The sequence below is a fragment of the Achromobacter sp. UBA5777 genome (genome assembly GCF_002418565.1).
Lineage (GTDB): Bacteria > Pseudomonadota > Gammaproteobacteria > Burkholderiales > Burkholderiaceae_B > Achromobacter > Achromobacter animicus.
The window spans coordinates 1-55,287 of the sequence record NZ_DIEJ01000082.1 but is presented as its reverse complement, the minus strand read 5'-3'; the positions used below and the strand labels follow the sequence as shown (position 1 = coordinate 55,287).

Below are 55,287 nucleotides of genomic sequence, written 5' to 3'. Positions count from 1 at the left end.
CAGGATATCGAAGTCGTCGCCGCCAAGCGCCGTATCGCCGCCAGTGGAGATCACTTCAAACACACCCTGCGTCAGGCGCAGGATGGAAATATCGAACGTGCCGCCGCCCAGGTCATAAACCGCGTAAACACCTTCGGCGGCGTTATCCAGCCCATAGGCGATGGCGGCCGCAGTCGGTTCATTCAACAGGCGCAGGACATTCAGGCCCGCCAACCGCGCGGCGTCGCGCGTGGCTTGGCGCTGAGCGTCATCAAAATACGCAGGCACGGTGATGACCGCGCCCACCAGTTCGTCGCCCAGCACGTCTTCGGCGCGCTGACGCAGCACCGCCAGGATCTGCGCGGACACTTCCACGGGGCTCAGATCGCCCTGCGCCGTGCGAATGCGCACCATGCCGGGCGCATCGACAAACTCGTAAGGCGCGCGCGTTGCCTGTGCCTCTTCCAGCGAGCGGCCCATGAAACGCTTCACGGACACAACCGTGTTCAGCGGATCCTCGGCCTGCTGAGCCAGCGGCTCGCGGCCCGTGGTGACCTTGCCGCCAGGGAAATAGCGCACCGCCGACGGCAGCAAGGCATGGCCTTGCGCATCGGGCAGCACTTCAGCCACGCTGCTGCGCACGGCAGCGACCAGCGAATTGGTGGTGCCCAGGTCAATCCCGACCGCCAGCTTGCGCTGGTGCGGCGCGGGCGATTCACCGGGCTCGGAAATCTGCAATAAGGCCATGATTCTGTTTTTCTGGTCAGTAGGCCGCGCCGGACAGGCGCCCATGACGGGAACGCCCCAGCGCGCCGTTGGCTATCCCGCGGGCTGCACGTGGGCCAGCTCCTGCGCCAGCTTTTCCACGAACATCCATTCCCGCACCTTGCGCCCGGCCGCCGCGTAATCGCGTTCGTCATCCAGAAGGCGCGTCAGCGTGGCGCGCATCTCGGCACGCGCCTCGTCCAGTTCGGCTTGCAACGCGTTCAGAACGCTGGCGTCGTCGCGCCCGTCATCCAGCATCTCGCGCCAGGTCATCTGCTGCATCAGGAAAGCTCCGTCCATGGACGTGTTGCTTTCTGTCTGCAGGTCCACGCCCGCCTGTTCACACAGGTAGCGGGCCCGCAACAGCGGATCCTTCAATTCGCGATAAGCCTCGTTGGCACGTGCCGCCCACTGCATCGCCACGCGGCGTTCCGCGGGGCTGGCCGTGGCAAAGCGGTCGGGGTGCACCTTCGCAGCGACGGCGCGCCAGGCGTGCTCAAGCGCCTGGCCGTCCAGGTCGAATCGTGCCGGCAAGCCAAACAGGCTGAAGTGATCGTCACCAGCCAAGACTTACACCGTGAACGACTCGCCGCAGCCGCAGGTCGCCTTCTCGTTGGGGTTGCGGAACTTGAAGCCTTCGTTCAGGCCCTCGCGGGCGTAGTCCAGCTCCGTGCCATCGAGATACGACAGGCTCTTGGGGTCAATGAAGACCTTCACGCCAAAGCTCTCGAAGACGACATCTTCCGCTTCGACCGCGTCGACATACTCCAACTTGTAGGCCATGCCGGAGCAGCCCGTCGTCCTAACGCCGAGCCGCAAGCCGATACCCTTTCCGCGCTTCTGCAAGTAGCGGCCGATATGGGTGGCAGCCTGTTGGGTCAGGGTAACGGACATGATCAGCCCGCCACAGCTTCGGCGGTAGCCGAATGCTTTTCTTTGTAGTTCTGCACCGCGGCCTTGATCGCGTCTTCGGCCAGGATGGAACAGTGCACCTTCACCGGCGGCAGGGCCAGTTCTTCGGCGATCTGAGTGTTGCGGATGTTCATGGCTTGATCCAGCGTCTTGCCCTTGACCCATTCGGTCACGAGCGAGCTGGAGGCGATGGCCGAGCCACAGCCGTAGGTCTTGAAGCGCGCGTCTTCGATAACGCCGGCTTCGTTCACCTTGATCTGCAGCTTCATGACGTCGCCACAGGCCGGCGCGCCGACCATGCCGGTGCCCACCGAGTCGTCCGACTTGTCGAACGAACCGACGTTGCGGGGGTTTTCGTAGTGATCCAGAACTTTGGTGCTGTAAGACATGTTAATTCTCCACGTATATCAAGGCGCGGGCGCTTAGTGCGCGGCCCACTGCACGGTGTTCAAGTCGATGCCTTCCTTGGCCATTTCCCAAAGCGGCGACATATCGCGCAGCTTGCCAACCCGGCTCTTGATCAGTTCGACCGCAAAGTCCACTTCCTTCTCGGTCGTGAAACGACCCAGCGTGAAGCGGATCGAGCTGTGCGCCAGTTCATCGTTGCGGCCCAGGGCGCGCAGCACGTACGAAGGCTCCAGGCTGGCCGAGGTGCAGGCCGAACCGCTGGAAACCGCAAGCTCCTTGATCGCCATGATCAGGGACTCGCCTTCGACATAGTTGAAGCTCACGTTCAGGTTGTGCGGCACGCGCTGGTCCATGTCGCCGTTCAGGTAGACCTCTTCGATCTCCGACAGACCATTCCACAGGCGATCACGCAGCATGCGGATGCGCTCGTTTTCGGTGCCCATTTCTTCGCGCGCCAGGCGGAAGGCTTCACCCATGCCGACGATCTGGTGCGTGGCCAGCGTGCCAGAGCGGAAACCGCGCTCATGACCGCCGCCGTGCATCTGCGCTTCGATACGGATGCGCGGCTTGCGGCGCACGTACAACGCACCGATGCCCTTGGGGCCGTAGGTCTTGTGAGCCGAGAACGACATCAGGTCGACCTTGAGCTTTTGCAGATCGATTTCCACCTTGCCGGTCGCCTGAGCGGCGTCGACGTGGAAAATGATGCCCTTTTCGCGGCAGATTTCGCCCAGCGCTTCCACGTCCTGGATCACGCCGATTTCGTTGTTCACCATCATCACGGACACCAGCACGGTGTCGGGACGCAGCGCAGCCTTGAAGACGTCCAGATCGATCAGGCCGTTGTCCTTGACATTCAGATAGGTGACTTCGAAGCCCTGACGCTCCAGCTCACGACAGGTATCCAGAACCGCCTTGTGTTCAGTCTTGACCGTGATGATGTGCTTGCCACGCTCGGCATAGAAGTTTGCCGCGCCCTTGATGGCGAGGTTGTTGGATTCGGTGGCGCCGGAAGTCCAGACGATTTCGCGCGGGTCGGCATTGACCAGCTTGGCGACTTGTTCGCGGGCGCGTTCGACGGCCTCTTCGGATTCCCAGCCAAACGCATGGCTGCGCGACGCCGGGTTGCCGAAGTTTTCGTACAGCCACGGCACCATGGCATCAACAACGCGGGGATCAACGGGCGTCGTGGCCGAATAATCCAGATAGATCGGACGGGTGGTCATTTCTACAACTCCTACTTCTTATACGGTGGCGTTGGCAGCAACAGTGGTGGTCGGGGCGTTGGCGGCGGTAGCGCCTCCCACCCGGTTCACGCGCACTGCGCAGGCCTGCGCTTGATTGGTCGCTTCCTGCAATTGGCGCACACGCTGCTGATCGACGAGATCCTGCAGGGACACCGAATCCAGGTAATCCACCATCTTGCGATTCAACGTCGCCCAGAGTTCATGCGTCATGCACTTGCCGGGCTTACCGTCGTTGCCGCTCGTACAGTCCCGCTTGCCGCCACAGCTCGTGGCGTCCAGCGGTTCGTCGACGGCGAAGATGATGTCCGCAACAGTCACGTTGCGCGCCAAGCGCGCAAGCGAATAACCGCCGCCCGGGCCGCGGACGCTGTCCACGAGCTCGTGACGACGGAGTTTTCCGAAGAGCTGTTCCAGATACGAAAGCGAGATGTTCTGACGCTGGCTGATGGCCGCAAGAGTGACCGGACCGCTATGCTGCCGCATAGCCAAATCGATCATGGCAGTCACGGCGAAACGCCCTTTGGTAGTTAGCCGCATGGTGAATTCCCTGTGATTCCGGCAGTGGCCGCCAGCGAATCCAGCGGTCAATACCCGAGTAATTGGCTCAAGTATAGCCTATTCCCGACTAATTTGGTATGGCTCCCGGCTACAAAAAACCGCGCATCTGCGCGGTTCTTTACTGCCTTATGCCTCGAGAGCCGCTCTGCGAGCGGCTCTGCAACCGGTCTATCAGGCAGCCTGGTACTGGGTAGCGCGCTTGCGGACCAGTTCGAGAACACCCTGACAGGCGTCTTCCAGGTAGTCCAGGACTTTGCCGAAACCGTCGGCGCCACCGTAGTACGGATCGGGCACGGTGGCTTCTTCGAACTCGTTGGCAAAGCGCATCAGGAGCATCAGCTTGTGCTGGTACGCCTTGGGGCATTGCTGCTGCATGGCGGACAGATTGTCCCAATCCATGGCGAGAATAAGATCGAAGTCACGGAAGTCTTCCGCGGTGACCTGACGCGCCTCGCAGTGAGTGATCTCGTAGCCGCGCTTACGTGCCGCAGCCTGCGCCCGGGCATCAGGCGCCTCGCCAATATGAAACGCGTGCGTGCCCGCGGAGTCGATGCGCACAACATCGCCCAAACCCGCGTCATTCACCAAATGGCGAAACACGCCCTCTGCGCTCGGCGAGCGACAGATATTGCCCATGCAAACGAAAAGTACCTTGGTCATCATGGGAGCAAGTGTGCGGGAAAACCCGAGATAAGGCAAGCTTTTTTTGCACCTGCGCAGTTGACCTAGCGCAAATTAATGGAGCACATAACCCCAAAGAAATCATGGGGTTGCAAGCTTGTGTTCAGGTAACCTATGAGATGTAACGCGCGCAAAATTCCGGAATGGTTACACCATGATGGCAGCGCACCACTTTTTGCGCATTTTCAGCTTGCCGTAAGCGAACGGGCATGAACTGAAATGATCCGCCTTGCCCTAAACTGCCCCGTCCAGCAGCACACGTTGCTTGAGCGCATTGAGCGAGTCTCGGGCGGCGGCAGCCTGTTCGAATTCGAGGTTGCGGGCGTGGTCCATCATCAGCTTCTCCAGTCGTTTGATCTCGCGCGCCAGGGCCTTCTCATCCTTCAACAACTCCGCGGGCACTGCCGCTTCCAGCGTGTCGTGTTGGGCAGGCGCCACGATACCGTCGATCAATTCACGCACCGCCTTGTGCACACCGCGCGCAGTGATGCCGTTGTCGACGTTGAATTGAAGCTGCTTCGTGCGCCGGCGGGCAGTTTCGTCCATGGCGCGTTTCATCGAATCCGTGATGCGGTCAGCGTAGAGAATCGCGTGCCCGTTCAGGTTGCGCGCCGCGCGCCCGATGGTCTGAATGAGGCTGCGCTCTGAGCGCAGGAAGCCCTCCTTGTCGGCGTCCAGGATGGCCACCAGCGACACCTCCGGAATATCCAGACCCTCGCGCAGCAGGTTGATGCCCACCAGCACGTCGAATGTGCCCAGGCGCAGGTCCCGCAGGATCTCGACGCGCTCGACCGTGTCGATGTCCGAGTGCAGGTAGCGCACCTTCACGCCGTGCTCGCTCAGGAAGTCCGTCAGGTCTTCGGCCATCCGCTTGGTCAGCGTCGTGACCAGCACGCGGTCGCCTTGCGAAACACGCGCCTTGATCTGGCCCAGCAGGTCGTCCACCTGCGTGCGAGCGGGCAACACCTGCACGACAGGGTCGACAAGGCCCGTGGGACGCACCACCTGCTCCACGACGTTGTCCGCGTGCTCCTGTTCGTACGCGGCAGGCGTTGCCGAAACGAATACGCACTGGCGCATCCGGGTCTCGAACTCCTCGAGCTTGAGCGGACGGTTGTCCAGCGCCGACGGCAGGCGGAAGCCGTACTGCACCAGCGTTTCCTTGCGGGACCGGTCGCCGCGGTACATGGCGCTGAGCTGGCCGATCGTGACGTGGCTTTCGTCGATGAACATCAGCGCGTCGGACGGCAGGTAATCAATCAGAGTCGGTGGCGGGTCGCCCGGCGCGGCGCCGGACAAATGGCGCGAGTAGTTCTCGATGCCCTTGCAGAACCCAAGCTCCTGCAGCATTTCCAGGTCGAAGCGGGTGCGCTGCTCAAGACGCTGCGCCTCGACCAGGTGACCATCGTCGACGAACCGCTTGACGCGCTCGCGCAACTCTTCCTTGATGGTTTCGATGGCGCGCAGCACAGTGTCGCGCGGCGTCACATAATGCGAGCCGGGATAGACAGTGAAGCGCGGCAGCTTCTGGCGGATGCGGCCCGTTAGCGGATCGAACAGTTCGAGGGTTTCGATTTCGTCATCGAACAACGTCACGCGCAACGCGAGCTCGGCGCTTTCTGCGGGGAAGATGTCGATGGTTTCGCCGCGCACGCGGAAGACCCCACGCGTGAACTCGGCGTCGTTACGGGTGTACTGCATGGCAACCAGGCGTGCGAGGATCTCGCGCCGGGCGATCTGGTCGCCCGCGCGAAGGATAAGCACCATCGCGTGATAGTCGCCGGGGTTGCCGATACCGTAGATGCACGACACCGTACCCACGATGATCGTGTCGCGCCGTTCGAGCAGGCTCTTGGTGGCCGACAGCCGCATCTGCTCGATGTGTTCGTTGATGGACGAGTCCTTTTCAATGAACAGGTCGCGCGTCGGCACATAGGCCTCGGGCTGGTAGTAATCGTAGTAAGAAACGAAATACTCCACCGCGTTCTTCGGGAAGAACTCGCGCATTTCGGCGTAGAGCTGCGCGGCCAATGTCTTGTTGGGCGCAAGGACCAGCGCCGGGCGGCCCATGCGCGCGATCACGTTGGCCATGGTGTAGGTTTTGCCCGACCCGGTCACGCCCAGAAGCGTCTGGTACATGAGGCCGTCTTCGACACCCTGGGTCAGCCCTGCGATGGCCGTGGGCTGGTCCCCCGCCGGCGGATAGGGTTGGTAGAGATGAAACGGGCTGTCAGGGAAATCGACGAATCCCGGACTTGCGGCGGGAGCCCCCGCGCTCGGGTCTATTGCGCTCTTAGGCATGCTAGACTGTTCCAGGGTAAACCCCCCATTATCCACAGCACTTCGTACTGCGTCCACCCACCTCATCAGAGTCCCATGAGCACCCTATTCGATTCCGTCGAGCTCGCGCCGCGCGACCCCATTCTTGGCCTGAACGAACAATACAACGCGGACACCCGCCCCGGTAAAGTGAACCTGGGTGTGGGCGTGTATTACGATGATCAGGGACGGATCCCGCTCCTGGGCGCAGTGCGCAAGGCCGAAACCGCCCGCATCGAAGCCGCCGCCGCTCGCGGCTATCTGCCGATCGAAGGCATCGCCGGCTACAACGCCGGTGCTCAGGCGCTGCTGCTGGGCAAAGACTCCGCGCTGGCCGCCGCTGGCCGCGTGCTGACCACGCAAGCACTGGGCGGCACTGGCGCCCTGAAGATCGGCGCCGATTTCCTGCGCCAATTGCTGCCGGGCTCCAAGGTCCTGATCAGCGATCCCAGCTGGGAAAACCACCGCGCCCTGTTCGAGCGCGCCGGTTTTGAAGTCGGCACCTATGCCTACTACGACGCCACCACCCGCGGCTTGAACTTCGAAGCCATGCTGGCCGACCTGAAGGCCGCGCCTGCCAAGACCGTCGTCGTGCTGCACGCTTGCTGCCACAATCCCACGGGCGCGGATCCCACCCCCGACCAGTGGAAGCAGATCGCCGCTGTCGTCAAGGAAAACAACCTGGTCCCGTTCCTGGACATCGCCTACCAAGGGTTTGGCGACGGCCTGACGGAAGACGCCTCGGTCGTGCGCCTGTTCGCGGACCTGGACATGACCATGTTTATCAGCTCGTCGTTCTCGAAGTCGTTCTCGCTGTACGGCGAGCGCGTCGGCGCGCTGACCGTCGTGGCCGGCAGCAAGGAGGAAGCCACGCGCGTACTGAGCCAGCTCAAGCGAGTCATCCGCACCAACTACTCCAACCCGCCTACGCACGGCGGCACGGTGGTCTCCACGGTGCTGAACACGCCCGAGCTGTTCGCCCTCTGGGAAGAAGAACTGGCCGGCATGCGTGATCGCATCCGCTTGATGCGCGCGCAGCTGGTCGACAAGATCAAAGAGCACGGCGGCAAGCAGGACTTCAGCTTCGTGCTGAAGCAGCGCGGCATGTTCTCGTACTCGGGCCTCTCCGCCGCTCAGGTGGACCGTCTGCGTGAAGAACATGGCGTCTACGCCGTGTCCAGCGGACGCATCTGCGTGGCCGCACTGAACAGCGGCAACATCGACAAGGTGGCAGCCGGCATCGCGGCTGTGCTGTAAATTGCCAGGCGACTCCGGTCGTCTACAGCCAAAAAACGGGACCTGCGGGTCCCGTTTTTGCTGCCCTCGCGGCCAGCTTGCTTTTTTGCGCTGCGTCCCCCAGAATGGCGCTGTATATATGTACAGTCCGCTCGCACCGGATCATCGCCATGGCCAGCAAACTCACGGATCGCCAACAACAAATCCTGGACCTCATCAGGCAAACGGTCACGCGCACCGGCTTTCCGCCGACGCGTGCCGAGATCGCCCAGGCTCTGGGTTTCCGCTCTCCCAACGCCGCCGAGGACCACCTCAAGGCGTTGGCACGCAAGGGTGCCATCGAGCTCACCGCAGGCGCCTCGCGGGGCATCCGTCTGAAAGACGCCGCCGCCGCGCCCGCCCAGACCTCGCTCCCCATCCCCGCCCTCGCCCAGCTTCTCTTGCCGCTGGTCGGGCGTGTTGCGGCAGGTAGCCCGATTCTTGCGGCCGAGCATGTCGAACGCGAAGTCGGGGTGGATCCTAGCCTTTTTGCCCAGGCGCCTGATTATCTGCTCAAAGTCCGCGGCATGAGCATGCGCGACGCAGGCATCCTTGAAGGCGATCTGCTGGCTGTCAAAAAGGCATCTGAAGCCCGCAATGGCCAGATCGTGGTGGCTCGTATTGGCGACGATGTCACGGTCAAGCGCCTTCAACGCCAGAACGGCCATATCGAGCTCCTGCCCGAAAACCCCGACTTCGAAACCATTGTGGTCAAGGCCGATCAGGAATTCGCGCTGGAAGGCATTGCGGTGGGTCTTATCCGCACGCAAGCGCTGCACTAAGCCGCGACCGACTCCCTCACATAGCCACGTCCGACAGGCGGCCTGCGCCGCCTACGCCATACCCCTCTACCGGCACGCCACATCCAAAAGAAAACCCCGCTCACTGAGCGGGGTTTTTTGCTTTGGGGCGGTCCGCAAGACCTTGGACACCCTTGGGCTTCGGACGCCCTCTTTCGAGAGCGCCCTGGCGTTCAAGACGCCATCAGTGCTTCATGACCGGGTCGGTAGAGCCGGGTTCAGCCGGCTTGGCAACCAGGGGTTCCTTGACGGCTTCTTCCTCGGCCAACGGCTCCGGCAGACGCTCCAAGGCCAGTTCCAGCACCTTGTCGATCCAACGCACCGGTACGATCTCAAGGTGGTTCTTGACGTTGTCCGGGATCTCCGCCAAGTCCTTGACGTTTTCTTCCGGAATCAGAACCGTCTTGATACCGCCACGGTGAGCCGCGAGCAGCTTTTCCTTCAAGCCGCCGATCGGCAGCACTTCACCCCGAAGCGTGATCTCGCCCGTCATGGCGACGTCGGCGCGCACCGGAATGCGCGACAGGGCCGACACCATGGCCGTGGTGATCGCGATACCCGCAGACGGACCGTCCTTGGGCGTCGCGCCTTCCGGCACGTGCACGTGCATGTCGTGCTTTTCAAAGACGCTGTCGGCAAAGCCCAGGCGGCGAGCCCGCGAACGCACGACGGTGCGCGCGGCCTCGACCGATTCCTTCATCACATCGCCGAGCGAACCCGTACGCTGGATGACGCCCTTGCCGGGCATGTCCGCGACTTCGATCGTCAGCAGGTCGCCGCCGACTTCCGTCCACGCCAAGCCGGTGACCTGACCGATCTGGTTTTCCTTTTCGGCCATGCCAAACGCGTAGCGGCGCACACCGAGGTAATCGCTGAGGTTGTCGGCCGTAACGTTGACCGCCTTGACCTCGAGCGTTTTGCCCTCGGCCTTGGCGCGATCGCTTTGGGTCAGCAATTGCTTGATAACCTTGCGGCAGATCTTGCCCACTTCGCGTTCGAGCGCACGGACACCGGCTTCGCGGGTGTAGTAGCGCACGATGTCGCGCAGCGCGCTGTCGTCGACCGTCAGCTCGGTATCCTTCACGCCGTTGTTCTTCATCAGCTTGGGCAGCAGATGGTCGCGGGCGATGTGGATCTTTTCTTCCTCGGTGTAACCCGACAGGCGGATCACTTCCATACGGTCCAGCAGGGCCGGCGGAATGTTCAGCGTGTTGCTGGTGGCCACGAACATGACGTCGGACAGATCGAAGTCGACCTCGATGTAGTGGTCCTGGAACGTGTGGTTCTGTTCCGGATCCAGCACTTCGAGCAGGGCCGACGAGGGATCACCGCGGAAATCCATGCCCAGCTTGTCGATTTCATCAAGCAGGAACAGCGGATTGCGCACGCCGACCTTCGACATGTTCTGCACGATCTTGCCGGGCATCGAGCCGATGTACGTACGACGGTGACCGCGGATCTCGGCTTCGTCGCGCACGCCCCCCAGCGCCATACGCACGAACTTGCGGTTCGTAGCCTTGGCGATCGACTGGCCAAGCGAGGTCTTGCCGACGCCCGGAGGGCCGACCAGGCACAGGATCGGCGCCTTTACCTTGTCCACGCGCTGTTGCACGGCAAGATATTCGAGGATCCGTTCCTTGACCTTTTCGAGACCGTAGTGGTCATTGTCCAGCACCGTCTCGGCGTTGCTGATCGAGTTGTTGATCTTGCTCTTCTTTCTCCAGGGGAGATTGATGAGCGTGTCGATATAGTTGCGCACCACGGTGGCTTCGGCCGACATGGGCGACATGAGCTTGAGCTTCTTGAGCTCGGCATCGGCCTTCTTGCGCGCCTCTTTGGGCATGTGGGCAGCGATGATCTTCTTTTCAAGCTCTTCGATGTCCGCGCCCTCTTCGCCTTCGCCCAACTCCTTCTGAATGGCCTTGACCTGCTCATTCAGGTAGTAGTCGCGCTGGCTCTTTTCCATCTGCTTCTTCACGCGGCCACGAATGCGCTTCTCGACCTGGAGAATGTCGATTTCGGTTTCGAGTTGCGTGAGCAAGCCTTCGAGGCGTTCGGATGTGCCGGTGATCTCGAGCATCTTCTGCTTCTGCTCGAGCTTCAGGGGAAGATGCGCGGCGATCGTGTCGGCCAGGCGGCCTGCATCGTCGATGCCAGCCAGCGAGGTGAGGATCTCGGGCGGGATCTTCTTGTTGAGCTTTACGTACTGCTCGAACTGCGCAACGATGGCGCGGCGCAAGGCTTCGGTTTCGGAGCCCTGCATGGCGTCCGGTTCGATAGGCGACACCTGGCAGGTGAAGTGCGAATCGGCGTCTTCGATGGTATTGATGCGCGCGCGTTGCGTGCCTTCAACCAGCACCTTCACGGTGCCGTCGGGCAGCTTGAGCATTTGCAGGATGCCGGCGACGCAGCCAATTTCGTATACGTCTTCAGGCGTGGGGTCATCTTTGCCGGCGGACTTTTGAGCCACCAGCATGATGCTTTTGCCCGCTTCCATCGCGACCTCGAGCGCGCGGATGGAGCGCGGACGGCCGACGAACAGCGGGATGACCATATGCGGGAACACTACGACATCGCGCAGCGGCAGCAGGGGAAGGTCGATCGGGTCGGAAGGCAGGGTCTGGCTGGCAGACATATGAGGTTCCTCGGTATGACTCGGCGTATGGGGACGGGACACCCGGGTAATACCCGAGCAAACTCGTCAATTACGTCTGTTATGGGAACAATAGCCGAAAATTCAAGATCTCGGCCGCCTGGATCACCAAAAGGCCCCAAAAAGGCCCTGGAACCGTCTTCAGTATGCGGCCATGGCGGCCGGCTGAAAAGCGTGATCGTGGATGGAGAAGCGCCCTAGGCAAAAAAACCCGTTACGAGAACGGGCTTTTTTGAAATATCAGGCGGCGGCGTCGCGGACTTCTCCGCGCTCCGGCTTCTCTGGCGCGGCGTTTTCATCCGCGTAGATCAGCAAGGGCTTGCCCTCGCCTTCGATGGCGTTTTCGTCGAGCACCACACGCTTGACGTTGCCCTGCGAGGGCAGGTCGTACATGGTGTCGAGCAGCGCCTGTTCGATGATGGAGCGCAGACCGCGAGCACCCGTCTTGCGGCGCAGCGCCTTGCGGGCGATGGCCTTAAGCGCAGCGGGCCGCACGTCGAGCTCGGCGCCTTCCATGGCGAACAGCTTCTGGAATTGCTTGAGCAGGGCGTTCTTGGGCTCGGTCAGGATCTGGACCAGCGCGGCTTCGTCCAGCTCGTCCAGCGTGGCGACCACGGGCAGACGGCCGACCAGTTCGGGGATGAGACCGAACTTGATGAGATCTTCGGGCTCGACTTCGGAGAACAATTCACCGACGCCGCGCTCGGACTTGGCGCGCACGGACGCCGAGAAGCCGATACCGGACTTTTCAGTGCGGTCGCGGATGACCTTTTCCAGTCCGTCGAAGGCGCCGCCCACGATGAACAGGATGTTGGTCGTGTCGACCTGCACGAAATCCTGATTGGGGTGCTTGCGGCCGCCCTGCGGAGGTACCGACGCCACCGTGCCTTCGATCAGCTTCAGCAAAGCCTGCTGCACGCCCTCGCCCGACACGTCGCGGGTGATGGACGGGTTGTCGGACTTGCGCGAAATCTTGTCGATCTCGTCGATGTAGATGATGGCGCGCTGGGCTTTTTCGACTTCATAGTTGCAGTTCTGCAGCAACTTCTGAATGATGTTTTCGACGTCTTCACCCACATAACCGGCTTCGGTCAGCGTGGTGGCGTCGGCCATGACGAAGGGCACGTTCAACATGCGAGCCAGCGTCTGGGCCAGGAGCGTCTTGCCGGAGCCGGTGGGCCCGATCAGCATGATGTTGCTCTTGGAGAGCTCGACTTCGTCGCCCTTGATTTCGCCGTGGCGAATGCGCTTGTAGTGGTTGTAGACGGCCACGGCCAGCATGCGCTTGGGCGACGATTGCCCAATGACGTACTGGTCGAGGAAAGTCTTGATTTCAGCCGGAGTGGGCAGCTCGGAACGAATCGCCGCGCGCGCGGTGGCCTGCGCCTCTTCGCGGATGATGTCGTTGCACAAGTCTATGCATTCATCGCAGATGAATACCGACGGACCCGCGATCAGCTTGCGGACTTCGTGCTGGCTTTTATTGCAAAACGAGCAATGCAGCACCTTAGCGTCTGCCGATCCCTTTTTTTCAGGCATATTTCTTTCGTATCTCAGGTAAAGATGCGCCAGGCCGGGTAAATGGCCTAGCGCATGCGCTTACTCAAACATGATGGCAGCGGGTCTGGTTCAACCGGGAAGTCAGCCTTCGGACCGGGAGGCCATGACCTTGTCCACCAGGCCATACGATACCGCATCTTCGGCCGACATGAAGTTGTCACGTTCCGTGTCCAGCTCGATGCGCTCCATGCTCTGTCCGGTGTTGTTGGACAGGATGCGGTTGAGGCGCTCGCGCAGGTCCAGGATTTCGCGGGCCTGGATCTGGATGTCGGAAGCCTGCCCCTGGGCGCCGCCCGAGGGCTGGTGAATCATGATGCGCGAGTTGGGCAGGGTGAAACGCTTGCCCTTCTTGCCAGCCGCCAAGAGGAACGCGCCCATGCTGGCCGCGAGGCCGGTGCACAGGGTGGACACGTCCGGCTTGACGAACTGCATGGTGTCAAAAATGGCCATTCCCGCGTACACCGACCCGCCGGGCGAGTTGATGTACAGGGAAATGTCCTTGTCAGGATTCTCCGATTCCAGGAACAGCAACTGAGCCACGACCAGGTTGGCCGTGGCGTCGTTCACCGGACCCACCAGGAAAATGAGCCGTTCGCGGAGCAGACGCGAATAGATGTCGTAGGCGCGCTCGCCGCGCCCCGACTGCTCGATCACCATGGGAATGTAGCCCAGGCCGGTGGGGGTCACCGAAGACCCGCCATTCATTGCCGCATAGAAATCGGTGAATCTCTGCATAGTGTTACGCCATCCCCATCAACTGATCGAAAGCCACCTTTTCGTCGGTGACCTTGGCCTTTTCCAGAACATGCGCGACGACGTTGTCTTCGAGCACGATAGCCTCGATTTCAGCACGACGCTGGCGGTCTGCCAGGTAATAGCTGACAACCTGGGCGGGTTGTTCGTAGTTCTGGGCGAATTCTTCGATGCGTGCGCGCACCTGTTCCGGCTTGGCTTGCAGCTGAGCTTGCTTGACCAGTTCGGACACTAGCAGGCCCAGGCGGACGCGGCGCTCGGATTCGGTCGAGAAAGCCTCGGCCGGGATCGGCACGGATTCGGCATTGGGCACGCCGCGCTGCTTCAGTTCTTCGCGGGCAGCGGCGATACGGCCTTGCACGTCGTTGTCGATCAGGGCCTTCGGCACGTCGAACTTGCCGGCTTCGACCAGGGCGTCCATGACGCTGGCCTTGGTGCGGCCTTGCGAACGGACCTTCACTTCGCGCTCGATGTTGCTGCGGATGTCGGCCTTGAGCTTTTCGACGTCGCCTTCGGCTTGGCCGAGCGACTTGGCGAATTCGCCGTTCAGTTCGGGCAGGACGCCTTCAGCCACTTCCTTGATGGTGATGGTGAATTCGGCGGTCTTGCCGGCGACTTCAACGCCTTGGTAGTCATCCGGGAACTTGAGCTGGAAAACCTTGGTTTCGCCAGCCTTCAGGCCGCGGGCGGCTTCTTCGAATTCCGGCAGCATGCGGCCTTGGCCGAGCACGAACGGGAAGTCTTCGGCCTTGCCGCCTTCGAACGGCACGCCGTCGATGGTGCCGGCGAAGTCGAGGGTGACGCGGTCGCCGTCGGCGCTGGCGCGGCCTTCACGGGCTTCGAACGTGGCGCGTTGCTTACGCAGCACGTCCAGCGTCTGCTGGACTTCTGCGTCGGTGACGGCGGTTTCGTAGCGGGTGACGGCCAGCTCGGACAGGTCCGGCACGGCGACTTCGGGGTAGACCTCGAACGTGGCGGTGAACGCCAGCGTGTCGTCGGAAACGCCTTCCGTCTTGGGCTCGAGGTTCGGGGCGCCGGCAACGCGCAACTTGGCGCCGTCGATGGCTTGTTCAAAGGCACGGCCAACTTGGCTATTGATCACGTCGTAGCGGATGCTGGGACCATGGCTGCGCTCGAGCATGGCGAGCGGCGCCTTGCCCGGACGGAAGCCGGGGACCTTGGCGGTCCGAGCCACGCGCTTCAATTGCGCCTGGACTTCCTTTTCGACGTCGGCCACCGAGACGGCCAGATCAACACGGCGCTCCAGGCCGGAGAGGGTTTCAACCACAGGCTGCATTAAAAGACCTATTTTCCGAGAGATGAGATTACGGGCGGATAAACGCGGCATTTTACCGGAAACTTCCGGCACCCTGACGCAAAGGGGCGCGAGCCCCGGATTTGCCCGGATGCTCGCGCCCCGTTTATCGCCCAAAAAGCGAGGACGGACGCCTTGCCGAGAGGTTACTTGGCCTTGGCGATGCGGTCTTCGATGTGCTGCGCACGCTTGGCCGAGGACGGGTGCGAGCTCATCATATCGCTCTTGCCGCCGTCCAGCTCGGCCAGCTTCTGGAACGCGGTCACGAGACCCCGCGTATTCTGTTTCTTGGACTGCAGCAGGTCGAACGAATAATCGTCCGCCGCACTTTCCTGCGATTGCGAGAACTGCGCGTTGATGAACTTCTCGGTCAGGTCGCCCAGTTGCGAGGAGCTCAACTGAGCCACAGTGGCGCCGCCAGCCGCGCCCGCCGCGTCACGCGCAGCCGACACCGTGTAGGCGGTCTGCATCGCCTTCTTGGTGTGGCCCAGGGCCACGTGACCGATTTCGTGGCCGACCACGCCCATTACTTCGTCGTCCGTCATCATGTCCATGAGACCGCTATACACGCGGATGCAGCCGTTGGCCATTGCCCACGCGTTGACGTCCTTGGTGACATAGACCTTGTAGCTGGCTTTCTGGCCATTGACCGTGCTGCCCAGTGCCTTGGCGATCTTCTGCAGACGGGCGTCGTACTTGCTGCCCGGCGCGGCGATCTTTTCCTGCGAATCGCTTTGCGCGCACGCCTTGTCCGACAGGGTCTTGATCTCGGCATCGCTCAGCGTGGCCGCCTGGACGACCTTGGCGCCGGCGCCGACGAGCCCACCGATGTCCAACGCATGTGCGGCCGAGTAAGGGGCGAGCGCAACGGCCAACGCGGCGACGGTGTAGCGGATCTTCATGGGAACAAACTCCTATTGACTTGTTCTATGCAAACGAGGCGGCAATTCTATATACGCCCACAGCTTTCGAAGCATTCCGGCACAGAGTTTCGCAAATGCGATTTTCTCTTACCAAATAGCCGAGCAATTCGAAGGCTGCCATGCTAGCCCTTTTAAAGCCGGCCAAAAGAGATGTCCGCTGTGCCATGGCGTTGATAGAATTGCCGCCGCGCTTTTTTTCGCAAACCCAACGGCTCGCACCCACATGATCCCGAATCCCCCTCCCCGCCTAGGCCTGCTTCCCAGCCTCATCTTCAGTTCGCGCTGGCTGCAGCTACCGCTATACCTGGGCCTCATCGTCGCGCAGGGCGTCTACGTGATGCTGTTCCTCAAGGAGCTCTGGCACCTGGTCACCCACGCCACCAGCTTCGGCGAAATGGAAATCATGCTGATCGTGCTCGGACTGATCGACGTGGTCATGATTTCCAACCTGCTGGTGATGGTCATCGTGGGTGGCTACGAGACGTTCGTATCGCGCCTGCGCCTGCAGAACCATCCCGACCAGCCGGAGTGGCTGAGCCACGTGAATGCCAGCGTGCTCAAAGTGAAGCTTGCGATGGCCATCATCGGGATATCGTCGATCCACCTGCTGCGCACCTTCATCGAAGCCGGCACCATCGGCACGCCGAACGCGCGCTTCACCGAAGCCGGCGTGATGTGGCAGACCATCATTCACGCCATCTTCATCCTGTCGGCGCTGGGGATCGCCCTGGTCGACAAGCTGTCGACCGGCAGCTCAGCCAAGCACTAAGGCAAGCCAGGACAAAAAAAGCCCCCACGCGCAAAACGTGGGGGCTTTTTTATGGATAGAACACCGGGTCAGAGCCCGGAGCACTACCCAAGAAGCTCAGGCCGCGACCTTGATGTTCTTGGCGCTGGGACCCTTGGGGCCGGTTCCAACGTCGAAAGTGACCCGCTGGTTTTCTTGTAGCGACTTATAGCCTTCGCTACGGATTTCGGAGTAGTGAGCGAAAAGATCCTTGCTGCCGTCGTCGGGCATGATGAAGCCATAACCCTTTTCGGCGTTGAACCACTTGACGATGCCGGTTGCCATGGGATGTCCTTGACCTAAAAAGCGATTGCTCGCGGGACGCCAGATCTTCAAGGATGGGAGAGGATAGCAACCGCGGCACCACTGACGGCGACCAAGGAGAACGCAGACCGCGTCGCTTGAGAATCTCGCTGAAACCAGTTTATTGGTGAACCCGGAAAAACGTCAAATGTCCGAAAGGGCTGGATTCACGCCCGGAAAAGCCCGCTACACCCGCTAAAGAGCGCAAGCCGGGCGTCACGGCACGCCCAACATTTTCAACTTGCCACGTACCGATACAGGTGGACACTGCGCCGCTCGAAGTCCCTATGAGTGCCGCGCGCCCTACCCGGCGAAACCACCCGATTCCAGGAATTCGCGTTCGGCCTGGGTCGTCTGTCGAGCCAATGCCGCGTTCCGGTGCGGGAAACGCCCGAACCGCTTGATGATGTCGCGATGCAGGACGGCCCAACGCACGGCTTCCGCACCCAGCGGCTCCATCAAGGCGATAGCCCGATTCTGCGCGGCCAGGTTCTCGGCGTGTTCGAACGGCATGTAGAAAAACTGGCGCAGCGAGGGATCGACCGCAAGATCATGGCCCGCCGCGATGGCGCGTTCGGCAAAATGCAGCGCCAACGCGTCAGTGGCGAACATATGCCCGGTATCGCGGTAGGCATTGCGCGGAAACTGGTCCAACAGGATCATCAGCGCGATTGCGCCAGCGGGTTCGTCCAGCCAGGCATCGAGTCGGCGGGCAGCCGCCGCCATATGCGCATCTTCAAAGCGCGCCCGAAAGTCCGCATCGAACTGGGCACTCTTGCTGAACCACTGCGCGGGGCCAGCGTCCAGCCAGAATGCGACGACCTCGTCGGGTTGCAGGGCGAACGTCTTTGGCGGTGTCGTGGTCATGGCGGCGATGGACTCGGGGAATTGGAAGCGTTGGCCGCGAGGAAAATCGGCCGTCAAGGATACCGCGTAGAAAACAAAAAAGGCCCCGCGAGGGGCCTTCTTGAGAAAACTCAGATCCTTACAGGACTTGAATCTTCGTGGCTTGCGGGCCCTTGGGGCCATTGGCCGTCACAAAGCTGACGCGCTGGTTCTCTTCCAGAGACTTGAAGCCCGAGCCCTGAATTTCGGAGAAGTGAGCGAAAAGGTCCTTGCCGCCCGCTTCCGGGGTGATGAAGCCATAACCCTTTTCCGAATTGAACCACTTAACGACGCCGGTTTCCATACTGTATTTCCTAGAGATAATGGGCAAATGCCCGGAGGTCACGAATCAATCAAGGAGGGGACAGTAGAACAATAACGCTGAGCCGGAAAAGGCACGGCACTGATCGAAAATCGCAACGCTTGTGATCGTGTGCCGACACTATCGTTATGTTCCCCTCACAAGTCAACATAATCCTAAAAAATACGTGCCAATAATGCAACAAAGAGAAACTGCGCAGTTATTTCGCACGTTTTTAAAGGGTAAACGAGTCCCTGCATTGGTGTTAACACCAATACATCATAAAAAAACAAACAAGGCTTATATAAATGCCATCAAAAGCGCGTACGACCTGCAATACGCCGTTTGGATGACACTATGGTTTGCCGTCAGGCTTACTCGTCGATAGGTAAACCCAACAAGTCGAGCGCCGCGCCAAAAGCATCGGGACCCGAGCAAAGGAAAACCGCCACGTCGCCGGGATTCATATTTTCCAGCACTTGGTCGATCTGTTCTTGCGCATTATCAACATTGTCGACATTGGCGGCGTGTATGTCCGCTCCTGCATCGACTTTTTCGCGAGGCACGATGTCTGCGATCGCATTGAGATCGTCTATGCCCATCACGACATAGACGCTGATGCTTTCGCCATCCAGCGTGGTGTGCAGCTCGACGCCGCCCGCTACGTCGGCAACGTGCCGACTGAGTATTTCCATTTCCATCTTCCTTGATTTGCGGGCTGAGCCCGCCAGGGCGCTGCACCATGCAGGTGCTCACGCACGCCCAGGCGCGACTATAACAGCCTTAGGCTAACGTTTCTTGGACAGGGGGGGGCCCAGCGACTGGCGGGCGGCGCCGGACGTGGCTGCCACGCTACGGCAGCGCACCCCGGCTTCGGCCAACACGCGCGCCAGCGGCTTTTGCGCGGCCAGGAAGGCGGACTTCTCGTCGCCTGCCAGCTTGCACAGGAAAAGCTGGGCCTGGAGCTGAGTGCGGCGGGCCTTGCGGTTGTCGGCCTCTTTGGCGAGCCATTCGCCCACCCAGGCGGCGGCGGCCTCGGCGTCGCCCTGCTGCTTGACGTGGCCGAGCAGGTCGTAGACGGTCACGCCGTCGATGCGCTCATCCTCGCCGCGCGAGAGGAACAGCTTGGCGGACTGGCCCGTGTAGCCGGGGACGACCGCCAGGCAATCCCGTTCTGCGGGTTTTTTCATGGTGTTTTCGAATGTGGTTTAGCAAGAACCCCGGACTGTAACGCAGGCGCGCGCGCAGTCCTATTGCTGCAGCCGAAGTCTGCTATCGTCGGCGTGTTCTTTTACCCCTACATGGTGGACAACATGCAACGCGATTTCGACTTGGTCGTCACGATTCTGGGCGCCCTGCGCGACGCCCCCGGCCCCAACCTCAGCACGCACGACATCAAGAACGCCGCGCTGGCGCCGCATCCCGAAGAGCAAGGCCTGCAGGTCATCGCGCATCACCTGGACCTGCTGGAAGACGCTGGCCTGGTCAAGCAGGTCAGCGAGACTTCGGCGAACGCCGGTGCGACGCGCTGGCGTATTACCTGGAAGGGTTACGACGCCCTCGAGCAGGATGAGGACGACGAAGAGGATGAGGACTTCGACGCGGAAGAATGAAAGGCCCCGCCGGCCGATCAGCGCGTCATTGGCGCAATGATTGAGGCATCTGCTGTTGCTGACGGTGTAGCCGGATACGCCGCGTCAGCAACGCCGCCGCGGCGCCGATCACCAGACTGAACATGAAGGCGGCGATGGATAGCATCGCCGCCAGTTCATCGAACCCGCCCTGGCGCGCCAGCAGCAGCACCACCGCGAAGATTGCCGCCGCCAACCCCAGCAGGCCGATCACCAGTTGCTTGACGGACTGCAGGCGGCCGCACAAGGCGCCGCCGGCAAGTGCGGCGGCCACCATGGCAGCCATGGACCAGAACAGATACTCGTAATGCATGTGGACGGTCTCCGCCAAGGGCATTGAGGCGCTCGCATTATAGGCGTGACCTGTTTGGCGGCCTCTCGCGTCCGTCCTTGCCCCGCAGTACTCGGTCAGCCCACCGCCACCACACTGATTTCCACCAGCGCGCCGTAATGGAGGTCGCGCGTGGGCACAATGGCGCGGGCGGGGCGGTGGCTGCCAAAGCACGCTTCGTACACCGCATTGACCTCATCCCACAGACTGACGTCCGGGATGTAAACGGTGACGTTGACCACGGACGATAACGACGAGCCTGCGGCTTCAAGAATGGCCCGCACGCTGCGCAGCGCTTCCCTTGTCTGGCCGGCCGCGTCCGCCGCCAGCACAGGGCGCACGCCGGGTCCGGCCGGGGACAAAAAGCCCAGCTGCCCCGATACGAAGACGAAGCCGTTGGCGCGAACCGCCTGGGAATAATGCCCGGCCGGCAGCGTGGCGTCGGGCGTTTGAATGAAGTCCATGCCGAAATCCTTTTTGATGCGCGGCTCACCAGCCACGGAAGCGTTCCCAGCGTGCCACCACGCCCGGCTCGCCGGGGCGCACGACCTCGTAGGCGTCGTGCTGCGCGCACGTCGCGCAGGCGTGATTCGGGACAATGCGCAGTTTGGCGCCGATGGGCAGGTCCGGCAGGACCGCGTTGCTGCCAGGGCGCACCTTGATAATCCCCTGCTCCTGGTTGGTTTCGGCCAGCAGCACGTCCGGATAGACCTTGCCGTCCACATCGCACACCAGCCCGTACAACTGGTCCACCGGCTGCTTGGCGGTGCCACGGTCCCGCGACATGGCCATCCATCCCGCATCAACCAGAATCCAGCCCTTCTCGGGCTGATGGCCGATGACGGTGGTCAGCACCGTCGCAGCGATGTCGTCCACGCTGCACACGCCCAATCCGGCCATGACCAAGTCGAAGAAAACGTACACGCCGGCGCGGACTTCCGTCACACCGTCCAGATTGCGTGCAAAGTGCGCGGTGGGCGTGGAACCGACGCTGACGACCGGGCACGGGAGGCCCGCGCCGCGGATCGCCTCTGCGCAGCTCACGGCGGCCCAGCGTTCCTGTTCGGCCATGTCAGCAATCGCCTCGACGCTGCGGCAGCCATAGGATTCGCCCGCGTGCGTCATGACGCCGCGCAGGCACGCCCCGCCTTCGTGCAACACGCGCGCGATTGCCAGCAGTTGGTCCGTGTCCTTGGGCTGCACGCCGGCACGGTGGCCGTCGCAATCGATCTCGATGAGCGCCGGGATGGGATCGCCGGCAGCTTTGGCACGCGCCGACACCGCGCGCGCGGCCTCGATGCTGTCGACGACAACGGTCAGGTCGACGCCGCGCTGTCGCAAGGCCACCACGCGGTCGAGCTTCGACGGCGACACGCCCACCGCATACAGCAGATCCGTGACGCCAGCAGCGGCGAACTGTTCGGCCTCTTGCAAGGTCGAGACGGCGGCTGGCCCTTGCGGCGTCGCCATCAGCCGGCGGGCGACCTCGATGGACTTAGGCGTTTTCAGATGGGGACGCAACTGGACGCCGTGGCCAGCCATCAGGGCGTTCAGACGCGCGATATTGCGCGTCATGCGCGTTTCGTCGAGCAGCAGGCAGGGCGTTTCCAGGGCATCCAGCGTGGATGCGACGGTTTCCAGGGTCATGGCAATCTCTTTGCGAGTGAGCGGCAGGCACGACGGGCCTGCGGGAATCAGCACGCAGTATGGCGCGGACGGCGCTTCCCTTGTTTAATGGAAACTTAATATCCCATTAAGCTTTAACTGAATGATTGCCACTGACGACCTGCGCTTTTTCCTGAGCCTTTCCACGGCGGGCTCGCTTGCGCAAGCAGCGCGCGCGCTGGACGTCACGCCACCTGCGATCACGCAGCGCCTGAACGCGTTGGAAAAGCGGCTGGGCGTACGACTGGTCAACCGGTCGGCCCGTGGCATCGCGTTGACCGAAGAAGGCCGTCTATTGGCGATGCGGGCCGCGCAGATCTGCAATGACCTGACGTTGCTGGCCGACGAATTGGCGGGACGCCGCGGCGTCGTGGCGGGACACCTACGGGTGGTTGCACCGCTGGGGTTCGGCCAACGTTACATCGCCGGATTGGTCGCGGATTTCCGGTCGCGCAGCGAAGACGTCACGGCCAGCCTGACATTGTCGGACGGCCCTCCCCGCCTGGCGTCGGATGACTGGGACGTAATGGTTCATATCGGAGAGTTGCGCGACTCCACGCTGGTCGCCTACCCGCTGGCTCCCAACCGGCGCATCCTGTGCGCATCGCCCGCCTACCTGGCGCGCCGCGGCTCGCCGACCACGCCGGAGGACCTGCGCAACCACGACTGCATCGCCTTGCGCGAAAACGACGAAGACGTGACGCTGTGGCGGTTTAGCCGTGCCCGCGGCGCGGGGGTCGCCGTGCGCATCGCGCCTGTCATGTCGTGCAATGCCGGCGCGACGGCGTTGGAATGGGCGCGGGCCGGACACGGCATCATTGCGCGGTCGGAATGGGACGTGACCGCGCACCTGCGGACGGGTGAACTCGTGCCCTTGCTGGCGGGCTGGAATCTGCCTGACGCGAATGTCGTGGCGTTGGTGAAGACTAGGCAGGAGTTGTCCGCGCGCACGGCGGGATTTCTGGCGTCCCTGCGCGCAGCTTTTGCCCAGCCGCCATGGCGCGAGGCGTCAGCCTAGCAGGCGCCCAGATGGAACGCCGCAACCCGCTGCTCAGTCGAGCATCGCTTCCGCTTCAATCTCGATCAACCATTCCGGCAGCGACAGCCCGCTGACGATGACCCAGGAAGACGGCGGCGGATCGACCTTGAAGCGGTCCCGCAGCGCCTGCGCCACGACTTCCTGTTCGGTGCTCACTGAATCGCAGATGTAGATGCGCAGCATGATGACCTGCGACAGGCTGCCGCCGGCCGCCGCCAGCACGCGCTCGACGTTGTCCAGCGCGGCCTCGGTTTGCACCTGAAGCCCCGGACCGACCGTCTTCTCGTTGACGTCCACGCCGACCTGGCCGGACAGCAGCATACGGCGCTGCCCGCTCACGATAACCGCCTGGCTGAATCCGTATTGCACGGAATTGAATACCGTATCGGGATTGACGACGATTCGGGACATGCGGATCTCCTGGGCAAAACGGCGCTAGGCGGCCGGCCATTCTATCAACCGGTCATGCGTCAGGACATGGGCGCAACGCTGAATCGACCAAACGCGGTATGGAGGCGCGGCACGGCGTTTGCTACGCTGGCTCATCTGTTCAGCCAGGGTGATGGCCATGAGCGAGAAGATTCGAGTCCTGTGTATTCAGCCTGCTTCTGCCTCCGCGCGTTTCGCGTTCTTGTTGATCGCGCTGAAGTGGTCGATGGGCGCAACCCCTCGGCCGTCTCGACTGCAGATCGGACCGCATGATTTGGCGCCCGAGGGCTCGGAAGGCGCATTCTGGCAATTTGCGCTTCGTCACGCCTTTTCAAGCCAGTCCATTCTTGTCACCCGAGGCGACCACTGGGATGTGGCGGCATCGGTGGACGGCGACGAGGTCCGCGCGTTTGGCAGGACCTTTGCGTTGAGGCAGTGCCTTTTTTGATCCGCGCACCTCAGGCGTCTGCAGGCGCCTTGCGGTGATAGGCAGCCAGCTCCTCGGCCGTCCAGCGCTGCCGCGCCTCGTCCTGACAGCAGGTCCGATACACCAGCGCGCCCACGTCCAGAAAGCGTTTCACATCGGCTTCCGTGAGCTTTCCCTGCACCTGCATAAGGCAGTCCGCAAGGGTTGAAAGCACGCCGTCCCACCCGTCGAATCTGCCCGGCGACACCGGCAACGTAATCATGCGCGCCATCATTTCACTATGGTCCATGCTGAGTCTCCGCTCTGACGGGGCGCCGCTCGGTCCGCAACCAAGCGGCGCCCCGGCGTCATACAGCAAGTGGCGTTCCCGGTGCAAGGCTGCGTACCAGATCAACGAGCCGTCGACCGGCCGGTCACCGGATCAGGCGCGCGCCCTCGCAGCAGGGACCCCGGGTGAGCCTGCAGGTAGTCTGCCAACTCCCGTAGCGACCTCGCCGTGCGCGCCAGTTCTTGCAGCAGTGCGCTCGTATTGACGGGCAGGCCGGCATCGGGACTGAGCAGCCCGCCGACGGCGGCGAGCGACCGGCTTGCCTGGCGCAACGTCGCGGTCGCCTCGGGCGCAAGCTGTGTGTCCAGCCGCCTCATCAGCTTGGACGTGCCCTGCAGCAGGTTATTGAGTTCGGCGCCCAGGCCTTCAAAGGGAATCCTGTCGAGCTTGGTCAGGATGCTGTTGATCTGCAGTTGCAGCTGGTCCAAATTGTTCGGCACCGTGGGAATGAAAGGCGCTTCTTCCATCTTGAACGTCACCGGCTCGGCGTCCGGGAATACTGCCATGGCGACATACAACTGGCCTGTCAACAGGTTGCCGATGCGCAACTGCGCCCGCATTCCCTGGTCGACCAGGGCCGCCATCAGCTTGCCGCTGGGATGCGTGTCCGTAGAACCGGAAAACTCCTTGATTTCTTCAAACGTTTTGGCGCCCAGCCGCTCCGGATAGAGGGTGGCATCCACCAGCGCATAGAACTGTTGCGTGCTGCGATCGAGTTCCAGTCCGATGGCGTCCACTTGGCCGACCGACGCGCCAAACGCGTCGATGGGCGCGCCCACGGACAGTCCGCGCACTGATTGGTCGAACCGCATGCGGATGCGCAGCGGCGTGCCGTCCGGCTGCGCGCGTGCCGCGGTCTCGGAGGGGTAGATGACGAACGCGGCGTCCGGTTTGGCTGCGGTGTGTAAACGGGTCTCGACCGAGTCGAAGGCGACGCCGCCCACGATCACCGACACCAACGACTGAGATCGCACTTGCAGCCCGCCCGAATCCACCGAGAAGTCCACCCCGCTGGCGTTCCAGAAACGCGTGCCTTCGTTGACGAAGGCGTCGTTGGGCGCATCGACGAACACCTGGATATCGACGCCCTGGCCGGTGGCATCCAGGCGATAGCTAACCACCTGCCCTACCGCGATGCGCCGGAAATAGACGGGCGATCCGATGTCCAGCGAACCAAGGTCGTGGCCCTTGAGGGTGAAGCGCTTGCCCGGCCTGTCCTGCGTCACCTCGGGCGGGACTTCCAGGCCGACGAAAGCGAACTTCGTCGCCTTGCGCGGATCGCTGCCGCCATTGCGGCCGGCGGGATCCAGGCCGATGTAGGCGCCGGACAGCAACGTGTTCAGACCTGAAACGCCACTGAGCGTCAGGCGCGGCCGCACCACCCAGAACACGGTGCCCTCCTGCAGGAGCCCAGCCGCGTCCTTGTTGAGCTGGACCGTCGCAATCACGCCGGTCCGGTCCTCGTTGAGCGCCACGCGCTGGACGGTGCCGACGTTGACTTCCTTGTAGCGCACCTGTGTCTTGCCGGCCTCCAGCCCTTCCGCCGTCTGGAAGCTGATCGTGGCCTCGGGCCCTGCGTCCATCCAGACCTTCAGCACGAGCAGCAGGCCGCCCAGCGCCGCAACAATCGGCACCAGCCAGATCCAGGAAAACCGCCGTCTGCGGCCGGCGGGCGGCGGCTTGTGTGCGACAGCAGGAGCAGTCTCGGGCATTGAAGGCATCCTTCGTGAGCACGCGTCTGGACTCTGGTTCAATCCCGATAAAGCGTCGCGCCGGGCGGTCCGCCGCGCAACAAGGGTATTCCCCACGTTCCGGCCTGCCCGCTGCGCCAATAGCGAGTAGGATAGCCATCCCAACAAACAGGAAAGATCCGTGAATATCGAAATTCGTCCTGCCGCACCGTCGGACGCGGCCCAGATCCATGCCTTCATTACCGAACTGGCCGTCTATGAACGCGCCGCGCATGAGGTGATCGCCAGCGCCGACGACGTCGAACGCACCTTGTTTGCCGAAGGCGCTCCCGCCCGGGCGTTGATCTGCCTGCTGGACGGCAAGGCCATTGGCTACGCCGTCTATTTCTACAGCTACTCCACCTGGCTCGGAAAAAACGGCATCTATCTCGAGGACCTGTACGTCACGCCCGAGCACCGTGGAATCGGCGCGGGGCGCGACCTGCTGCGTCATCTGGCACGCGAGGCCGTGACGAACGGCTGCGGACGACTCGAGTGGAGTGTGCTGGACTGGAATCAACCCGCCATCGATTTCTATCAATCCATCGGCGCACTGCCCCAGGATGAGTGGGTGCGTTATCGGATGGCCGGCGACGCGCTCGTCAACTTTGCCGAGGGCCGCCGCTAGGGCAGCCGCACTGGTTAGAACTCCGGCAGGTCGAACAGCGTGTGCAAGGTGGAACTGGGCACCGGCACCGACGCGAGGTGTTCGCGCCCGCCGGCGTCCACCAGCACACGCACCGCGCGCGATGCGACGGTAAGGCCGTCGACACTGATCGCGGTCTCGACCTCGGCGCCATCCTTGATGAGTTCAATGACTTCGGCGGCTGCGGCCGTCGTGGGCTCCGAGATCCAGCCGGGAACGCCGCGCACGGCCTGCCCCCAGCGCACGTAGGCGATATGGCCACTTCCGGCCTCTTTGCGCACGGCGACGATCACATACAAAGACATCCAGGCCTCCCTAATGTTTGGCCTGGATCGTATAACAGCTTGGCGGCCGTGTGATGACCGCGCACGCGTCAGGGTTCGATGTCGATCGGCGCAAAGGACTTCACCAGGTCGTCGAGCTGCTTGAGTTGCGTCAGGAAGGGCTCGAGCTTGTCCAGCGGCAACGCGCTGGGGCCATCGCATTTGGCGTTTTTGGGATCGGGGTGGGCTTCCAGGAAAAGGCCCGCCAGCCCGACCGCCATGCCGGCGCGCGCCAGGTCTGCGACCTGTTCACGACGACCGCCGGATGCCGCGTCCAGCGACGAGCGCTGCTGCAGCGCGTGGGTCACGTCGAAGATCAGCGGGCGGTTGCCGGACACTTTTTTCATGACGCCGAAACCCAGCATATCGACGACCAGATTGTCGTAGCCAAAACTGGTGCCGCGATCACACAGAATCAGCTTGTCGTTGCCGGCCTCGGTGAACTTCTCGACGATGTTCAGCATCTGCGCGGGACTGAGGAACTGCGGCTTCTTGATATTGACCACGCGCTGCGTCTTGGCCATCGCGACGACCAGATCCGTCTGGCGCGCCAGAAAGGCCGGCAGTTGCAGGATATCGGCAACTTCGGCTACCGGCGCCGCCTGCCACGGTTCGTGGACGTCGGTAATGACCGGCACACCGAATTCCTTTTTCACGGCTTCGAAGATCTTCATGCCTTCTTCGAGGCCAGGGCCGCGGTACGAATGGATGGACGAGCGATTGGCCTTGTCGAACGACGCCTTGAATACGTAGGGAATGCCCAGTTTGCGGGTGACGCGTTGGTACTCCTCGCACGCGCGCAGCGCCAGATCCTTGGATTCCAGCACATTGATGCCGCCGAACAGCACGAAGGGCCGGTCGTTCGCGCAGGCGATCGAGGGGGAGATAACGACTTCTGGGGCGGTCATGATGGGCGATCCTGTAAAGATGAAGCAGGTGATAGTGCGTAATGTACAACCTGCTTCATCGCGCCATCATCTGACCGGCCCCATTTTCAGCCCGCGGCGGCTCGGGAGTGATCCGCCGCGCCGCGGCTCCGTCCTGTCAGGCGCGTTCGATTGCCGGGTCACTGACCAGCCGGTAGGCCGCCGCGCCGATGACCGCGCCCACTATAGGCGCCAGCCAGAACAGCCACAACTGTTCCAACGCCCAGCCACCCACGAACAGCGCCGGTCCGGTCGAGCGTGCGGGGTTCACCGACGTATTGGTGACCGGGATGCTGATGAGGTGAATGAGGGTCAGCGCAAAGCCAATGGGAATGGCCGCAAAGCCGGCCGGCACCCGCCTGCTGGTGGCGCCGAGAATCACGAAGATAAAGCCGGCGGTGAGCACCACTTCGGTCACCATCGCGGCCAGCAGCGTGTACTTGCCCGGTGAATAGGCGCCGTAGCCATTGGCGGCGAAGTGGCTGGCCCTCAGGTCGAAACCCAGCTTGCCGTTTGCGATGCAGGCCAGGACCGCCGCAGCGGCAATGGCGCCCAGAACCTGAACGATGACGTACGGCAGGATTTCTCGGGCGGGGAAGCGTCCGCCGGCCACCAGGCCGACTGTGACAGCGGGATTGAAGTGCCCGCCAGATATGTGGCCCACAGCAAAGACCATCGTCAGGACGGTCAGGCCGAACGCCAGCGCAACGCCCGCGAATCCGATGCCCAATTGGGGAAAACCGGCGGCCAGCACCGCCGCGCCGCAACCGCCCAGCACCAGCCAGAAGGTGCCGAAGAACTCTGCGCCGCAACGCTTGGGTAGTGAATACATGTCCATCCCTCAGTAACGAAAACCCTAAGGTATCGGCAAGCGCGCGAGGCAATATTCAAGAATCGACAATCTTGACGATTCTTGTATGCCGGCGCGTCAGGCGTGACGCTGCTCGACAACATAGCCGGGGCGCACGCCGCTTGGGATCGTTCGGATGGCGGATGGGACCGCATTCGCTGGCTGGGTTGGCGGGCGCGATTTCGTTGGCGGAAACAAACAGCGGATGCTAATTTCAGCGGCACGCCTTCGCCGGAGGATCACCGTGAAACTGCTGCTCGCCTTCGTTCCCTTCATCACCTTTGCGCTGTTGGAGCACCGGGTCGGCACCCACGCCGCGCTCGTGGCCGCCACGGCCGTTTCCGCCCTGCTGGTCATCCGGGACCGGTTCATTCTTCACGTTTCGCCCAAGACACTCGAGGTCGGATCGCTGATCCTGTTCGGGGCGCTTGCCTTCGCGACGCGCTTCCCGGCGTTCAGTCCGTCGCTGTTGAGCGTTCGGCTGCTGGTGGACGCGGGGCTGCTGGCCATCGTGCTGGGTTCGATCTTTGCCGGCCGTCCCTTCACGCTTCAGTACGCGATGGAACGGGTGTCGCCCGAGGTGGCCGCCCGTCCGGCGTTCCGGCGCACCGCGGAACGGATCGCGTGGGCGTGGGCCGGCGCGTTCGTCGTCATCGTGCTGGCGGATCTGGCGATGATGTACGTGCCGGCTTTCACCACCACCGTGGGCACGGTGGTCATCCTGGCGGCGCTTGGCGCAGCGGCCTGGTTCACGGCGTGGTTGCCCAAAGCGGCCAGGCGGTAATGCGCGCTGCCTGAGACGAATCAGTCCAGTCGGACGCGTTCAGGCCACTGCACTTCAGGGACGGCATTGAGCGCCGGTTTGGCAAACAGATAGCCCTGGAACCGCTCGATTCCGGCAGCCTGCAACCAGCACCATTCCTCGATCCGCTCCACGCCTTCGGCGACAGGCGTGATGCCCATTGCGCTGCACGTGCGGGCAATGCCGCAGACGATTGCCTGGCGCGGTCCGTCCTGATGAATGTTCTGAATGAGCTGGCGGTCGATCTTGAGCTTGTCCGGCTGAAACTCGGCCAGCAGCGACAGGCCCGCATAGCCAGCCCCGAAATCATCGATCGCAACGCCGATGCCGGCGCGGCGCAGCCGTTCGATCGCATCCCTGAAGGCGCGCGGCCGCTCGATCGCTTCCTGTTCGGTGATTTCGACGATCACATGCTGTGGCAACAGCGCGCACGCCGCAATCTGATCCACCAGGCGGTCGACCGCGGCCGGATCCTCAATCAGTGACATGGGCAACAGATTGACCGACAGCTTTACATCGGTCAGGCCCAGCCGCCGCGCCAGCTCGAATGCCGAGGCCTTGGATTCCAGATCCACGCGATAACGGTCCGCGGGATCCAGGCTGGCAAACAATTGTTCCGGCGATCCGCCCGATTGACCGCGGATCAGGAATTCAAAGGAGGTGATCTCGCGTCGCCGGGGATCGACGATGGGTTGCAGCGCAAAGGAATATGCCCGCGCAGGCGCTGCGGGATCTTCATGCGCCAACCGAACACCGCTGGCCGCAAACCGCCAGTTGGCCGCGTCGTCGCCCTCGACGATATGGTCGGTGCCATGCGCATCGGCATACCAGCCAAGAATCTTCACCACCCGGTCGTCACCGCCCGGCCACCTCGCCGGCTTTTTCATCTTGGCCAGAATGCGCGCGGAAACCTGTTGGGAATCGAGCGCTCGCAGGTCAAGCAGCGCCATCGCATCCCCCCCAAACCGGCGGGTGGGACCGTGATCCTGCATGAGCAGCACGACGTTCTTGTGGGCATCGTCGCGCCGGATGGCATCGAATATCAGGTTGACCGCTTCGTCGGGGCCCTCCAGCAACTGAACGAAATGAACGCCGTCAAAGAGCAATATGCCGGTCACCTGCAGGGCGGCGTTGCGGGCTCGGGCGGGCGTCAGCAGGTCGTTCAAGTCCTGCGCGTTCATCGGCGTGACAGCACGGCTGCGGTATATCAGTGTCGATAGCATGGCGTGCTCTATGCAAACGGGTCGGACGGGGAATGGCTTGCAGCAAGACAAATGTTCAAGCGAGCAGGCGTGATCCGTGGGAAATCTGTTCGAACGCGCCGTCACTGCCGCACGTCGATTGATCGGTGGTCAACGCGGCGCATGAATCGCTGCTGACGGACTGTGCGGATGGGGCCACGGCTTATTGGCGCCGATGGGTGCGGCTGCCGCCCGGGGTTCCAGAGTGGGTCTGGACGGATCGGGCTGAAAAGCTCAGGGAAACCGGTGGGTAACCGGACACTCTCCACGAACTGAAGCGGGCTTGGCCTGACCGACCCAATGATTTTGGAAATGATAGGTTCGAAACCTAAATCATTGAAATCGTGGGGAATTTGGTGGTGCGAAGGAGGGGACTCGAACCCCTACACCTGTTACGGCGTCAGGACCTAAACCTGGTGCGTCTACCAATTTCGCCACCTTCGCAATAGGCCAAGCCCGCTATTGTAGCTTGCTTGTTAAAATCTTGCGTCATGAATCCGCGCCTCGATGCCCTACACCCCTACCCGTTCGAAAAATTGCGGGCTTTGCTAGCCTCCGCCAGCTCGCAACCGGACGGTATTGCGCCCATCAACCTGTCGATCGGCGAGCCCAAACACGCCGCGCCGGAGCGCGTCGCGCAAGCCATCCGCGACAGCATGGGCGGGCTGTCGGTCTACCCCTCCACGAAGGGCGATCCGGCATTGCGCCGGGCGATTTCCGAATGGCTGGCGCGCCGCTACAGCATTCCGGCGCCTGATGCCGACACTCAGGTGCTGCCGGCGCTGGGATCGCGCGAGGCGCTGTTTGCATTCACCCAGACCGTGATCGATCCGTCGGCGGGTTCGGTGGTGATCTGCCCCAATCCGTTCTATCAGATCTACGAAGGCGCCACGCTGCTGGCGGGCGCAACGCCCTACTTCGTCAACGCCGATCCGGTGCGCAATTTCGGCAGCGACTGGAACCAGGTGCCGGACGACATCTGGAAGAAGACGCGCCTGGTGTTCGTGTGTTCGCCGGGCAATCCCGCGGGCAACGTGATGTCGCTGGATGAATGGGAAACCCTGTTCGAATTGTCCGACCGCCATGGCTTCGTGATTGCGTCGGACGAGTGTTACTCCGAGATCTACCTGGACGAAGGCGATCCCCCGCTGGGCGGGTTGCAGGCGGCGCGCCGCCTGGGCCGGGACGACTACCGCAATCTGGTGGCGTTTTCCAGCCTGTCCAAGCGCTCCAACGTGCCGGGCCTGCGCTCCGGGTTCGTGGCCGGCGACGCCGCGCTGATCGGCCGTTTTCTGTTGTATCGCACGTATCATGGCAGTGCGATGAGCCCGATCGTGTCCGCGGCCAGTATTGCCGCATGGACGGACGAGACCCACGTGAAGGAAAATCGGCGCCAGTACCGCGAGAAATTCGATGCGGTCGTGCCCATCCTGCAGAAGGTGCTGGATGTGTCACGGCCGCAAGCTTCGTTTTATCTGTGGGCGGCAACGCCCGGTTCGGATACGGCGTTCGTGCGTGACCTCTATGGCCGCACCGGTGTTACCGTGCTGCCGGGCAGTTTCCTGGCACGCGAGGCCCATGGCTTCAATCCGGGCCAGGGACGCATCCGCATCGCCCTGGTGGCGCCTTTGGCTGACTGCGTGCAGGCGGCCGAGCGCATCGCCCATTTTGTACATACCTCTGTTTGACCAACCTTTAAAAGCTGAGCCGATATGACTCTCGACCTGCAGACCACCATTGAACAAGCCTGGGAAAACCGGACCAACCTGTCTCCCGTCGACGCCAGCGCCGAAGTGCGCGAAGCCGTTGAGCACACCATCGACGGGCTGGATCTGGGCCGCCTGCGCGTGGCCGAGAAGATCAATGACGACTGGGTCGTGCACCAGTGGATCAAAAAGGCCGTGCTGCTGTCGTTCCGTCTGAACGAGAACGCCATCATGGGCCAGGCGCCCCTGCAGTTCTACGACAAGGTGCCGCTCAAGTTTTCGGAATTCGGCGACAACGCGTTCAAGCAAGGCGGCTACCGCGTCGTGCCGCCGGCCGTCGCCCGCCGCGGCTCGTTTATTGGTCGCAACGTGGTGCTGATGCCCTCGTACGTGAACATCGGCGCCTACGTTGACGAAGGCACCATGGTCGACACGTGGGCCACCGTCGGTTCGTGCGCCCAGATCGGCAAGAACGTCCACCTGTCGGGCGGCGTTGGCATCGGCGGCGTGCTCGAGCCCCTGCAGGCCAACCCCACCATCATCGAAGACAACTGCTTCATCGGCGCGCGCTCCGAAGTCGTGGAAGGCGTCGTGGTCGAAGAGAACTCGGTGCTGGCCATGGGCGTGTTCCTGTCGCAAAGCACCAAGATCTATGACCGCGCCACCGGCAAGATCACGTACGGCCGTGTGCCGTCCGGCTCGGTCGTGGTGCCCGGTTCGCTGCCGTCGGCTGACGGTTCGCACAGCCTGGCCTGCGCCGTGATCGTCAAGCGTGTCGATGCGCAGACCCGCGCCAAGACCAGCATCAACGATCTGCTGAGGGCTTGATGAGCAATTCGGCCGTACTGGATCTGGTCAAGGACCTGATCGCCCGTCCCTCCGTGACGCCCGCGGACGAAGACTGCCAGGCGGCGCTTGCCGCCCGGCTCGAACGCATCGGCTTTACCTGCGAGACCATCGCGCAGGGCGGCGTGACCAATCTGTGGGCCCGGCGCGGCAGCGCCGCCCCGCTGACGGTCTTTGCCGGCCACACCGACGTGGTGCCCCCGGGCCCCCGCGAAAAGTGGAACAGCGATCCCTTCGTTCCCACCGAACGCGACGGCTGGCTGTATGGCCGCGGCGCGGCCGACATGAAAAGCTCGATCGCCGCCTTCGTGGTGGCGGCCGAGGAGTTCGTGGCGGCCCATCCGGACCATGGCGGTTCGATCGCGCTCCTGATCACGTCCGACGAGGAAGGCCCGTCCATCGATGGCACGGCCATCGTCTGCGACGCGCTCAAGGCGCGCGGCGAACAGCTGGACTACTGCATCGTCGGCGAGCCCACGTCGGGCGACGTGCTGGGCGACACCTGCAAGAATGGCCGTCGCGGCTCGTTGTCGGGCAAGCTCACGGTCAAGGGCATCCAGGGCCACGTGGCCTACCCGCACTTGGCGCGCAACCCCGTGCACCAGCTTGCGCCGGCGCTGGCCGACATCGTGAACATCGAATGGGACCAGGGGAACGAATACTTCCCTCCCACGACGTTCCAGGTGTCGAACCTGAACTCCGGTACAGGCGCCACGAACGTGGTGCCGGGCGAGGCGGTGGCGTTGTTCAACTTCCGCTTCTCGACCGCCAGCACGCCGGAAAGCCTGAAGCAGCGGGTTCATGCCGTGCTGGACAAGCATGGCCTGGAATATGACCTGGAGTGGGAACTGGGCGGTGAGCCGTTCCTGACCCCGCGCGGATCGTTGACGGATGCGCTGGTCAAGGCGATCCACGCCGAAACCGGCGTGACCGCCGAGCTGTCGACCACGGGCGGCACGTCGGATGGCCGCTTCATCGCCAAGATCTGCCCGCAGGTCATCGAGTTCGGTCCCGGCAACGCCACGATCCACAAGGTGAACGAGCGGATCGAAGTCGCCTCGCTGGAACCGCTCAAGAACATCTATCGGCGCACGCTGGAAAACCTGCTGTTGCCCGCATGATGCACGCGCCGGCGGGATGCAAGTCCCGCCGCGCGATTTTTTTAGCCCCCCTCCCGGGGGCGTTTTTCCGTTTTCCCCCTGGGGCGGTGAATTGAATGCCTGATACGAACGCAACCTCCCGCGAAGAACTGCAGACCGTGCGCGACCTGATCCGCTATGGCGTGTCGCGCCTGAATGGCGCCCAGGTGTCGCTGGGCCACGGCAGCGACAATGCCTGGGACGAGGCGGTCTACCTGACCTTGCACGCGCTGCACCTGCCGCTGGACACACTGGATCCGTTCCTGGATGCCCGGGTGGTGCGCGAAGAGCGCGAGCGCGTGCTTGACCTGCTGGACCGCCGCGTGACCGAACGCGTGCCCGCCGCCTATCTGACCAACGAAGCGTGGCTTCGCGGTCATCGGTTCTACGTCGACAAGCGGGTCATCGTGCCGCGCTCGCCGATCGCCGAGCTGCTGGACCAGGGGCTGTCGCCGTGGGTGCAGGATGCGCTGGCGGTCGAGAACGTGCTGGACATGTGCACCGGCTCGGGCTGCCTGGCGATCCTGTCGGCGCTGGCCTTTCCCTACGCGCACGTGGACGCCGTGGATGTTTCCGCCGACGCGCTGGAAGTCGCCCGCCGCAATGTCGACGACTACGGGCTTTCCGATCGCCTGGACCTGCACGCCAGCAATCTCTTCGACAACCTGCCCGCGCGCGAATACGACGTAATCGTCTGCAATCCGCCCTACGTGAACAGCGGTTCGATGCGCGCCCTGCCCCAGGAGTATCTGCACGAACCGCAACTGGCGCTGGCCGGCGGCGACGACGGCATGGACCTCGTGCGCCGCATCCTGGACGCCGCGCCACGCTACCTGTCGGAAAACGGCGTGCTGGTGCTGGAAATCGGCCATGAGCGCGATTTCTTCGAGGCCGCCTTCCCGCAGCTTTCGCCCGTCTGGCTGGACACCGAGGAAGCCTCGGACCAGCTCCTGCTGCTTACCCGCGAGCAACTGAGCCTGTGATACGCGCCTCTGGATTGACCCTGCGCCGCGGCACGAAAGTGCTGCTGGACGGCGCCGAATTCGTCGTAAACCCGGGTGAACGGATCGGTATCGTGGGCAAGAACGGCGCGGGCAAGTCTTCGCTGTTTGCGCTGCTGACGGGCGCGCTGGATCTTGACGCCGGCACCTTGTCGCTGCCTGCCGGCTGGCGCATCGCCAGCGTGGAGCAGGAACTTCACGCCGACGACCGCCCTGCCCGCGAGTTCGTCATCGACGGTGACACGCACCTGCGCGCGTTGCAGGCGCAGCGCGCGACGCTGTCCGACGACCAGGGCACGCAGATCGCGGAAGTGGAAGCCGCGCTGGTGGAAGCCGGCGCCTGGAGCGCCGCCTCGCGCGCCGAGCAACTGCTGGCCGGCCTGGGCTTCAAACCTGCCGAATGGACGCAGCCCGTCGAGAGCTTTTCCGGCGGCTGGCGCATGCGCCTGGCGCTGGCCCGCGCGCTGATGGCCCCGTCCGAATTGCTGCTGCTGGACGAGCCCACCAACCATTTGGACCTGGACGCCATGCTGTGGCTGGAGAAGTGGCTGGGTGCCTACGAAGGCACCGTCATGCTGATCTCCCATGACACCGAATTCCTGGATGCCGTCGCGCGGTCCATCCTGCATTTCGACCATGCCAAGCTGACGCGCTACCGCGGCGGTTATGGCGACTTCCTGACGCAGCGCGCTGAGCGCCTGCGCCAGTCCAACATTGCCTATGAGCGCCAGACGCGCGAGACGGCCCGGCTGCAAGGCTTCATCGACCGCTTCAAGGCTAAGGCCTCCAAGGCCAAGCAGGCGCAGAGCCGCGTGAAGGCGCTGGCTCGCATGCAGGTGCTGGCGCCGCTGCAGGCCGAAGCGGGCATCGACATCCGCATTCCGTCACCCGAACAGGTGCCCGATCCGCTGATGACGCTGGAACACCTGTCGGCGGGCTACACGGACGCCGAAGGCAACGCGGTGCCCATCCTGCGCGACGTGACGCTGATGGTGCGCGCCGGCAGCCGCGTGGGCGTGTTGGGCGCCAACGGGGCCGGCAAGAGCACGCTGATCAAGACCCTGGCCGAAGAGATCCCCGTGCAAGCGGGCGAACGCCGCGCCTCGCGGGGCCTTGCCATCGGGTATTTCCACCAGCACCAGCTGGACATGCTGGACGTGGACAGCACGCCGATCGCGCATCTGGCCCGCCTGGCGCCCGAGGCACGCGAGCAGGAGCTGCGCAATTACCTTGGCGGGTTCGGGTTTTCGGGGGATACGGTCACCAGCAAGGTCGGCCCCATGTCGGGCGGCGAAAAGGCGCGGCTGGCGCTGTCGCTCATCGTCTGGCAAAAGCCCAACCTGCTGCTGCTGGACGAACCCAGCAACCACTTGGACGTGGAGACGCGCGAGGCCCTGGCCACCGCCCTGGCGGACTTCGGCGGCAGCATGCTGCTGGTGTCGCACGACCGGCATCTGTTGCGCACCACGGTGGACAGCTTCTGGATCGTGGCGGACGGTGCGGTGCGCGAGTTCGACGGCGACCTTGAGGACTACCGCGACTGGCTGGCCGCCCGCAACGCGGACGAGCGGGCCGAGGCGCGTGAAAACGCTGAAAGCGGCGGCGAGCCTGTCGTGGATCGCAAGGCGCAACGCCGCGCCGAGGCCGAACAGCGGCAACGCCTGTCTGCCCTGCGCAAGCCGCTGGAGTCCAAGCTGGCCAAGGTCGAAACCGAGATGGAAAAGCTGCGCGGCAAATTGGCTGCCCTGGACGCGGTGATCGCCGACCCGGACCTGTATTCCGACGCGCGTCGCGCCGAACGCCAGAAGGTCATGGCGGAACATGGCGAACACGGCAAGCGGATGGGGGAACTGGAAGAGCAGTGGCTTGAGCTGCAGGGCTCGCTGGAAGAGATAGACCAGAGCGAAGCCTGATCCCAACGAAATCGGCCCCAATCCGGGGCCGATTTCTTTGGGCTTGCTTGTGACCTCATGCTGGCCCCGCAAGCCCTGGGCGCGCGACTGCGGTTACGAGTACGGACGTTCGCGCAGGCGGGTATGGTTGTCGATTACCGTGTCGATGACTTCGCGCAGGATGGTTTCAGCCAGATCCGGCGGCACGCCGGCTTCCAGCGCCAAACGGCGGATACGCTCGACCTGCTGGGCCTCGCGCTTGGGATCGACCAGATCCATGCCGTGGTTGGTCTTCAGTTCGCCGATCATGTCGGTGCAACGGAATCGCACGCCAAGCAGCAACATGATCTGCTGATCGATCTCGTCGACTTCGGCGCGCAGGGCCGCCAGCTCGGCTTTGGGGGAATCGTTGGTAGCCATATGTAGTCAACCCTGAACAATGTCGAGCTTGGCGATGCCCAGCGCCAACGTTTTGGCGCCTACGTCGCGAAAGTGGATTTCCGCCTGTGCGTCCTGACCCGCGCCGCTCAGACCGATGATGGTGCCGTCGCCGAAACGCGCGTGACGGACGCCCTGACCCACACGATACTGCTTGTCGCCCACCGTGACGCCGGTTGCGACGCCACGGGGTTGACGCGGCGCAATGGTGTTGGTTGGCTTGCGGCCGAAGGCATCGCCCCGGTTGCCGCCACCCCAGCCCGCGCCCGTGGCGCTGATCGGCGCCAGTCCAGCCTTGGGCGTCAGCCACTTCAGATGCTGCTCGGGAATTTCGTCCAGGAAGCGAGACCGCATCGCGTAGCGCGTCTGGCCATGCAGCATCCGGCTTTGCGCCAGGCTGATGTACAGGCGCTGACGCGCGCGGGTGATCGCCACGTACATCAGGCGGCGTTCTTCTTCCAGACCGGCGGGCTCGAGGATGCTGTTCTCGTGCGGGAACAGCCCTTCCTCCAGACCGGTGATGAACACGGCGTCGAACTCCAGGCCTTTGGCGGCATGCACCGTCATGAGCTGGACGGCGTCCTGGCCTTGTTGGGCCTGGTTGTCGCCGGCCTCGAGTGCGGCATGCGACAGGAACGCGGCCAGCGGCGTCAGGTTGTCTCCCGCAACCGGCGGCGCGTCCACCACGCCCGGCATGAGCGTCGACGACGTGTCTTGATCGGGCACCACGCCGGCGGGCATGCCGTCGTAGTTTTCCTCGGACGCGAACACGGCCGCGGCCGTGATCAATTCGTTCAGGTTTTCCAGCCGCTCGGCGCCTTCACGTTCGGCCTTGTAGTGCGCGTTCAAGCCACTGGCTTCGAGCATGTGCTCGACCATTTCGGGCAGCGGCAGCTCGCGCGTTTCTTCGATCAGGCGATGAATCAGTTGCGCGAACTGCGCCAGGTTCGAGCCGCCCTTGCCGCCGACCAGCGCCACCGCGCCATACAGGCTGGTGTCGTGCTGCCGGGCGGCGTCGGCCAGTTGCTCGAGCGTGCGCGCCCCGATGCCACGCGTCGGGAAGTTGACCACCCGCATCCACGACGTGTCGTCGTGCGGATTGGCCATCAGGCGCAGGTAGGCGAGCGCGTGCTTGATTTCCTGGCGTTCAAAGAAGCGCAGGCCGCCATAGACCTTGTACGGAATGCCGGCAGAAAAGATGGCGTGTTCGATGACACGCGACTGCGCGTTGCTGCGATACAGCACGGCGATTTCGCGGCGGTCGCTGCCTTCGTGGATGAGCGAACGGATTTCGTCCACGATCCACTGCGCTTCCATGCCATCGGACGGCTGTTCGATGACGCGCACCGGCTCGCCTTCGCCCTGGTCGGTCCAGAGATTCTTGCCCAGGCGGCCCGAGTTGTGGCCGATGAGGGCGTTGGCCGAATCCAGGATGTGACCGTAGGACCGGTAGTTCTGCTCCAGGCGGATGACGGTGCCATGCGCGTAGTCGCGCTCGAAGTCGGCCATGTTGCCGACGTTGGCGCCGCGGAACGCGTAGATGGACTGGTCGTCGTCGCCCACGGCAAAAATGGCCGCGCCGCCGCCGGCCAACAGGCGCAGCCACTTGTACTGCAGCGTGTTGGTGTCCTGGAACTCGTCGACCAGGATGTGCCGGAAGCGGCGTTGATAGTGTTCGCGTACGGGCGCGTTGCGCGACAACAGCTCATAGGCGCGCAGCAGCAGCTCGGCGAAGTCGACCACGCCTTCGCGCTGGCACTGGGCTTCGTAGAGCTGGTAGATCTCGATCAGGCGGCGGCGATGGGCGTCGTAGGCTTCGACGTCCGGCGGACGCAGGCCCTCTTCCTTGGCGCCGTTGATGAAGCGCTGCACATCGCGGGGCGGGTACTTCTCGTCGTCGACGCCGTTGGCCTTCATGAGGCGCTTGATGGCCGCAAGCTGGTCCGTGACGTCGAGGATCTGGAAGCTCTGTGGCAGGCCGGCGTCGCGATGATGCGCGCGCAGCATGCGGTTGCACAAGCCGTGGAACGTGCCGATCCAGAGGCCGCGCGTATCGATCGGCAGAATCGCCGACATGCGCGCCAGCATCTCGCGGGCGGCCTTGTTGGTGAACGTGACTGCCAGCAGCCCAAAAGGCGAAGCCTGGCCGGTTTGAATCAGCCAGGCCATGCGGGTGGTGAGCACCCGGGTCTTCCCGCTGCCCGCCCCGGCCAAGACCAGGGCGTGCTGCGGTTCTAACGTTACTGCGGCGCGTTGTTCAGGGTTTAGCTTCTCTAGCATCATGCCGCGTAGCGGCGCAGATGTTGAGCGAACTGCTCAAGCCCAGCGATGCCGCTTTGCTGGGCGCGCTGGCACCAGGCCTGCAGGTCGTGAAGAAGCTGTTCGCTGCTGGCGCTGGAGCTTTCCCAGATGCGGCCGAGTTCGCGGCGCATCTGCACCAGCGTCGACAGCGACTTGTTCTGGGCGATGGCCTTGTCCACGGCAGCCAGTTGCTCGGGCTGCAGGATATCTTCGTTGCGATGGATGGCGCGACGCACGCTGTGCAGCTTGGTGTAGCCGCATTCGGCGTTGCCTTCCTGGCGCGAAGCCTTCAGCTTGGCGAGTTCTTCGCGGGCGGCGCTCTTGATCACGTCCGCATAGCGGGCCATGACTTCGTAGCGGTGCGTGATCACGCCTTGCAGCGTGCGCAGGTCAATGCCCGTGCGGGAGTCGTCCAGCTTGAGCTTGGGCGCAACCTTCTTGATCTTGGCCAGGCCAAAGAACTTCAGGATGTTGATGTAGCACCAGCCGATGTCGAACTCGTACCACTTGGCCGAAAACTTGGCCGACGTGCCGTGGGCGTGGTGGTTGTTGTGCAGCTCTTCGCCGCCGATCACGATGCCCCACGGGAACACGTTGGTGCTGGTGTCCGGGCTGTTGTAGTTGCGGTAGCCCCAGAAGTGGCCGATGCCGTTGACGACGCCGGCGGCCCAGAAGGGAATCCAGGCCATCTGGACAGCCCAGACCGTGACACCGACGGCGCCGAACAGGGCGACGTCGATGGCGAGCATGGTCAGCACGCCCCACAGGCTGTGCTTGCTGTAGACGTTGCGCTCGAGCCAGTCATCAGGCGTGCCGTGGCCGAACTTGGCCATGGTTTCCTTGTTGTTCGATTCTTCGCGGTACAGCTCGGCGCCGCGGAACAGAACGCGCCAGATGCCGAACAGCATGGGCGAGTGCGGATCACCTTCCTTTTCGCATTTGGCGTGATGCTTACGGTGAATAGCCACCCATTCCTTGGTGACCATACCGGTCGTCATCCAGAGCCAGAAGCGGAAGAAGTGCATGACAGCCGGATGGAGATCCAGACCGCGGTGCGCTTGGCTGCGATGGAGAAAAACCGTGACCGCAACAATCGTGATGTGCGTCACGACCAAAGTGAAAACGACGATCTGCCACCAAGTCGCTTGGGTCAGGCCGCCGGCAATGAAGGAGAGGATGTAATCCATAAAGCTGTTATGAGCCTCGCATGAGAAGGTGGCTGAAAGTTTAGCGTACCTTAGCCGTCTGATGACAATCTAGTTTCAAAATAGTTATTGAGAGAAATCAAGGACTAAGACGCGGTTTTGAGCCAAAAAGCCGACCTGCGAGCGCTTTGGGCGCGCGCAGGGACTTTACTTGTGCTGCTGCGGCGGCTTTGCCCAGAGGGAGACAGCCCGAAAATCGCAGTCGCACCGGGTTTTGGCACCGTTTGGCGTTTAAAGTTCCAGTCAGGCAAACCCGCAGTCTTGAAGGCGCCACGATACCGGGGCACACTGCTCCCCGTTCCGCCCGATCACTGTCTCTTTTCTCCCACGAATGTCGCCCACCGCAATGCGTCACCGTTTTTTTACCGTCCTGGCCGTTCTCGGTGTGGCGATGTCCGCCCCGGCTTCAGCGCAAACACTGAAGTCCGGGGACGTCGCCGTCCTGGCTTCTTACTATGAGATCCGCGGGTCGGACTGCCTGGCGCTGCGGGCGCCGCGCGTGTCGATCACCCAGATGCCGACGCTGGGCAAGGCCAGCATCCAGCAAACCCGTGGCCAGTCCAATAATTCCGGGCGCTGCGCGTACAAATCGGTGCCGGTGGCCCAGGTTGTCTACCAGGCCGACCAGCCGGGTTCCGACACCCTGTCCTGGGAAGTGAAATACCAGAACAAGACCATCGGAACCCGCCGCTACAGTGCGACGGTGGGCGTTACGCCGGGTCCTTGACCGCGGTTTCCGTTTCTTTGACGTCGGAAGCTTTCACTTCGGCTTCCTCGACGGCGGTTTCATCGGCCGTGACGGTCTGAGCGTCGGCGCCCGCTTGGGCTTCGGCCTCAGCGCCATCGGCCGCGTCGATCCGGTCGTCCTCGTCGGCGAGGTTGGCTTCAGCAGCCTCGGCGGCATCCGTACCGGCGCCCTTCTTCTTGCGTTCGAACACAGCAGCGAAGAAGCCGTCGGTGCCGTGCAGATCCGGACGCAGTTGCACGTACGGGCCTTCCAGTTTCAGGGACTCGCATCGGGCGCCCAGAATTTCGGCCGCATCCACGCGTTCGAAGTCCGGATGGCTGGCCAGGAAGCGGTCGGCCTGGACTTCGTTTTCCTCGGCCAGCAGGCTGCACGTGGCATAGACCAGGCGGCCGCCGGGCGCGACACAGCGCGCGGCGCTGTTCAGGATGCGTTCCTGGAGCTGGCCCAGCTCCGCCAGCGCCTCGGGGTGCTGGCGCCACTTCAGGTCCGGATTGCGGCGCAGGGTGCCGATGCCGCTGCAAGGCGCGTCGACCAGCACGCGTTGGGCCTTGCCGGCCAGGCGCTTCACACGGGCGTCGTTCTCGTTGTCGATCACCACCGGCACCACATTCGAGAGGCCGCTACGCGCAAACCGCGGCTTGGCGCGCGCCAGACGAGCCGCCGAGACGTCGAAGGCGTACAGCCGGCCGGTCGACCGCATCAGTGCACCCAGCAGCAGCGTCTTGCCGCCGGCGCCCGCGCAGAAATCGATGATCATTTCGCCACGGCGCGGGGCGACCAGCAGGGCCAGCAGCTGGCTGCCTTCGTCCTGGACCTCGATGCTGCCATTTTCGAATTGGGGCCACCGGTTGATGGCGGGTCGGCCTTCCATGCGAATGCCCCAGGGCGAAAACGGCATCGCCGTGGGCTCATAACGGCCCGCACCTTGTTGCAGTTCCGCCAGCATGGCGTCGCGCTCGGCCTTGAGCGGGTTCACGCGCAGGTCCAGGCTGGCCTGTCGGTTCAGGGCTTCCACCAGCGTTTCCGGGCTTTCCATGGCGCTCAGGCGCTCGTCCAGCCAATCGGGAATGCTGCCGCGCACGGCGCGGGGCAAGGTCGCGACGTCGATCCGCGTCACGCGCTGCAGCCATTCGGCTTCGGCCGCGTCCATGCCTTCTTGCAGGACCTCGGCGCCCAGGGTCGCATTCAGGCCCAGGATGGCAAGACGGCGCGACGCGGGGCCGACACCGCTTTCGCCGTACTGGCGGTAGCGGCGCAGGTGGCGTAGCACGTCATAGACGGCCTCGGCGACTTCGGAACGGTCGCGTGCGCCCAGGTTCGGGTGATGGCGCAGCCAGTGCGAGAGCGCGGCGTCGGCCGGATAGGTCCATTGCAGGATTTCGCCCAGCACGCGCTGCACCTGATCGATGCGGATGGCCGCGTGCGACAGGCGGGGTCGATTGGACTGGGGCTTTTGCGGGGCATGATCGCGCTCGCCGCCGCGCGACTCGCCGCGCTGGCCGCCGAAGGAGGAGCGGGAATCCGAACGTCCCTGCTCATCACGGCGGTCCTGGCCGTACGAATTGCGTTCACCGCCACGGCTTTCGCTGCGATCCTGTCCATACGAACCGCGTTCGCCGCCACGGGCACCGCCGCGATCTTGTCCATAGGAGCCGCGACCTTCGCCTCGCTGGCCGCCGAATGAGGAGCGCGAGTCCGGGCGCCCCTGACCTTCACGACGATCCTGGCCGTACGAACCGCGATCACCGCCACGGCCTTCGCCACGATCCTGGCCGAAGGAGCCGCGACCCTCGCCGCGCTGGCCGCCGAACGACGAGCGCGAGTCCGCGCGTCCCTGACCTTCACGGCGGTCCTGGCTGTAAGAACCGCGTTCGCCGCCACGGCTTTCGCCGCGATCCTGGCCGAAGGAGCCGCGACCTTCGCCGCGCTGGCCGCCGAACGACGAGCGCGAGTCCGGGCGCCCCTGACCTCCACGGCGATCCTGGCTGTACGACCCGCGTTCGCCGCCACGGCCTTCGCCGCGATCCTGACCAAAGGAGCCCCGGCCTTCGCCACGCTGGCCGCCGAACGACGAGCGGGAGTCCGGGCGTCCCTGGCCTTCACGGCGATCCTGGCTGTACGAACCGCGTTCGCTGCCTCGGCCTTCGCCGCGATCCTGACCATAGGAACCACGCCCTTCGCCACGCTGACCGCCAAACGAGGAACGCGAATCCGGGCGTCCCTGCCCTTCGCGGCGGTCCTGGCTGTACAAACCGCGTTCGCTGCCACGGCCTTCACCGCGTTGACCGCCGAACGACGAGCGGGATTCGGGGCGGCCCCGGCCCTCGCCGCGGTCCTGGCCGTAGCCGCCGCGATCGCTCGTGCGCTCGTCGCGCGCGCGGTCGCCGGATTCGGCCCGGTCACGCGGCGCCGGTTTACGGGCGTCGCCCTTGGGACGCGAGAAAAAAGACCGGCCGTCGCGGCCTTCCGAGGCGGCGCCGAAGGAGCCGGCCGGGCGGGAACGCGGGGATTGGGGTTTAGTCATGGTGTATTCCAGTAGGGCGGAAGCGTTCCGCCCGAAAAATGCTTTTCAGGGCCGTTCAAGCGGCCGGCGACCAGGAAAAAAGGCGCACGGGGTCGCCCTGGACGGCCACGCGGTGATCGTTTGTCAGGGTAACCCGGCCTTCGGCAAGCCAGCGAACGGCAGCCGGAAAGGCCTGGTGCTCAACGGCCAGCACGCGCTCGGCCAGCAATTCAGGCGTGTCGCCCGCCAGGACCGGCACGCAGCCCTGGGCGATGATGGGCCCATGGTCCAGCACCGGCGTGACGAAATGCACCGTGCAGCCATGCACGCGCACGCCGGTCGCCAGCGCCTGCGCATGGGTGTGCAGGCCAGGGAATGCGGGCAGCAGCGAGGGGTGGATGTTGACCAGCCGGCCGGCGTAATGATTGACGAAGCCGGGCGTCAGCACGCGCATGAACCCGGCCAGGATGACGTAGTCGGGCGTATAGCGATCGATTTCGGCGGCCAGCGCGGTATCGAAGGCTTCGCGGCTGGCGTAGTCCTTGTGATACAGGGCTGCCGTGGGGATGCCCTGCGCGGCGGCCCATTCGAGGCCACCGGCGTCGGGACGGCTGGCGATCACGGCGGCGATTTCCGCCGGCCAGTGTTCGTCGCGGCAGGCCTCGGCCAGCGCCTGCATGTTGCTGCCCCGCCCCGAGATCAGGATGACGAGGCGGCGCTTGATAGAAGAAGTTTCCGGCAAGATGAACAATTCCAAGGGAAAACGGGCGGTTCCGGTCCCGAAATCAGGCGCGCGCCCTGCGCACGCCGTGCCCGCAAAGGTGGCTGAGTGCCCCCTGCGGCCAGGATACGAACAAACCCGTAATCCAAAATTGTAAACTCTCGCTCGTGAAACCATCGCTGCGCATCTACCGATCCCTGCCCCCGCCCGAACGGCGCGCCCCTTGCGCGCTGACAATCGGCAATTTCGACGGCGTCCATCGCGGGCACCAGGCCATGCTTGCCCGCGTCTGCCAGGTGGCCCGCGAACGCGGGCTGACGCCGGCCGTGATGACGTTCGAGCCGCACCCCCGGGAATATTTCGCCACCCTCAACCAGCGTCCGGAACTGGCTCCGACCCGCATTTCGGGGCTGCGCGACAAGCTGGCCGCGCTGGCGCGCTACGGCATATCGCAGGTCGTGGTCGAGCGATTCAATGCCCGGCTGGCTGAAATGTCGGCCAACGCCTTCATCGAGCACCTTCTGGTGCAGGGACTGCAGACCAAGTGGCTGCTCGTGGGCGAAGATTTTCGCTTCGGGCACAAGCGCAGCGGCGATATCGACCTGCTGCGCGAAGCCGGCATGGTGCATGGCTTCGAGGTCCAGACGCTGGCGGACGTGACCGACCATCAAGGTCACCGCATTTCCAGTTCCGAGGTGCGCACCGCGCTGGCCGTGGGCGACCTGGAGCGCGCGCGACATCTGCTGGGCCACCCGTTCCATATCAGCGGGCACGTCATCCACGGCCAGAAGCTCGGCCGCACGCTGGGCTATCCCACCATGAACCTGCGTGTGGCCGAACGCTGCGCCGCGCGATCGGGCATCTACGTGGTGCAGGTTCACGGGCTGGCCGACCGCGCGCTGCCGGCGGTGGCGAGCCTTGGCGTGCGCCCGACGGTCGAGGACCGCGGCAGAGTGCTACTTGAGTCACACCTGCTCGACGAGTCCGTCAACGCTTACGGTAAACTCGTACGCGTTGAATTCCTGCAAAAGCTGCGGGACGAAGAAAAATTTCCTGATCTCCCTTCCCTGACTGCCGCCATCGCCGAAGACGCGCGAAACGCGCGCGCCTATTTTGCCGTTCATGGACTATAAAAAGACCCTTAACCTGCCCGATACCCCCTTCCCCATGCGGGGCGACCTCGCCAAGCGCGAGCCCGCCTGGATTGCGCAATGGGAGGAAAACCACGTCTACCAGGCGATCCGTGCGGCCAGCCGCGGCCGGCCGCGCTTCGTGCTGCATGACGGCCCGCCCTATGCGAACGGCGACATCCACATCGGCCACGCGGTCAACAAGATCCTGAAGGACATCATCGTCAAGAGCCGCAACATGGCCGGCTACGACGCGCACTACGTGCCCGGCTGGGACTGCCACGGCATGCCCATCGAGATCCAGATCGAAAAGAAGTACGGAAAGCACCTGCCCGTGGCGGAAGTGCAATCCAAGGCCCGCGCCTACGCCCTCGAACAGATCGATCGCCAGCGCAAGGACTTCAAGCGCCTGGGCGTGCTGGGCGAGTGGGATCGTCCGTACATGACGATGAACTACAGCAACGAGGCCGACGAGATCCGTGCGCTGGGCCGCATCCTGGACAAGGGCTACGTGTTCCGTGGCCTGAAGCCGGTGAACTGGTGTTTTGACTGTGGCTCGGCGCTGGCCGAGGCCGAAGTCGAATACGCGGATCGCGTGGATCCCGCCGTCGACGTCGCGTTCCCGTTCGCCGACCACAAGCGGCTGGCCCAAGCCTTCGGCCTGGATTCGGTGGACGACGGCGCCATCGTGATCTGGACGACCACGCCCTGGACCATCCCGTCCAACCAGGCGCTGAACGTCCATCCCGAAATCGAATACGCGCTGGTGCGGGTCACTTCCGCTGCCACGCCCAAGTTCGGCCCCCTGCTGCTCATCGCCAAGGAACGCGTCGAAGCCTGCCTGAAATCCTGGGAGCTCGAAGGCGAAGTCATCGCCACGGCGCCCGGCGAGGCCCTGTCAGGCATCGAGTTCCGCCATCCGCTGGCGCAGCTCAACGCCGCCTACGATCGCAAGGCGCCCGTCTACCTGGGCGACTACGTCACGGCCGACTCCGGCACCGGCGTGGTGCACTCGGCGCCGGCTTACGGTATCGAAGACTTTGTGTCGTGCAAGGAGCACGGCATGAAGGACACCGACTTCATCAGCCCGGTGATGGGCGACGGCAAGTACGTGGACAGCCTGGCGCTTTTTGGCGGCCTGTCGATCTGGGACGCAAACCCCAAGATCGTCGAAGCGCTCAAGGAAGCCGGCGCGCTGATGCAAGTCGAAAAGCACAAGCACAGCTACATGCATTGCTGGCGCCACAAGACGCCGATCATCTACCGCGCGACCAGCCAATGGTTCGCGGGTATGGATGTCGCGCCCAAGGACGGCAGCCCGACCCTGCGCGAATCGGCGCTGGCCGGCATCGACGCCACGGCGTTTTACCCCGCGTGGGGCCGCGCCCGTCTGCATGCCATGATCGCCAACCGTCCGGACTGGACCCTGTCGCGCCAGCGCCAGTGGGGCGTCCCGATGGCGTTCTTCGTGCACAAGGAAACCGGCGAACTGCACCCGCGCACGTCCGAATTGCTGGAACAGGTGGCGCAGCGCGTCGAACACGGTGGCATCGAGGCCTGGCAGGCGCTCGATCCCCGTGAACTCCTCGGCGACGAAGCCGACCAGTACGAAAAGAACCGCGACACGCTCGACGTCTGGTTCGACTCGGGCAGCACGCACGCCACGGTGCTGGGCGGCAAGGACGGCGAATTCGCCGGCTCGCACGGCGCCGAACTCGCCTGGCCGGCCGACCTGTACCTGGAAGGCTCGGACCAGCATCGCGGCTGGTTCCATTCGTCGCTCCTGACCGGCTGCATGCTGTACGGCCAGCCGCCCTACAAGGCCCTGCTGACGCACGGCTTCGTGGTGGACGGTCAGGGCCGCAAGATGAGCAAGTCGGTCGGCAACGTGATTGCCCCGCAGAAGGTGTCGGATTCCCTGGGCGCCGAAATTCTGCGCCTGTGGGTGGCATCCACCGACTACTCGGGCGAGCTCTCCATCTCGGACGAAATCCTGAAGCGCGTGGTGGAAGGCTATCGCCGCATCCGCAACACGCTGCGCTTCCTGTTGGCCAACCTGGCCGACTTCGATGCGGTGTCGCAATCGGTGCCTTACGGCGAACTCTTCGAGATCGACCGTTACGCGCTGGCCATGACGGCGCAGATGCAGTCGGAAGTACAGGCCAACTACGAACGCTACGATTTCCATCCGGCCGTCTCGCGTTTGCAGACGTTCTGCTCGGAAGACCTGGGTGCGTTCTACCTGGACATCCTGAAAGATCGCCTCTACACGTCGGCCCCCGACAGCCGCGCCCGCCGCTCGGCGCAGACGGCCCTGCTGGACATCACGCAGACGCTGCTCAAGCTGATGGCGCCGATCCTTTCGTTCACGGCGGAAGAGGCCTGGAAGGAACTGGTTGCCTCCGCTTTGAAGAACCAGGCCGACGCAGCCCGCGCCACGATCTTCACCGAGGTCTATCACGTGCTGCCGCCGTTTGCAGACGCCGATGCCCTGACCGCGAAGTGGACGCGCCTGCGCGCCATCCGTGCCGAGGTCCAGCGCAAGCTGGAAGAAGTGCGCACGGCGGGCGATATCGGTTCGTCGCTGCAGGCCGAAGTCGACCTGTACGCCAACGGCGAAGACCAGCAATTGCTGGCCAGCCTGGGCGACGACCTGCGCTTCGTCCTGATCGTCTCGCGCGCCGCCGTGCATGCGGGCGAAGGCGACACCCGCATCGAGGTCACGCCGTCGGCCCACAAGAAGTGCGAACGCTGCTGGCACTGGCGCCTTGACGTCGGCCAGGACGCCGATCATCCCGAGATCTGCGGCCGTTGCGTGTCCAACCTGTTCGGCTCGGGCGAAGCCCGCGACAAGGCTTGAACATGGCCCGCCCCGCCGAATCCGGAGCGACGGGCGCCGCTCCCACCCGCGTCGCGCCCGCGCGCGTGGGTGGCTGGCTGGCACTGGCGTTGCTGATCATCGTGCTGGACCAGCTGACGAAGGTGTACTTCAACACGTCATTCCAGTACGGCGAGCGCGTCAACATTCTGCCCTTCTTCGACTTCACGCTGGTGTTCAACCGTGGCGCCGCCTTCAGCTTCCTCGCTTCCGAAGAAGGCTGGCAGCGCTGGCTGTTCACCGGACTCGGTGTCGTGGCGGCGGTGGTCATCGTATGGATGCTGCGCCGCACGCATGGCCAGCCGCGTTTCAGCCTGGCGCTGACGCTCATCCTGGGCGGCGCCATCGGCAACGTGATCGACCGAGTGGTCTATGGCCACGTGGTGGACTTTCTGCTTTTCTACTGGAACGACTGGCAGTTCCCCGCCTTCAACCTGGCGGACGTCGGCATCACCTGCGGTGCGGTGCTGCTGGTGCTGGACGAACTGCTGCGCGCCCGCAAGCCGCAAGCGTGACGCGACGGGGGGGGGCATCGCCCCCCTTTTCGCAGCCGCTTTCTGCGCCCCTTTCTGCTTGCATCAGGCCAACTCCCATGCCGCGCTACCGAGGCTTTCGTCCGGTTTGATGCCCCCTCTAATGCATGACGAACGGCGCATTGCGGCAATGCAGAATAAAATCCCTCTCACTTCCACGATTACGCGGCGCTAACCCGCCGCCCCGTCCTCATGCTCGATCTCGCCCGCAAACGCATCGTCCTCGGTCTGACCGGGGGCATCGCCTGCTACAAAATCGCCGAGCTGGTGCGGCGCATGACCGAACAAGGCGCCACGGTGGACGTGGTGATGACCGAGGCGGCCACGCACTTCATCACGCCGGTCACCATGCAGGCGCTGTCGGGGCGCCCCGTATTCGTGGACGCCTGGGACGCGCGCGTGCCCAACAACATGGCGCACATCGACCTGACGCGCGGCGCGGACGCCGTGCTGATCGCGCCCGCCAGCGCCGACTTCATGGCCAAGGTGGCGCACGGCATGGCCGACGACCTCCTGTCTACGCTGTGCGTGGCCCGCGCCTGTCCGTTGCTGGTGGCGCCCGCCATGAACCGCGAAATGTGGGCCAACCCGGCCACGCAGCGCAACGTCGAAACCCTCCGCGGCGACGGCGTCACCGTGCTGGGACCCTCGGCGGGCGAACAGGCCTGCGGCGAAACGGGCGACGGCCGGATGCTCGAAGCCCATGAGATCCTGACCGACCTGATCGCCTTCTTCCAGCCCAAGCTCTTGGCCGGCCGCCACGTGCTGCTGACCGCAGGCCCCACCTCTGAACCCGTGGACCCGGTGCGTGTGCTGAGCAACCGGTCTTCCGGCAAGACGGGCTATGCGCTGGCTCGCGCCGCCCGCGAGGCCGGCGCCCGTGTCACCCTCATCACCGGCGCCACCTTCCTGCCCATTCCACGCGGCGTAACCGCCCTGCCCGTCACCACCGCGCGCCAGATGCACGACGCCGTGATGGCCAGTGTGGGCGATGCCGATATCTTCATCGCCGTCGCCGCCGTGGCCGATTGGCGCGTCAAGAACGTCAGCACGCAGAAGCTGAAGAAAACCAGCGAAGGCGGCGGCGCGCCGCTGATGGAGTTCGAACCCAACCCGGACATCCTGGCCGAAGTAGCCAAGCTCGAAAATGGCCCCTGGTGCGTGGGCTTTGCCGCCGAAACCGAAAAGCTGGCCGAGCACGCCGAAGCCAAGCGCACGCGCAAGGGCATCCCGCTGCTCGTCGGCAATCTGGCGCACAAGGTCATGGACGCCGATACCACCGAATTGGTGCTGTTCGATGCGCAAGGCACGCACCCGCTGCCCGCCGGCAACAAGCTGGATGCCGCGCGCCGTCTCATCGCCGAGATCGCGGCGCGCATGCCGGTCTGACGCGGCGGCGCATTGCCGCGCTACGCCGTGCCAAGCCTGCGCAAGCGCCGATTGGCCTGCGCAAGCTCCGATGAGCCTAGGCAGTATCCGATAAGCGCCGGCCTGCCGCGCGTCATGCTCCGACGAGCCGCCTCTTCTCCGACGCTCCAATAAAAAACGCCAGGCCCTCTCGGGTCTGGCGTTTTGCTTTGCAGCGGTTCTAGCCGCTTGCGACGCCTTACTGCTCCAGGCTGATGTTCGCGGCCTTGACGATGTCCGCCCATTGCTTGCGGTCGTTTTCAAGGAACTCGCTGAACTTCTCGGGCGTCATGCCGGTGACGGGTTCCGAACCCAGGCCGGCCATCTTCTCGATCAGCGCGGGTTGCTTCAGCACGTCCTGCAGTGCGGCGTAATAGGCGGCCAGCACGTCGGCGGGCAGACCGGCGGGCGCGAACACGCCTTGCCACGTCGGCATGTCAAAGCCCTTCAGGCCTTGCTCGTCCAGCGTCGGCACGTTGGGCAATTGCGCGGCGCGCTTGATCGACGCTACCGCAATCGCCTTGACCTTGCCTTGCGACGCCAACGGCGCAGCGGTCGAGATGTTGTCCATGGTCATGGCGATGTGGCCGCCGAGCAGGTCGGTGATCACCGGCGCGGCGCCGCGGTAGGCGGCGTGCGGCACCTTGACGCCCAGCTTGTACAGCATGGTCTCGGCGATCAGGTGGTTGGAGATGCCGACGCCCGCAGTGCCGTAAGTGGCCGTGGGCGTCTTCTGGAAATACTCCTTCAGCTCGGCCAGGTTGTTGGCCGGCACGTCCTTGTTCACGATGACCACATTGGGCTGCACCGCCGCCAGCGTGATGGGCGTGAAGTCGGCGGGCTTGTAGTTCGTGCCCTTGGGATTCAGGACATGCGTGATGGCCATGGAACCTGCCGCGGCGATGCCGATGGTGTAGCCATCGGCGGGANNCGGCGGGCGCCTGGCTCAGGCGGTACGCCATGATGTTGCCGCCAGCGCCGGCCAGGTTCTCGACGACGACCGGCTGGCCCAGGCGGGCCGACAGCGGCTCGGCCAGCAGGCGGGCCAGCGTATCGGCTGAGCCGCCGGGCGCGAAGCCCACGAGCAGGCGCACGGGTTTGGCGGGCTTCCAGGCGTCGGCGGCATACGCCGAAGTGGCCGACAGCGCGGCGACGGCGAACAGGGCGCCAGCGGCGCGGTGCAGGGTACGGCTGATCATAAAAAAACTCCCAACGATTGATTGACGAAGTCGGCTTCGTCTCCTCTCGCCGCTCGCCCGGTCCGGCCGCGCGAACCTGTGCGGCCGGAACTTCGGGATTGCATCCGGCGGCGTTATTCCAGTATTTGAGCCAGGGCCTGCGCAACCAGGCGGTTGGACAACAGCACGGGGCGGCCCGATGCCTGCGCCACGGCTTGGCGCATGGACTGCGCGTAGCCCATGCAGTGCATGACGATCAGATCGCACGACGCCAGTTCGCGTCCGGCGGCCTCGAAGTTGCGGGCGGCCTGCAGTGCGTCGGCCTCGTAAGGCGACGCGTGCACGACCTGCGTTTCGCATTCCAGCGGCACGGCCATGTGAAAGGCGTCGACCTGCGCTTCCAGCGGAACCACCAGCCCGATCTTGCGGCAATGCTGTGCCAGGCCCGCGACCAGGTGATCCACGACCTGCTGCGGCTCCACGACCAGGGTGCGCATCGGCGCGATGGCCGTGCCGGTGCACAGCGGGACCAGGACGTCGTAGCCCTGCCCGTCCGCCTGGCGCATCACGTCTGCCAACCGCGCTTCGGCGGCGGCTGCATCCAGTTCGATCTGGGAGCCGTCGCGCATGCGGGTCGCAAAGCGGTACTCGCGTGGGCGCGGCGCCAGCGCGGACAGTGCGGCGGCGTCCAGGCCATCGAGCGCGCCGAACTCGTCGATGCGCACATGGGCGCCGAGCACGGGCGCCATCTCCGGCACCACGTCGCTGCGCGGCGATTGACCGATGGTGAAGAACGCGACGCGGCGCGGTGTGCGTGCGCTCATTGCGCGGCTCCGTCTTCGCGGCCGACGGTCTGCAGGTGCGCCATCGAACCGTAGCGGGCCTGCAGCGCGCCCCACTCGGCGTCATCGAAGAAGGTCATGGCGCGCTGCCCGTAGAGCTTGGCGATCTCGATGCAGAAGCGCATGGCGACGTCGGCATCCACGGCGTTGGTGACGCCCGTGGCGCAACCCGGCACGGTGGTCTGCGCCGTCAAGGCCACGCCGACGACCGGCGCGTCCGTGACGATGGCCGGCTGCATCAGGGAGTTCACGTGCCACAACCCGTTTTCGTAGGGGGTGATGTCCTGCGTGGTCAAGGGCAGCGTCACCGGCAGTTCACCGCTGACCCAGCCCATGACGTCCAGCATCGTCTCGGGGATGCGCAGCAGATAACCCTGCTTGGCGACTGGCGTGAGCGCCACGCCGCGCTTGTTGACCAGGCGGTTGCCGCGCGTCGTGTCCACCGACAGGATCGCGTCCATGCGCGGATCCACTTCGTGCGACATCATCTCGCGCATGGGGAACGGCGAGCGCATCATCGGCACCGGATGATGCGGGCGCGTGCCGGCGCGCGGGCAGATGTGGGTGCGGATGCGGACCGTGCCGGGCAGCACGTCGCCCTGCTTCGCCATCGCCATCAGCTTGAGCGCGGCGGCAATCGCCACGACCGCACCGTCGCTGTCGGACACCAGGCCCGTCACCGCGGGGCGCGCGCCGATGCCGCCCAGCCGGCCGACGATGCCCAGTTGCGGGGCCGAATCATCCAGGCCGGGAATGACAATGGACAGGAAATCCGTGGCCAAGCCGTCACGCGCAAGATGCGTGACCTCGACTTCGCAATTGCCGGCTTCGCGTAGCACCTGCGCCACGGATTCGCCCGTGACGTGCGCGGACGACAGCAGTTCGATGACGTCGATCACCTGCTTCATGCCGGAATCTCCACCGGGCCGGGACGGAACATGCGCGGTTCTTCGCGGCCCAGGAAGAGCGGCGCGTCGTGCGGGCCGACCAGCGCGATCTTGGCGCCGCGCACGCGCAGTCCTGCGCCTTCGGGCAGGCCCAGCACCGGCATGGCCGGATTCAGCGTGCAGAACTCGGCAAGGCGCTGGGCGCGGGTTTCGCCGCGGTGGCCGGGAGGATGCGCGTTGGTGTAGTGCGGGTTGATCTGGAAGGACACCAGCCCCAGTGCGTCGAAGCCTTTCGGGTCGGTGATAGGCATGTCGTTCGTCGTGCAGATGGTGGGGCACGTCAGGTTGGAGCCCGCGCTCCAGCCCAGGTAGGCCGCGCCCTCGCGCACGCGGCGCGCCACGACGTCGAGCAGGCCTTGGCGGCGCAATTCGCCCAGCAAGTTGAACGTATTGCCGCCGCCCACGATGATGACCGATGCGCCTTCCAGTGCCGCGACCGGATCCTGCGCGGTGTGCAGGCCCTGGATGGCCAGGCCCGTGTCGGCCAATGCCGACGTGACCAGCGCCGTGTAGTCGTCCCAGTTGCGCGTGACCCCCGCGAACGGCACGAACACGGCCGGCGCGCCTTGCGGCAGGGATTCGATCAGTTCGCGGATGTCGGCCATGGCGTGCACCAGATAGCCGGCGTCGCTGCTGGAATTGCTGAGGAGCAGAAGGTTCATGAATGAGGTCCGATAGGTGATGGTTCTGGTTGCGGCGGTGAGGCCGCCACAAGGCATTCAGTAGGGTCAGTTCAGCCAGTAGGGATCGTTGAGCTCGCGGCCAAGCGCGCCGACGTGTTGCAGCACGGACTCGCGCAGCACCGCCACGCGCGCCGCATCAGCCTGGAACGAGACAAACGACAGGCAGAGCCCGCGCAGTTCACCGGTGGCGGGGTCGCGCACGGCAGCCGCCACGGCGCCGATGCCCGGCATGGCCTGGTCGATCGCCACGCCGCAATGGTCCGCGCGCGTCTGCGCCACCAACGCGGCCAGGTCACCGACGGTAGCCGGACAGTCTCGTCCTTCCATCGGCAGCGACTGGGCGGGATCGGCGCCATACAGGGCCTGGAATTCGGTGTCGGTCAGGCGCGACAGCAGC

The 55,287-nt window shown here is 64.0% G+C and carries 55 protein-coding genes, 1 tRNA gene and 2 pseudogenes (1 of these 58 only partly in view); 19 read left to right on the top strand and 39 right to left on the bottom strand.

Going from position 1 to position 55,287, the window contains the following annotated elements; all coding sequences use genetic code 11:
- The 8 genes from hscA to uvrB all read right to left on the bottom strand — a co-directional run.
- Window positions 1-726 carry the start of a Fe-S protein assembly chaperone HscA gene (gene hscA / locus B3446_RS05920; RefSeq protein WP_291378383.1) on the bottom strand. It extends 1,137 nt beyond the left edge of the window, so only the first 726 of its 1,863 coding nucleotides appear in the window; its start codon is at window positions 724-726; its stop codon lies beyond the left edge, outside the window.
- A gap of 72 nt (window positions 727-798) precedes the next feature.
- A complete protein-coding gene (hscB, locus tag B3446_RS05915; protein WP_191575564.1) occupies window positions 799-1,311 on the bottom strand; it encodes a Fe-S protein assembly co-chaperone HscB in 513 nt (170 codons plus the stop codon).
- A 3-nt stretch (window positions 1,312-1,314) separates the two neighbouring features.
- Window positions 1,315-1,638 carry an iron-sulfur cluster assembly protein IscA gene (gene iscA / locus B3446_RS05910; RefSeq protein WP_175123402.1) on the bottom strand — a complete coding sequence of 108 codons (324 nt, stop codon included), beginning with the start codon at window positions 1,636-1,638 and terminating at the stop codon, window positions 1,315-1,317.
- Window positions 1,639-1,640: 2 nt separating this feature from the next.
- Complete coding sequence (iscU, locus tag B3446_RS05905; protein WP_175123403.1) at window positions 1,641-2,045, bottom strand: Fe-S cluster assembly scaffold IscU; 405 nt, start codon at window positions 2,043-2,045, stop codon at window positions 1,641-1,643.
- Between the two features lie 33 nt (window positions 2,046-2,078).
- Entirely contained in the window at window positions 2,079-3,290 is a 1,212-nt protein-coding gene (locus B3446_RS05900; RefSeq protein ID WP_191575565.1) for an IscS subfamily cysteine desulfurase, read from the bottom strand.
- Window positions 3,291-3,308: 18 nt separating this feature from the next.
- The gene (gene iscR / locus B3446_RS05895) at window positions 3,309-3,848 is read right to left on the bottom strand and encodes a Fe-S cluster assembly transcriptional regulator IscR (protein ID WP_056318865.1); all 540 of its coding nucleotides are present in this window, start codon (window positions 3,846-3,848) and stop codon (window positions 3,309-3,311) included.
- A gap of 192 nt (window positions 3,849-4,040) precedes the next feature.
- Window positions 4,041-4,532 (bottom strand): low molecular weight protein-tyrosine-phosphatase, encoded by a 492-nt coding sequence (locus tag B3446_RS05890; RefSeq protein WP_006386176.1) that lies wholly within the window; start codon window positions 4,530-4,532, stop codon window positions 4,041-4,043.
- Between the two features lie 252 nt (window positions 4,533-4,784).
- On the bottom strand, window positions 4,785-6,851 hold the full coding sequence (uvrB, locus tag B3446_RS05885; protein WP_291378361.1) for an excinuclease ABC subunit UvrB: 2,067 nt from the start codon (window positions 6,849-6,851) through the stop codon (window positions 4,785-4,787).
- 75 nt (window positions 6,852-6,926) lie between these two features.
- Here uvrB and B3446_RS05880 point away from each other — a divergent pair, with 75 nt between their 5' ends.
- Window positions 6,927-8,126, top strand: coding sequence for an amino acid aminotransferase (locus B3446_RS05880; RefSeq protein ID WP_291378359.1), 1,200 nt, complete (start codon window positions 6,927-6,929; stop codon window positions 8,124-8,126).
- A gap of 149 nt (window positions 8,127-8,275) precedes the next feature.
- Complete coding sequence (lexA, locus tag B3446_RS05875; RefSeq protein ID WP_291378356.1) at window positions 8,276-8,926, top strand: transcriptional repressor LexA; 651 nt, start codon at window positions 8,276-8,278, stop codon at window positions 8,924-8,926.
- Between the two features lie 202 nt (window positions 8,927-9,128).
- Here the strand turns inward: lexA and lon are convergent, their stop codons facing one another.
- The 5 genes from lon to B3446_RS05850 form a co-directional block, all read right to left on the bottom strand.
- A complete protein-coding gene (gene lon, locus B3446_RS05870) occupies window positions 9,129-11,579 on the bottom strand; it encodes an endopeptidase La (RefSeq protein ID WP_175123407.1) in 2,451 nt (816 codons plus the stop codon).
- 258 nt (window positions 11,580-11,837) lie between these two features.
- Window positions 11,838-13,136 (bottom strand): ATP-dependent Clp protease ATP-binding subunit ClpX, encoded by a 1,299-nt coding sequence (gene clpX / locus B3446_RS05865; RefSeq protein ID WP_056562435.1) that lies wholly within the window; start codon window positions 13,134-13,136, stop codon window positions 11,838-11,840.
- Between the two features lie 102 nt (window positions 13,137-13,238).
- Window positions 13,239-13,892, bottom strand: a complete 654-nt coding sequence (gene clpP / locus B3446_RS05860) for an ATP-dependent Clp endopeptidase proteolytic subunit ClpP (protein WP_175123408.1) — start codon at window positions 13,890-13,892, stop codon at window positions 13,239-13,241.
- A gap of 4 nt (window positions 13,893-13,896) precedes the next feature.
- On the bottom strand, window positions 13,897-15,207 hold the full coding sequence (tig, locus tag B3446_RS05855; protein ID WP_175123409.1) for a trigger factor: 1,311 nt from the start codon (window positions 15,205-15,207) through the stop codon (window positions 13,897-13,899).
- Between the two features lie 164 nt (window positions 15,208-15,371).
- The gene (locus B3446_RS05850) at window positions 15,372-16,127 is read right to left on the bottom strand and encodes a M48 family metalloprotease (protein WP_175123410.1); all 756 of its coding nucleotides are present in this window, start codon (window positions 16,125-16,127) and stop codon (window positions 15,372-15,374) included.
- Window positions 16,128-16,371: 244 nt separating this feature from the next.
- Between B3446_RS05850 and B3446_RS05845 the strand changes: the two genes are divergently transcribed.
- Entirely contained in the window at window positions 16,372-16,917 is a 546-nt protein-coding gene (locus B3446_RS05845; protein WP_175123411.1) for a TIGR00645 family protein, read from the top strand.
- A 96-nt stretch (window positions 16,918-17,013) separates the two neighbouring features.
- Here B3446_RS05845 and B3446_RS05840 read toward each other — a convergent pair whose 3' ends face one another.
- From B3446_RS05840 to B3446_RS05820, 5 genes are all read right to left on the bottom strand, one after another.
- Window positions 17,014-17,220: a cold-shock protein gene (locus B3446_RS05840; protein ID WP_042794090.1), complete on the bottom strand. Its 207-nt coding sequence runs from the start codon at window positions 17,218-17,220 to the stop codon at window positions 17,014-17,016.
- 321 nt (window positions 17,221-17,541) lie between these two features.
- Entirely contained in the window at window positions 17,542-18,105 is a 564-nt protein-coding gene (locus tag B3446_RS05835; RefSeq protein ID WP_191575871.1) for a DUF924 family protein, read from the bottom strand.
- A 118-nt stretch (window positions 18,106-18,223) separates the two neighbouring features.
- Window positions 18,224-18,427, bottom strand: a complete 204-nt coding sequence (locus B3446_RS05830; protein ID WP_006220190.1) for a cold-shock protein — start codon at window positions 18,425-18,427, stop codon at window positions 18,224-18,226.
- Between the two features lie 371 nt (window positions 18,428-18,798).
- A complete protein-coding gene (locus B3446_RS05825; protein WP_175123413.1) occupies window positions 18,799-19,119 on the bottom strand; it encodes a hypothetical protein in 321 nt (106 codons plus the stop codon).
- A 93-nt stretch (window positions 19,120-19,212) separates the two neighbouring features.
- On the bottom strand, window positions 19,213-19,614 hold the full coding sequence (locus tag B3446_RS05820) for a hypothetical protein (protein WP_291378275.1): 402 nt from the start codon (window positions 19,612-19,614) through the stop codon (window positions 19,213-19,215).
- A 123-nt stretch (window positions 19,615-19,737) separates the two neighbouring features.
- Here B3446_RS05820 and B3446_RS05815 point away from each other — a divergent pair, with 123 nt between their 5' ends.
- Window positions 19,738-20,037, top strand: coding sequence for a DUF2513 domain-containing protein (locus B3446_RS05815; RefSeq protein WP_191575872.1), 300 nt, complete (start codon window positions 19,738-19,740; stop codon window positions 20,035-20,037).
- A gap of 25 nt (window positions 20,038-20,062) precedes the next feature.
- Here B3446_RS05815 and B3446_RS05810 read toward each other — a convergent pair whose 3' ends face one another.
- The 3 genes from B3446_RS05810 to B3446_RS05800 form a co-directional block, all read right to left on the bottom strand.
- On the bottom strand, window positions 20,063-20,368 hold the full coding sequence (locus B3446_RS05810; protein WP_191575570.1) for a hypothetical protein: 306 nt from the start codon (window positions 20,366-20,368) through the stop codon (window positions 20,063-20,065).
- Window positions 20,369-20,463: 95 nt separating this feature from the next.
- A complete protein-coding gene (locus B3446_RS05805) occupies window positions 20,464-20,850 on the bottom strand; it encodes a RidA family protein (RefSeq protein ID WP_291378273.1) in 387 nt (128 codons plus the stop codon).
- A 25-nt stretch (window positions 20,851-20,875) separates the two neighbouring features.
- Entirely contained in the window at window positions 20,876-22,033 is a 1,158-nt protein-coding gene (locus B3446_RS05800; RefSeq protein ID WP_291378271.1) for a DSD1 family PLP-dependent enzyme, read from the bottom strand.
- A 121-nt stretch (window positions 22,034-22,154) separates the two neighbouring features.
- Between B3446_RS05800 and B3446_RS05795 the strand changes: the two genes are divergently transcribed.
- Window positions 22,155-23,069, top strand: coding sequence for a LysR family transcriptional regulator (locus B3446_RS05795; RefSeq protein WP_291378269.1), 915 nt, complete (start codon window positions 22,155-22,157; stop codon window positions 23,067-23,069).
- Window positions 23,070-23,102: 33 nt separating this feature from the next.
- Here the strand turns inward: B3446_RS05795 and B3446_RS05790 are convergent, their stop codons facing one another.
- Window positions 23,103-23,501: a RidA family protein gene (locus B3446_RS05790; protein ID WP_291378267.1), complete on the bottom strand. Its 399-nt coding sequence runs from the start codon at window positions 23,499-23,501 to the stop codon at window positions 23,103-23,105.
- Window positions 23,502-23,658: 157 nt separating this feature from the next.
- On the opposite strand from B3446_RS05790, the gene B3446_RS05785 reads away from it, so the two are divergent.
- Window positions 23,659-23,967 carry a hypothetical protein gene (locus B3446_RS05785; protein WP_175123421.1) on the top strand — a complete coding sequence of 103 codons (309 nt, stop codon included), beginning with the start codon at window positions 23,659-23,661 and terminating at the stop codon, window positions 23,965-23,967.
- Window positions 23,968-23,977: 10 nt separating this feature from the next.
- Here B3446_RS05785 and B3446_RS05780 read toward each other — a convergent pair whose 3' ends face one another.
- Together B3446_RS05780 and B3446_RS05775 are read right to left on the bottom strand one after the other, a co-directional pair.
- Window positions 23,978-24,235, bottom strand: a complete 258-nt coding sequence (locus B3446_RS05780) for a hypothetical protein (RefSeq protein ID WP_175123422.1) — start codon at window positions 24,233-24,235, stop codon at window positions 23,978-23,980.
- Window positions 24,236-24,336: 101 nt separating this feature from the next.
- Entirely contained in the window at window positions 24,337-25,986 is a 1,650-nt protein-coding gene (locus B3446_RS05775) for an intermembrane transport protein PqiB (protein WP_291378265.1), read from the bottom strand.
- A 160-nt stretch (window positions 25,987-26,146) separates the two neighbouring features.
- On the opposite strand from B3446_RS05775, the gene B3446_RS05770 reads away from it, so the two are divergent.
- A complete protein-coding gene (locus B3446_RS05770) occupies window positions 26,147-26,632 on the top strand; it encodes a GNAT family N-acetyltransferase (protein ID WP_291378263.1) in 486 nt (161 codons plus the stop codon).
- A gap of 14 nt (window positions 26,633-26,646) precedes the next feature.
- On the opposite strand, the gene B3446_RS05765 is transcribed toward B3446_RS05770, so the two are convergent.
- From B3446_RS05765 to aqpZ, 3 genes are all read right to left on the bottom strand, one after another.
- Complete coding sequence (locus tag B3446_RS05765) at window positions 26,647-26,955, bottom strand: DUF3892 domain-containing protein (protein WP_291378261.1); 309 nt, start codon at window positions 26,953-26,955, stop codon at window positions 26,647-26,649.
- Between the two features lie 68 nt (window positions 26,956-27,023).
- Window positions 27,024-27,881 carry a 3-deoxy-8-phosphooctulonate synthase gene (gene kdsA / locus B3446_RS05760; protein ID WP_175138361.1) on the bottom strand — a complete coding sequence of 286 codons (858 nt, stop codon included), beginning with the start codon at window positions 27,879-27,881 and terminating at the stop codon, window positions 27,024-27,026.
- Between the two features lie 136 nt (window positions 27,882-28,017).
- Complete coding sequence (gene aqpZ, locus B3446_RS05755; protein ID WP_291378259.1) at window positions 28,018-28,731, bottom strand: aquaporin Z; 714 nt, start codon at window positions 28,729-28,731, stop codon at window positions 28,018-28,020.
- Window positions 28,732-28,993: 262 nt separating this feature from the next.
- Here aqpZ and B3446_RS05750 point away from each other — a divergent pair, with 262 nt between their 5' ends.
- On the top strand, window positions 28,994-29,533 hold the full coding sequence (locus tag B3446_RS05750) for a hypothetical protein (protein ID WP_191575580.1): 540 nt from the start codon (window positions 28,994-28,996) through the stop codon (window positions 29,531-29,533).
- Window positions 29,534-29,553: 20 nt separating this feature from the next.
- Here B3446_RS05750 and B3446_RS05745 read toward each other — a convergent pair whose 3' ends face one another.
- Window positions 29,554-30,879, bottom strand: a complete 1,326-nt coding sequence (locus tag B3446_RS05745; RefSeq protein ID WP_291378256.1) for a diguanylate phosphodiesterase — start codon at window positions 30,877-30,879, stop codon at window positions 29,554-29,556.
- Window positions 30,880-31,149: 270 nt separating this feature from the next.
- Window positions 31,150-31,236, bottom strand: a tRNA-Leu gene (locus tag B3446_RS05740).
- Window positions 31,237-31,283: 47 nt separating this feature from the next.
- Here B3446_RS05740 and dapC point away from each other — a divergent pair.
- The 5 genes from dapC (at window position 31,284) to B3446_RS05715 (ending at window position 37,397) form a co-directional block, all read left to right on the top strand.
- Entirely contained in the window at window positions 31,284-32,480 is a 1,197-nt protein-coding gene (gene dapC, locus B3446_RS05735) for a succinyldiaminopimelate transaminase (protein WP_291378254.1), read from the top strand.
- Between the two features lie 24 nt (window positions 32,481-32,504).
- A complete protein-coding gene (gene dapD, locus B3446_RS05730; RefSeq protein ID WP_175123430.1) occupies window positions 32,505-33,326 on the top strand; it encodes a 2,3,4,5-tetrahydropyridine-2,6-dicarboxylate N-succinyltransferase in 822 nt (273 codons plus the stop codon).
- Window positions 33,326-34,465, top strand: coding sequence for a succinyl-diaminopimelate desuccinylase (gene dapE, locus B3446_RS05725; protein ID WP_175123431.1), 1,140 nt, complete (start codon window positions 33,326-33,328; stop codon window positions 34,463-34,465). Before dapD ends, dapE begins: the two co-directional genes overlap by 1 nt.
- Before the next feature lie 95 nt (window positions 34,466-34,560).
- Window positions 34,561-35,466, top strand: coding sequence for a 50S ribosomal protein L3 N(5)-glutamine methyltransferase (gene prmB, locus B3446_RS05720; RefSeq protein ID WP_175123432.1), 906 nt, complete (start codon window positions 34,561-34,563; stop codon window positions 35,464-35,466).
- Window positions 35,463-37,397, top strand: a complete 1,935-nt coding sequence (locus B3446_RS05715) for an ABC-F family ATP-binding cassette domain-containing protein (RefSeq protein ID WP_291378251.1) — start codon at window positions 35,463-35,465, stop codon at window positions 37,395-37,397. Before prmB ends, B3446_RS05715 begins: the two co-directional genes overlap by 4 nt.
- Window positions 37,398-37,490: 93 nt before the next feature.
- On the opposite strand, the gene B3446_RS05710 is transcribed toward B3446_RS05715, so the two are convergent.
- The 3 genes from B3446_RS05710 to B3446_RS05700 are packed head-to-tail and all read right to left on the bottom strand — an operon-like array spanning window position 37,491 to window position 41,230.
- Entirely contained in the window at window positions 37,491-37,796 is a 306-nt protein-coding gene (locus B3446_RS05710) for a chorismate mutase (protein WP_175123434.1), read from the bottom strand.
- 6 nt (window positions 37,797-37,802) lie between these two features.
- Window positions 37,803-40,097 carry a UvrD-helicase domain-containing protein gene (locus B3446_RS05705; protein ID WP_291378248.1) on the bottom strand — a complete coding sequence of 765 codons (2,295 nt, stop codon included), beginning with the start codon at window positions 40,095-40,097 and terminating at the stop codon, window positions 37,803-37,805.
- Window positions 40,094-41,230: a DesA family fatty acid desaturase gene (locus B3446_RS05700; protein WP_409515312.1), complete on the bottom strand. Its 1,137-nt coding sequence runs from the start codon at window positions 41,228-41,230 to the stop codon at window positions 40,094-40,096. The genes B3446_RS05705 and B3446_RS05700 overlap by 4 nt, the downstream gene beginning before the upstream one ends.
- Between B3446_RS05700 and B3446_RS28545 the strand changes: the two genes are divergently transcribed.
- Window positions 41,150-41,326: a hypothetical protein gene (locus B3446_RS28545; RefSeq protein ID WP_370633070.1), complete on the top strand. Its 177-nt coding sequence runs from the start codon at window positions 41,150-41,152 to the stop codon at window positions 41,324-41,326. The two genes, B3446_RS05700 and B3446_RS28545, sit on opposite strands and share 81 nt — an antisense overlap.
- 340 nt (window positions 41,327-41,666) lie before the next feature.
- Entirely contained in the window at window positions 41,667-42,047 is a 381-nt protein-coding gene (locus B3446_RS05695) for a hypothetical protein (RefSeq protein ID WP_291378245.1), read from the top strand.
- On the opposite strand, the gene B3446_RS28540 is transcribed toward B3446_RS05695, so the two are convergent.
- Both B3446_RS28540 and purN read right to left on the bottom strand, forming a co-directional pair.
- Window positions 42,031-43,458, bottom strand: a complete 1,428-nt coding sequence (locus B3446_RS28540) for an RsmB/NOP family class I SAM-dependent RNA methyltransferase (RefSeq protein ID WP_409558268.1) — start codon at window positions 43,456-43,458, stop codon at window positions 42,031-42,033. The genes B3446_RS05695 and B3446_RS28540 overlap by 17 nt on opposite strands.
- A gap of 1,189 nt (window positions 43,459-44,647) precedes the next feature.
- Window positions 44,648-45,313, bottom strand: a complete 666-nt coding sequence (gene purN / locus B3446_RS05685) for a phosphoribosylglycinamide formyltransferase (RefSeq protein ID WP_191575587.1) — start codon at window positions 45,311-45,313, stop codon at window positions 44,648-44,650.
- Window positions 45,314-45,459: 146 nt separating this feature from the next.
- Here purN and B3446_RS05680 point away from each other — a divergent pair, with 146 nt between their 5' ends.
- The 4 genes from B3446_RS05680 (at window position 45,460) to coaBC (ending at window position 51,222) form a co-directional block, all read left to right on the top strand.
- The gene (locus tag B3446_RS05680) at window positions 45,460-46,425 is read left to right on the top strand and encodes a bifunctional riboflavin kinase/FAD synthetase (RefSeq protein WP_291378241.1); all 966 of its coding nucleotides are present in this window, start codon (window positions 45,460-45,462) and stop codon (window positions 46,423-46,425) included.
- Window positions 46,415-49,282, top strand: coding sequence for an isoleucine--tRNA ligase (gene ileS / locus B3446_RS05675; RefSeq protein WP_291378239.1), 2,868 nt, complete (start codon window positions 46,415-46,417; stop codon window positions 49,280-49,282). Before B3446_RS05680 ends, ileS begins: the two co-directional genes overlap by 11 nt.
- A gap of 2 nt (window positions 49,283-49,284) precedes the next feature.
- Window positions 49,285-49,815, top strand: a complete 531-nt coding sequence (gene lspA, locus B3446_RS05670; RefSeq protein WP_224776674.1) for a signal peptidase II — start codon at window positions 49,285-49,287, stop codon at window positions 49,813-49,815.
- Window positions 49,816-50,025: 210 nt separating this feature from the next.
- Window positions 50,026-51,222, top strand: a complete 1,197-nt coding sequence (gene coaBC, locus B3446_RS05665; RefSeq protein WP_191575589.1) for a bifunctional phosphopantothenoylcysteine decarboxylase/phosphopantothenate--cysteine ligase CoaBC — start codon at window positions 50,026-50,028, stop codon at window positions 51,220-51,222.
- A 217-nt stretch (window positions 51,223-51,439) separates the two neighbouring features.
- On the opposite strand, the pseudogene B3446_RS05660 reads toward coaBC, so the two are convergent.
- From B3446_RS05660 to B3446_RS05640, 5 genes and pseudogenes are all read right to left on the bottom strand, one after another.
- Window positions 51,440-52,439: pseudogene (locus tag B3446_RS05660) on the bottom strand (Bug family tripartite tricarboxylate transporter substrate binding protein).
- A 113-nt stretch (window positions 52,440-52,552) separates the two neighbouring features.
- Window positions 52,553-53,242 carry an AroM family protein gene (locus B3446_RS05655; RefSeq protein ID WP_291378236.1) on the bottom strand — a complete coding sequence of 230 codons (690 nt, stop codon included), beginning with the start codon at window positions 53,240-53,242 and terminating at the stop codon, window positions 52,553-52,555.
- Entirely contained in the window at window positions 53,239-54,168 is a 930-nt protein-coding gene (locus B3446_RS05650; protein ID WP_191575592.1) for a DUF1177 domain-containing protein, read from the bottom strand. The genes B3446_RS05655 and B3446_RS05650 overlap by 4 nt, the downstream gene beginning before the upstream one ends.
- On the bottom strand, window positions 54,165-54,869 hold the full coding sequence (gene pepE, locus B3446_RS05645) for a dipeptidase PepE (RefSeq protein WP_175138370.1): 705 nt from the start codon (window positions 54,867-54,869) through the stop codon (window positions 54,165-54,167). Before pepE ends, B3446_RS05650 begins: the two co-directional genes overlap by 4 nt.
- A 66-nt stretch (window positions 54,870-54,935) precedes the next feature.
- Window positions 54,936-55,287, bottom strand: a pseudogene (locus B3446_RS05640) (IclR family transcriptional regulator); the annotation flags it as partial.

Excerpts from the sequence above, each read along its gene's own strand:
- lon (WP_175123407.1), bottom strand. The coding sequence starts at position 11,579 with ATGTCTGCCAGCCAGACCCTGCCTTCCGACCCGATCGACCTTCCCCTG.
- lexA (WP_291378356.1), top strand. The coding sequence starts at position 8,276 with ATGGCCAGCAAACTCACGGATCGCCAACAACAAATCCTGGACCTCATC.
- tig (WP_175123409.1), bottom strand. The coding sequence starts at position 15,207 with ATGCAGCCTGTGGTTGAAACCCTCTCCGGCCTGGAGCGCCGTGTTGAT.
- B3446_RS05840 (WP_042794090.1), bottom strand. The coding sequence starts at position 17,220 with ATGGCAACCGGCATCGTCAAGTGGTTCAACGCCGAAAAGGGTTATGGC.
- B3446_RS05695 (WP_291378245.1), top strand. The coding sequence starts at position 41,667 with ATGCGTCACCGTTTTTTTACCGTCCTGGCCGTTCTCGGTGTGGCGATG.
- B3446_RS05805 (WP_291378273.1), bottom strand. The coding sequence starts at position 20,850 with ATGGACTTCATTCAAACGCCCGACGCCACGCTGCCGGCCGGGCATTAT.
- B3446_RS05765 (WP_291378261.1), bottom strand. The coding sequence starts at position 26,955 with ATGTCTTTGTATGTGATCGTCGCCGTGCGCAAAGAGGCCGGAAGTGGC.
- B3446_RS05825 (WP_175123413.1), bottom strand. The coding sequence starts at position 19,119 with ATGGAAATACTCAGTCGGCACGTTGCCGACGTAGCGGGCGGCGTCGAG.
- B3446_RS05820 (WP_291378275.1), bottom strand. The coding sequence starts at position 19,614 with ATGAAAAAACCCGCAGAACGGGATTGCCTGGCGGTCGTCCCCGGCTAC.
- iscU (WP_175123403.1), bottom strand. The coding sequence starts at position 2,045 with ATGTCTTACAGCACCAAAGTTCTGGATCACTACGAAAACCCCCGCAAC.
- B3446_RS05705 (WP_291378248.1), bottom strand. The coding sequence starts at position 40,097 with ATGATGCTAGAGAAGCTAAACCCTGAACAACGCGCCGCAGTAACGTTA.
- B3446_RS05655 (WP_291378236.1), bottom strand. The coding sequence starts at position 53,242 with ATGAGCGCACGCACACCGCGCCGCGTCGCGTTCTTCACCATCGGTCAA.
- pepE (WP_175138370.1), bottom strand. The coding sequence starts at position 54,869 with ATGAACCTTCTGCTCCTCAGCAATTCCAGCAGCGACGCCGGCTATCTG.
- B3446_RS05845 (WP_175123411.1), top strand. The coding sequence starts at position 16,372 with ATGATCCCGAATCCCCCTCCCCGCCTAGGCCTGCTTCCCAGCCTCATC.
- B3446_RS05790 (WP_291378267.1), bottom strand. The coding sequence starts at position 23,501 with ATGTCCCGAATCGTCGTCAATCCCGATACGGTATTCAATTCCGTGCAA.
- clpP (WP_175123408.1), bottom strand. The coding sequence starts at position 13,892 with ATGCAGAGATTCACCGATTTCTATGCGGCAATGAATGGCGGGTCTTCG.
- dapC (WP_291378254.1), top strand. The coding sequence starts at position 31,284 with ATGAATCCGCGCCTCGATGCCCTACACCCCTACCCGTTCGAAAAATTG.
- B3446_RS05800 (WP_291378271.1), bottom strand. The coding sequence starts at position 22,033 with ATGACCCTGGAAACCGTCGCATCCACGCTGGATGCCCTGGAAACGCCC.
- B3446_RS05850 (WP_175123410.1), bottom strand. The coding sequence starts at position 16,127 with ATGAAGATCCGCTACACCGTCGCCGCGTTGGCCGTTGCGCTCGCCCCT.
- B3446_RS28545 (WP_370633070.1), top strand. The coding sequence starts at position 41,150 with ATGGAGATCCAGACCGCGGTGCGCTTGGCTGCGATGGAGAAAAACCGT.
- B3446_RS05880 (WP_291378359.1), top strand. The coding sequence starts at position 6,927 with ATGAGCACCCTATTCGATTCCGTCGAGCTCGCGCCGCGCGACCCCATT.
- clpX (WP_056562435.1), bottom strand. The coding sequence starts at position 13,136 with ATGCCTGAAAAAAAGGGATCGGCAGACGCTAAGGTGCTGCATTGCTCG.
- iscA (WP_175123402.1), bottom strand. The coding sequence starts at position 1,638 with ATGTCCGTTACCCTGACCCAACAGGCTGCCACCCATATCGGCCGCTAC.
- prmB (WP_175123432.1), top strand. The coding sequence starts at position 34,561 with ATGCCTGATACGAACGCAACCTCCCGCGAAGAACTGCAGACCGTGCGC.
- B3446_RS05795 (WP_291378269.1), top strand. The coding sequence starts at position 22,155 with ATGATTGCCACTGACGACCTGCGCTTTTTCCTGAGCCTTTCCACGGCG.
- dapD (WP_175123430.1), top strand. The coding sequence starts at position 32,505 with ATGACTCTCGACCTGCAGACCACCATTGAACAAGCCTGGGAAAACCGG.
- aqpZ (WP_291378259.1), bottom strand. The coding sequence starts at position 28,731 with ATGTATTCACTACCCAAGCGTTGCGGCGCAGAGTTCTTCGGCACCTTC.
- B3446_RS05785 (WP_175123421.1), top strand. The coding sequence starts at position 23,659 with ATGAGCGAGAAGATTCGAGTCCTGTGTATTCAGCCTGCTTCTGCCTCC.
- B3446_RS05775 (WP_291378265.1), bottom strand. The coding sequence starts at position 25,986 with ATGCCCGAGACTGCTCCTGCTGTCGCACACAAGCCGCCGCCCGCCGGC.
- B3446_RS05835 (WP_191575871.1), bottom strand. The coding sequence starts at position 18,105 with ATGACCACGACACCGCCAAAGACGTTCGCCCTGCAACCCGACGAGGTC.
- B3446_RS05900 (WP_191575565.1), bottom strand. The coding sequence starts at position 3,290 with ATGACCACCCGTCCGATCTATCTGGATTATTCGGCCACGACGCCCGTT.
- dapE (WP_175123431.1), top strand. The coding sequence starts at position 33,326 with ATGAGCAATTCGGCCGTACTGGATCTGGTCAAGGACCTGATCGCCCGT.
- B3446_RS05780 (WP_175123422.1), bottom strand. The coding sequence starts at position 24,235 with ATGGACCATAGTGAAATGATGGCGCGCATGATTACGTTGCCGGTGTCG.
- B3446_RS05810 (WP_191575570.1), bottom strand. The coding sequence starts at position 20,368 with ATGCATTACGAGTATCTGTTCTGGTCCATGGCTGCCATGGTGGCCGCC.
- ileS (WP_291378239.1), top strand. The coding sequence starts at position 46,415 with ATGGACTATAAAAAGACCCTTAACCTGCCCGATACCCCCTTCCCCATG.
- iscR (WP_056318865.1), bottom strand. The coding sequence starts at position 3,848 with ATGCGGCTAACTACCAAAGGGCGTTTCGCCGTGACTGCCATGATCGAT.
- coaBC (WP_191575589.1), top strand. The coding sequence starts at position 50,026 with ATGCTCGATCTCGCCCGCAAACGCATCGTCCTCGGTCTGACCGGGGGC.
- uvrB (WP_291378361.1), bottom strand. The coding sequence starts at position 6,851 with ATGCCTAAGAGCGCAATAGACCCGAGCGCGGGGGCTCCCGCCGCAAGT.
- B3446_RS05650 (WP_191575592.1), bottom strand. The coding sequence starts at position 54,168 with ATGAAGCAGGTGATCGACGTCATCGAACTGCTGTCGTCCGCGCACGTC.
- B3446_RS05830 (WP_006220190.1), bottom strand. The coding sequence starts at position 18,427 with ATGGAAACCGGCGTCGTTAAGTGGTTCAATTCGGAAAAGGGTTATGGC.
- lspA (WP_224776674.1), top strand. The coding sequence starts at position 49,285 with ATGGCCCGCCCCGCCGAATCCGGAGCGACGGGCGCCGCTCCCACCCGC.
- kdsA (WP_175138361.1), bottom strand. The coding sequence starts at position 27,881 with ATGACCGCCCCAGAAGTCGTTATCTCCCCCTCGATCGCCTGCGCGAAC.
- B3446_RS05710 (WP_175123434.1), bottom strand. The coding sequence starts at position 37,796 with ATGGCTACCAACGATTCCCCCAAAGCCGAGCTGGCGGCCCTGCGCGCC.
- B3446_RS05890 (WP_006386176.1), bottom strand. The coding sequence starts at position 4,532 with ATGATGACCAAGGTACTTTTCGTTTGCATGGGCAATATCTGTCGCTCG.
- B3446_RS05815 (WP_191575872.1), top strand. The coding sequence starts at position 19,738 with ATGCAACGCGATTTCGACTTGGTCGTCACGATTCTGGGCGCCCTGCGC.